The sequence below is a fragment of the Methylobacter sp. genome (assembly GCF_036845245.1).
In the GTDB taxonomy this organism is placed as follows: Bacteria; Pseudomonadota; Gammaproteobacteria; order Methylococcales; family Methylomonadaceae; genus Methylobacter_A.
This window is the reverse complement of the sequence record NZ_DAIUEH010000045.1, coordinates 1-47,673: the sequence shown is the minus strand read 5'-3', so window position 1 is coordinate 47,673 and position 47,673 is coordinate 1. Positions and strand designations below refer to the sequence as shown.

Sequence of the window (47,673 nt, the reverse complement as noted above, 5' to 3'; positions counted from 1 at the left end):
CTAAGGATCGATCATTCCGGGCATTTAACATAGGTGGGGAAAGCGGACGCTTACTCTCAATGCGGCTTCCAGTCCGCCTTTAGTGAGCACCGGGGAGTCGCTATTTTTGCGAAAGCTTTTATGGGCCTCCCAGCCCAACAAGCGGCAAAAATTACGCGACCGCTAATGCCTGCGGCTGCCCCAGCCGTCCTGGTCACTCGATCGCTACCCAACAAGGGGTAGCTCACATGCTCTCCAATGACTCGACGCGATTTCGGAAAGCCTGCATTTTCACTTCGCAAGCTGCGTGAAAACACATGCACTATCGCTTCTGGGGACTACTCGACTCCTGTCTCGCAGCGTAGGAAGGGAAACGGAAACGCCGGCAATCGGATTCTCCACCATTGATGAGGTGATACTCACGATACTGCCGCCTGACTTTTGTGCCAGCATCTGTTTGACTGCAAGCTGCGTGATGTAAATGAAGCCTTCGAGGTTGGTCGAGACGAACGCGCGAAAGTCATCTGCTGTGTAGTCGGTGAAAGGCTTCACGGTGTAAATACCGGCATTCGCGACTACTGCATCGATCGAGCCGAACTTCTTGATCGCGAGTTCCGCGACCTTTTGTGCTGTTTCAAATTGACCGATGTCGCCGTCGATCAAGGCGAGGTGGTCGGAAGCTGACAGCTCTTTCGATTTCGTCGCGTTCCGCGAGGTTCCTACAACGTTGTATCCGCGCGCCAAAAACGCTTGGACTATGCCCGCGCCAATTCCCTGCGAGGCTCCGGTAACGATCACAGTTTTCTGTGTGCTTGTCATAGACGACTCCTGTGTATATTGCCTTTGCGGAAGGCCGACAGGTCAATTTATGCCTACCGGAAGCGATGTCAGCAGTTTGATTAATTCCTGGGCCGCCGCTGTTGAAGACGCAGGGTTCTGCCCGGTAATCAGGTGACCATCGACAATCGCGAAAGGCTGCCAGTCGGCGACCTTTTCGAAGTGGCCGCCTAAACGCTTGAGTTCGTCCTCGACCAGAAACGGGACTATCTCAGTGAGGTGAACGGCCTCTTCTTCGGTGTTTGTAAAGCCTGTGACGCGTTTTCCCTTCACAATCGGTTCGCCGTTAAACATTGCGTGATGCAATACCGCAGGACCATGACAGACCGCCGCGACGGGTTTGCCTGCGTTGTAAAACGTTTCGATCAAGGTATTCGAAATTGGATCTTCAGCCAGGTCCCACATCGGACCGTGACCGCCCGGATAAAAGATCGCATCGTAATCCTGCGCCTTCATGTCGGACAATTTCTTCGTGCCGGCCAGTACGGCCTGGGCTTTGGAATCGTTCTTAAATCGGCGTGTAAGCTCGGTCTGTCCCTCGGGTGTGTCGCTCTTGGGGTCGAGCGGCGGCTCGCCGCCTTTGGGGGAAGCGACCGTAACCCTGGCCCCCCCATCAATGAACGTGTAATAAGGGGCGCAGAATTCTTCCAGCCAGAACCCCGTCTTCTTCCCTGTATTACCAAGCGTGTCGTGAGACGTCATTACCATCAGAATGTTCATTATGTTCCTCCTTTGTTCAATCGATTAGGAAACTAAAGTTGCGATTAAGCCAGAAGCGTGGCGACAGTCTATTGGACGAAGGTATAGAGTTGTACCTCCTTATCAGTCTGCGCGACGAGCGGCGTGACACATCCATTTTTCTAAATGCCGCGATTGGCTGTAGAGGGTCATCCTTAGTTTAAAAGCGCTATTCCATTTCAATCGTTAAAAAACCATATCACTTAAAACTAAATACACAATTTGTATAAATACCTATACGTACTAAAAAACCAGTTACTTTGGTCGCATCAACATTAAGCGACTTTCATCTACACAACAATTCGATCAGTTTTAATATTCATCATATTGGAATATTAAAACTGATCACACCTTCCGCTTCAGTTTCTGTTCAGCGAACTGGTGTATTTTGAGTAGGCATTACAGAAATTATTGTCTATCAGGACAAAACATTTATCTGTATCACACTTAATTTTGAACATCAGTCAGCAAAACAGGAAGGTAAAAAAATGGTTAACCAGGATTTTGATATCCATAGCGACATAGTCACCCCCATGAATCAAGCCTTTGATAATGGCAGTTTTTATGGACTGGAATATATCCTTGACGAATTGTTTAATGAAAAACCGGCGCCTGCAAATCAAAATGCGGTAGATTGGTTTGGCGCTAGCGATTACTTTGCGTAAATCTTCAATTGAATTGACTGGATGTCCGACATAGCGGGAATGTCGGCTTATTGTAGGGTACGCTGTGCGTACCTTTAAAAATCAATTCAAAAAAATATACACAGCTAACCCAGCGGTGAATTACAAATTCAAAGGCCCGTTCAGGGTAAATATCCACCGTATAAACTCCCGCACTCTGCATTACTCCACAAACTATGCGCTATAAGTTCAAATCCTCACGCATGTAATATCCTTTTCATAAGATAATGCTATCTTGAACATTCCGAATGTCCCTGGATAAGCCGCTCATGTATAAGGCCCACATAGCCAATCAGTCCTACGATTTTAAAACATTGCGCAACCTGATGGCCAAGGCTACACCGGCACGTTCCGGCGATTATCTGGCCGGTGTGGGTGCGATCAATAATCTTGAACGGGTCGCTGCACAATGGGTGCTTGCCGATGTGCCGCTAAAACGATTTCTTAATGAAGCGCTGGTGCCTTATGAGCAGGATGAAGTCACTCGCTTGATTATCGACGAGCATGACAGCGCCGCTTTTGACGCCATTAGTCACCTGACGGTCGGCGATTTTCGTAACTGGCTATTGTCCGAACAAGCGACGACAGAAACACTCACCGCTATAGCCACAGGCCTGACGCCGGAAATGGCAGCTGCGGCATCCAAAATCATGCGTATCCAGGATTTAATACTGGTCGCTAAAAAATGCCGCGTTGTTACCCGCTTTCGGAACACGATTGGCCTGGAAAACCGCTTGTCCACACGCTTGCAGCCGAACCATCCGACCGATAATCCGGCCGGGGTCGCCGCCAGCCTGCTGGACGGTTTGCTGTACGGTTGCGGCGATGCCGTTATCGGCATTAATCCGGCTTCCGACAATCTGGAGGCAACCTCACGCTTGCTGCACATGCTGCATGAGGTGATCGAACGTTACCAAATACCGACGCAAGCCTGTGTGCTGGCGCATGTGACGACGACATTGAAAGCCATCGAACAGGGCGCGCCGGTTGATTTGGTATTTCAATCCATTGCCGGGACGCAAAAAGCCAATGACAGCTTCGGCATCAACCTGGAGCTATTAAACGAAGCCCGGCAGGCCGCCCTGGAACTGGGACGCGGCACGTTGGGAAATAACTGCATGTATTTTGAGACAGGCCAAGGCAGCGCGTTGTCCGCCAACGCCCATCAAGGACTGGATCAGCAAACCTGCGAAGCCCGTGCGTATGCGGTTGCGCGTAAATTCAAACCGTTGCTGGTCAATACCGTGGTCGGCTTTATCGGTCCGGAATATCTTTACGATGGCAAGCAGATTATCCGCGCCGGTCTGGAAGACCATTTCTGCGGAAAATTACTGGGCCTGCCGATGGGCTGCGATGTTTGCTACACCAACCACGCCGAAGCCGATCAGGATGATATGGACATGCTGCTGACCCAATTTGCCGTTGCCGGGGGGACGTTTATTATGGGCGTGCCCGGCGCTGATGACGTGATGCTCAATTATCAATCCACGTCATTCCACGATGCGCTATATCTGCGTCAAGTGCTGGGCTTGCGGCCTGCGCCCGAGTTCGAGCAATGGCTGCAACAACACGAAATTTTTAATGCCGACAATCAATTACAACAACGACCCGATGTACCCGCATTATTTAAGCCGTCGTTACAAAACCTGAGAAAATAAGGCGATGAGCGACTCTAATGAACTAGACCCCTGGCACAGCCTGAAACAATTCACCCCGGCGCGTATCGCTTTGGGACGGGCCGGAATGAGCCTACCGACCCACGCCTGTCTGGAGTTTCAACTGGCGCATGCATTAGCCCGCGATGCGGTCAACATCCCGCTGGATTTTGCCGGACTCGAACAACGCTTGAATCTGCAAGGCTATCAAACGCTGATCTTGCAAACCCAGGCGGAAAATCAGTCGCTATATTTGCAACGTCCCGATCTCGGTCGCTTGTTAAGCGCATCGGCTACGGCCTGCTTGCAGCACACCGCCCTCCTCCCATTCGATGCGGTTGTCGTCGTTGCCGACGGTTTATCGTCTACCGCCATCGAACATCACGCTGAACCGTTTCTGAATTTATTGCTGCCCGAATTGCAACGAAAAGGCTACAGACTGCCGCCGCTGTGTTTGGTAAAACACGGACGCGTAGCGATTGGCGATGCTATTGCGGAACACTACGCAGCCAGTCTGTGTATCGTATTGATCGGCGAGAGACCGGGCTTAAGCTCGCCCGACAGCATGGGCATTTACTTTACCTATCAGGCCAGATCGGGTATCAGCACCGATGCCGACCGCAATTGCATTTCCAATATCCATAACAACGGCCTGAGCTATCGGCAGGCGTTAAAAAAATTGCTGTTTTTAATCAATAAATCCGAAAAGCTGGAGCTTTCGGGTGTTAATTTGAAAGACGAAACCACTGATTCTGAACCGAATGATCGATTGACGCAGGCTAATTTTTTATTGGATTAATTATCAGGCGCTGTACGTTATCAAGAAGTAAACCCATAACAATATATTCATTCAAGCGAAGACCTTTTAAGCAATAGTGATCTAAACGCAGCAAATGCCTTTTGCATAACCGCAGGTTTGTAAGGAAAAATATCAACGGGATCTGTTGCATGAACCCAGCCTCGCGGATCAGCCTCAAACAACAATAATTCACCGTCTCCGGTTTCGGCGCAGTCAATCACTACATAATCGAGATCAAGACGATCGGCAATTGCAAATAACGCTTCACGATGCCTTGCAGCAAAATCATGATCAAAATTTTCCATTACCGCCTGCTCTTCTGCACGTTTGCGCTCGCTCAACTCCATACCCGAAGAGCTATAGTGAACTATCCAACTCTCGGAAATTGCCAGATGACATATAAAAGGTTTTCGATCGATCAGTGCGATTCTTAACTTGCGATAACAGCCATCATCACTTTGATATTCAATAAATTCGGAAATATAAAAGTCATCATTTTCTGAATCATGCTCCAGATAAAGCTTTAATTCAGCAGCGTCATTTATTTTTTTAAACCCTTTTCCGCTGTGTGTATCAATCGGCCTTATGGTGATAGGAAAGGTAAATCCTCTTAATTGCTCCCGATGCATCCGATAAGTTTTTGGCGCAACGAGCCCGGCAATATTTTGCAGAAGCAGCGAGGTTTTGTTTCGCGCGCAATTTAATATTTTTTCAGGATCATTTATGTAAGGGCGCGGCCAAGCATGCAGCATTTTTCCTATTTTATCGAGTATTGGATTATTTTTATCCGATTCACCCAATGCAACTAATGCAATGTCATGATCAGGTATTGTGCTCGGAAGATTGTTTTCGGATGAGACAAAAAGCAAATCCAGCTGGATATCGCTTTGTTCTACCAGAAAATCTATAGGCGCGTTATCCGTCATATTACCCGGCCCTATAACGGCAAGTAATCTTATTTTTGGATCCGGAGGACTGACCACACGATAAATAGATCTATGTCTAAGTGCATCTGATTGCATCTCGAGAGCCATTTCATCTTGGCCAAGCGCAGACAATAGATAAAACATGCGCATGAACAAATTGCCGGGGTCTTTATCCGAACTGGCCTCAGTAAGCATTTGCGGTATATCGGAAGGCGTTTTTCTTGAAATTGCGGAGATCGGCAAAATTGCAACTAAGCCATCTTCACCCAACTTGACGTTGTTAAAAGAATTATCACGGTCACTCATAATTTTAAATTTATCTAAAAACTTCGAAATTCATTCTCACTCATCCAATACAAGATGAGTCTGATAAAGCTTAATCTCGTCCATGATAAGAAAAGGCACGCAATTATGAGCGTAACAATGCTAAATACCATAGAACAATTAGAGTGGTCTTTAAAATATTAGGGTGTATTTACCATTCCAGCTCACCTACCGGTAAGCTAAAAAAACAATGTGATAATTGTTTTCCTATGATGGATTTTGATGCTCGTTACTGGCAAATATTTGAGGTTAATTGACAGCAAAAACGAAACAGATTGAAATCACCCGGTTGAATAGGATGATTAAGAAGCCTTACCAATAACAGTCAAAGTTAGTCGACTTTAATTTATTGCAGGCTTTGATTGGATTTTTGAATACAAACTGCAGCACAAGTATTGTGCCGCAGCATGTAGTTTATATCTTAGCTGATGACGCTTACGTTTTCAGCTTGCGGGCCTTTTTGGCCTTGCGCTACGCTGAACTGTACTTTTTGGCCTTCATCCAGTGATTTGTAGCCGCCAGAGTTATTGATTTGTTGAAAATGAACAAAAACATCGGGGCCTGATTGCTGCTCGATAAAACCGAAGCCTTTATCAGAATTAAACCATTTTACGATGCCAGTAGTAATTGTAGACATATTGAGTCCTATAAATATTTGAATATAAAAAGCCTTAAAAAGGCGGGTCAAGCCGGTAAATTTGGAAATTACAAAATGAAAAACAGGACGAGGAACTACAGAAGAGACATCGAAATGGTAAGCAGAGGGTAAATCTTATTTTCAAGCTGGGGCCAGTATGTTCCTTCGACTTTATGATGTCAACATATATCTGCAATATGTGTAACACTTACCACGATCAATGCCTATTCATCCTGTTAAGGCAAAACCATCCCTAAAACCATGCTAACTTGTTAGACTCCGACATTACAGACAAAACTGAGGATTAATAAATGGCAAAACCAGACTTGAAAGAAATCAAATGGTTCCCTGATGTAGAGGAACACGACTACCCGGCCGCTGAATCCTATCTTAGCCTCCTTTACAACAAGGATCGGGTTGACGACATGATAGCCAGGCTCAGAACTGCTGCCATTGTGCCGTTCAAAGCCAAGGACATATTCAGGGCATCTCAACTCCCACTGACAGGCTTGAGCAATTCACATGTCGAGAATGACAGGAAAAAGATTCAGAAAGGGGCAAGTCTCTCTCCTCTTCTTATAGTAAGAGATGAACTGCACGGTAAAGCGGTGATTGCAGATGGTTATCATAGACTTTGCGCCATCTACGAATTAGACGAAGACGCCTGGATCCAATGCAAGATCATCTGATGATATAAGTGCTTACTGCTTTAATATACAGTCATTGCACATCACATCTATCGGGCTGGCACGAACATTAAAAAATGAACTTTAATTTATCAGTGAAACGCAACCTGCATTGGCCAAGTAAACAATTATTGGCTGCCGATGCGGTTGCGGGCTTATCGGTAGCCTTTATTTTGTTGCCTCAGGCTGTCGCTTATGCCGCCATTGCGCATCTTACGATTCAATCCGCTATAACTGCCACATTGCTGGGTTTAATCTGCTACGCCTGGTTGGGAGGAAGTCATTTTGCTATCGTTTCGCCAACCTCATCCTCCGCGGCACTTCTGGCTGCGGTCGTTATATCGATGCATCCTATTGATCGCAATGCTGGCGCAGCCCTGGGCATTGCTTTGGTGATATTGACGGGTGTTGTCTTATTAGTTTTGGCAAAAGCCGGACTCGGACGACTTTCGGCGTTCATCTCTCGCCCCGTGCTGCATGGCTTTTCATTTGCTTTGGCGATAACTATCATCGGCAAGCAACTGCCCATCATATTCGGCATTAAAGTCCATGCTAATGATCCGTTTCGAATTATCGTTGAGCTATTCAATCAATCCAATGAATGGGCTCCCTGGAGCGCAGCCATTGGTTTCAGCGCACTTGTTTTATTATGGATACTCAAGCGTTGGCATACTGTGCCCGGCGCTTTTGTCGTGTTGGTTTTGGGTATCTGTTTAAGTAGCGCAGTGAATCTTGCCGACTTTGATGTAGCTGTGGTCGGGCCTTTGCAGCTTAAATCGCCGAGTTTGAGCTTACCGCAATTACCCATTGAAAAATGGGTTCAGTTGGGCGAACTGGCATGCGGTTTACTGGTTATCATCGTTGCCGAATCCTGGACCAGTGTTCGAAGCCTCTCGCTGATTCACAATAATGTTGTAGAACCCAACCGTGAATTGTTAGCACTAGGAACAGCCAATCTTGTTTCAGGTTTATTCCAGGGCATGCCGGTCGGCGCAGGGTTTTCAGTCAGCTCTGCGAATGAAGAAGCGGGAGCGCAAAGTAAGCTGGCCGGTGTAATTGCCGCGCTGGTGTTGCTGCTAATGGTCGTTTTCGGGCAAGCCTGGATAGGTCTTATTCCGGAACCCATCGTTGCAGCGGCAATTATTAATGCGTTGAGCCAAGCATTAAGCCCCAAATCACTTATTTACCTCTGGAAAATGGATCGTGATCAATATCTTGCGCTGGCTGCGATTGTTGCAGTTTTGGCTTTTGGGGTGTTACATGGCATGCTGATTGCCGTTGGCTTGTCATTAGCCGCTGCGATACGCTCCTTCAGCCAGCCTTTGGTAAGAGAACTGGCGGAGTTGGGGAATTCACGCGATTATGTGGATAGAGAAAGCCATCCCCAAGCCCAAACTCAGGCCAATTTATTAATTTTGCGCCCTGAAGAACCGCTATTTTTTGCCAGCGTCGAAGGCATCCTGGCCGAAGTTCAACAGCGTTTACAAAGTAGGGATGATGTGCAGATTCTTATCTTGAGCCTTGAAGAAAGTGCAAATCTTGACAGCACGGCGGCTGAATGTTTAATCGAACTGGCCGATGATCTTAAGCGTCAACATAAAGCGCTTTTATTGGCACGCGTCAAAGATCCGATAAGACAGTTATTGCTAAAACTGGCAGATGAACAATTTCATGACAAACTCTTTTGGAGCGTGGCCGATGCCGTAGTTAGCGCTCAAACACCCAAACCCTTTTAACTCTATTCATCAACATGCCGCTGATGCCCCGTTTTCATAAAAATCGGCGTTGGTTCATCTATAAATGAGTTTCCCTACCGCTCCGCCATAATTAATTTTGAACAGATTTAGTGTTATCATTCAACCACTCCTTTGAAAACCTTTCTCGAAACATTCAAAGGAATTCTTTATTTTTCAGGCGATTAATTTCCTGAAAGTCCATCGTTTTTCTGCACCGGATTTACGTTCCGGCCCGCAACAAGGAATAATAATGTCCCACATAGTCGTTTGTGCCCTGTACAAATTTGTCACCCTGGAAAATTACCAGGCTTTGCGTCAACCCTTGCATGATGTCATGGAAGCCAACCACGTCCGCGGCACCTTGTTGCTGGCAGACGAAGGCATCAACGGCACGATAGCCGGATCACGCCAGGCCATCGACATAGTGCTGGACTGGCTGCGTAGCGATCCGCGTCTGGCGGATATCGACCACAAGGAATCGCTGACCGACAAACCGCCTTTCAATCGCGCCAAAGTTAAACTCAAAAAAGAGATCGTGACGATGGGCGTGGAAGGCATCGATCCCAAGCGCGTGGTGGGAACTTATGTCAGCCCCCAAGATTGGAACAAACTGATTTCAGATCCTGATGTGATACTGGTGGACACTCGCAACGACTACGAATTCAAAGTCGGCACTTTTAAAAACGCGATTAACCCGAATACAACCAGCTTTCGCGAGTTCCCGGACTACGTTAAAGAAAACCTCGACCCCGAAAAACACAAAAAAGTCGCGATGTTCTGCACCGGCGGCATCCGCTGCGAAAAATCCACGGCTTTTTTAAAGGAGCAGGGCTTTGACGAGGTCTATCATCTCAAAGGCGGAATATTAAAATACCTGGAAGAAGTCCCCGCCCAGGAAACGCTTTGGCAAGGCGAATGTTTTGTCTTCGACGAGCGGGTGACTGTTAATCTCCAGCTTGAGAAAGGCAACTACGACCAATGCAACGCCTGCCGCCTGCCGATCACAGAAGCCGATAAAGCCAGCGAACACTATCAGCAAGGCGTTAGCTGCCCTCATTGTTACGACAAAACCGCCCCTGAACGGAAAAGCCGTTTCATTGAGCGTGAAAAGCAAATGGAATTAGCCAGAAAGCGCGGCCAAGCGCATATCGGCGCAGATGCGGCCAAGACGCTGGTGCAAAAACGGGTGGCCAAGTTGCAACGGCGACGGGTGTTGGAAGAGTAACTTGATTAGCAAGTAACCCAGTCTCGTAAGGTACGCTGTGCGTACCTTTCAGCGTTCGAGATAGTAGGCACAACGCCAATTACAGCCAGCCGAAGTTGCTGTGGATTGCCTAGCGGCGAATTCCCCTACAAATGATCCGCCTTACAGCTTTACAACGTTTATGAACATTGATAGACAAACGATATGACTTGACAAATGTACATACAAACGCACACTATAAAACATGATTATACCCAATGTAACAGGATTCGATTGGAATCATGGCAATTTGGAAAAATGCCAAAAACACGGCGTTAAAATTGCGGAAATAGAATCCACATTTCGTCAGACCATGGCGGTTTTTCCTGATCCCACGCATTCCCAAGGAGAAGATAGGTTTATCGGCATTGGCAAAACCCACCAAGGCCGAAGCCTATTTATTGCCTTTACCTTGCGCACTCATAGCGACGACGTTTTAATCCGTCCCATCAGCGCCCGTTACATGCACCAAAAGGAGATAGAACATTATGAAAAAGAAACTTCCAAAACTTAGAACCGATGAAGCCGCCGAGTCATTTGTAGACGAAGCCGATTTAAGCCAATATGACTTGTCAGACATGAAGCCTGTTAGCTTTGAGTTTCAGCCAAAGGATAAGAGCATTACCATGCGCCTGCCTGAAACGCTCTTTGATGCGATCAAAAAGGAAGCCGAACGTTCAGGCGTACCCTATCAACGGTTTATCCGGCAGGCCCTTGAAAACGCCCTGCACCTTGAGAAATAGCACTTGCCCTTAATGAGTCCTTACGGGCAATAGCTTTTCGTTGACCGACATTTTGATGCATGTGAATGTCGGGCATAAACAGCTTTCCCAGCCGTTATTAAAAAACAAAAGTCTTAATCCCCCGAGCCGGTATTGAGGCTTTACCCTGTAATCCCTCGTTCTTTAGCACGAAATCAATTGCCTGCTCAGTGCGGTTCAAAACCACTACGGCCACAGTCCCATCAACATTCAAAAACGCGCTTGCCTCAAGGCTGTCCAGAGTTTTGGCGCAGGCCACTCGGCGAGCTCCCGGCCGGATGAATCGGGAAAAATGACCGATGTAGTAATAAGAGCTTTGATAGAGTATTTCTCCGGCTTGGGTGTCGGCAATAATCGGCGCGCTACAGAAATTGCTCACATGGTTGGGGCCGCCCGTTTCATCCAGAACTATGTTCCAATCGACCCATGCCTCGGTCCAGCGGTTAAGGTCGTTTATCATCGAGTGGGCGTAACGCTCTCCGGTATCCCACGAACCCAGATGCGGCCCGCCTTCCTGACAACCTTCCGTGAAAATAAGATGTTTGTCGGGATAGGCGTCATGAGTCAATTGCACGTTGTCGAAGTGATCCCCGCAATACCAATGGAAACCGACGCCCCAGACATAGTGAGCCGCCTTTGGATCGTCCAGCACGGCCTTGGCGCGCTCGAACAGCCGGTCGCGATTGTGGTCCCAGACAATCACTTTAACGTTGCCAAGCCCGGCATCATGGAGGGTCGGACCTAGGTGATCCCTGACAAAATCCCGCTCTTCTTCGCCGGTGTAAATGCAGGAGTCCCAAATTTGCGTGGCTTCCGGCTCGTTTTGCACCGTCAGCCCCCAAATCGGTATACCCTCCTGCCCGTATTCTTGAATGTAACGAACGTAGTAATCCGCCCAAGCTTGGCGATATTCCGGCTTAAGCTTGCCGCCGTTATTCATTCTTCCGCTGGTTTTCATCCAGGCCGGAGGACTCCAGGGGGAAGCGAAAAGCTTTAATTTGCCGCCGGACAAATCGATGGCCTCGCGAATCATCGGAATCAGGGACTTCCTGTCATGCTCAATGCTGAAATGTTTAAGATCGACATCACCGTCCACTTCCGTGTAGGCATAATTTCCCAGCGAGAAATCGCAGCTGTTGATATGGGTTCGGCATAAGCTATAGGCATTGCCGGTGTCTGGAGAGAAATAGGCTTCTAGAACTTCTTGTCGCAAGTGGCTTGGCATTTTGTCCAGCGTTACTGCGGCCGCTTCCGTGAAAGCTCCTCCGAAGCCCTGAATTTCTTGAAACTTAACGGTCGTATCTATGAATACCGATGGATCGGAAAAATTCGTGGCAGCTTCGAACTCTATCGGCGCCAGTTCCGACAGTCGATAAGCCGTATCATGAGCGGTGCAAAACTGCTTTACCAGACGCTGTTTTGTCATGTTTGCTAACTCCATTTGTTGAGTGTTGCTAAAGAAGATAATGGGATCTCGGAATATGCACTGTCTACATTCCAGTTAAGTTCAGTAACAATTCTGCTGAAACCGGCATCCAACGGAGCTTGAATTTCCAGCCGTTGTCCTGTGACAGGATGCGGAAAATTGAGCTGGGTCGCGGCAAGTAACAGTTGCCGACAATTTAATTGTTGCCGGAAAAAATCGTTATGCTTGCCATCTCCATGCGTGGTGTCGCCGATAATCGGATGAAAAATATGCTTTAAATGCCGACGCAATTGATGTTTACGACCTGTTTTCGGCGAAAGCTGTAATAAGGAATAACGGCTGGTCGGGTAACGTCCCACCGCAAACGGTAATTCCACTGTGGCAAGACGTCGATAATGGGTAATTGCGGTCTGGGCGGCTTTATCCTGTTGCGCCAGACGGTCGGTCATTTTATCCAATTGCTCCTGTAACGGATAATCGATAATCGCCTGCTCGGCAGTGTAACCGCGCACGACGGCCAGATAGGTTTTTTCCACATTATCGGCCATGAAGATGGTCATCATTTTTCGGGCAATTTCCGGGTTTAACGCAAACACCAATACACCGGCGGTGGGTTTGTCCAGACGATGTAGCGGAAATACTCTTTGTCCCAGTTGGTCGCGTAGCAATTGCACCGCAAAGCGCGTTTCATGGCGGTCTATATCTGACCTATGCACCAATAATCCTGCCGGTTTGTTGATTGCCAACAGAAATTCGTCCCGGTATAAAACAGGCAAGTCCGAATCAAGCTCCGAGCTTGGCGCGTTTGGCATTATTTCAGTCGTGTTCAAAATGGCTCCACATAGCCGTGTTGACGTAATTGCGCCAATAAACCTTCTTTGCCTGCCAAATGCAATGCTCCGGTTAAAATTAATTCCGTTTCCGGGGCTTACACAGGTTCCCAAGTTCCTGCTTTTCCTTGTTCCCACACGTTGCGTCACTACCGTTAAGTTAAGACTTGTTCCGTTCGCCCTGAGCTTGTCGAAGGGTGAGCGGAACAAGTCGTTAAGCCATTCATGGTTCGACAAGCTCACCACGAACGGCTTAACGGCAGTGACGTAGCGCGTGGGACCTCAGAATATGCTGAGAAACGAAGCGCATTAGCGCTAACCTTATCCAGCATTAATGAAATTTCAACCGTAGCGCATCGGCGCAAAAATCGATGTCTTGGGTTTTCCAAACAATAGCGCGGCCTTTACTGTCTATGCTGACTTGTTTAAATACTTCGGGATTTTTTAAGGGGGTCATTACCCCTTTATCCAATAAATCATTAAAATCGGCATTAACCACGACATCATCTGTATAAGTGATTTTTATTGTGTAATTATCGGGATTTGCTTCTATGGTTTTTATGCAAAAAAACATAGTTTTACTCCAAAGGTTCAATCGGTAACGGCGACTGCATGTTCTTACATAGTTCCCAGTCTTTTAACAGCTCTTCCTGATGTAGCGCAGTCCATTCCAAAACCATCGATTTCACTCGCTTCGGCGCATCGCCATTAACAATTTTAATCGGATTGATCGCGATAACCAGTTCATATTCACCGTATTCCGCGTGAAAGTGCGGCGGGGTGTGATCGTCAAAGAACATTTTAATTATGATGCCGTAAAATATTGAAATAGTTGGCATTGTTAATCTCCAAAAGATAAGACATCAAATTGGTCAAGGGTGCGTCTTACGCACCCTTAACAAAAAAGCCTACCTCAACACTCCAGCCGGACTGGAATAACTATCCAACACCTGCACATAATTGGCGCGTTCATAAGCACTGGGATCAATCGCGTGTTGTTGGCTGACGCTGCCTTTTAATTGATTGATCGACTCATATTCATGCTCGGCCAGCCACTGCTCCATTTCAGTCAGGATTTCGCTTAAACGATCTGCACCGTGCTTTAGCAAAACGCTGCAAAGATGCACCACATCGGCTCCTGCTAACAGGGCTTTCAACACATCGGGCGTCTGGTGAAAACCGCCGGTTACCGCGAGCGACAGCTTGGTACGCCCATACAGCAACGCGGTCCAGCGTATCCGCATTAACGCTTCGGCCGACGATGACAGCTCCAGCTTCGGCACGACTTCCAGCGTTTCCAAATCAATATCGGGCTGGTAGAAACGGTTGAACAACGCGATGCCATTGGCCCCTGCGGCTTCCAGACGTTTAGCGAAATGAATCGGTGAGCTGAACTGCGAAGAAAGCTTCATCACAATCGGCACAGTGACCTGCCCTTTCAACTCCTGCAATATATCCAAATAACGTTGTTCGACCGCGTCGCCGCTTTCCTCGGCATTGGCGGCCAGATGATAGATATTCAGCTCCAGCGCGTCGGCGCCCGCCTGTTGCAATTGCTTGCCGTACTCGACCCAGCCGCTTAAGGAAGTGCCGTTCAAACTGGCAATAACCGGAATCACCAAGGTGGACTTGAGTTGTTGCAAATGCTCCAGATACTGCTCCTGATAGGTCTGGATGTTATCCGGCATCGGATGAAACGAGTCCGACTCATTATGACCTATGGCTTGATTATAAAAAAACCGCTCCATTTGATGTTCCTCGGCTTCGATTTTTTCCTCGAACAGCGAATACATCACCAACGCCGATGCGCCTGCATCTTCCAGTCTGCGCGCACTGTCCATATCCCTGCTCAACGGCGATGCTGACGGCACCAAAGGGTTAGCCAGTTTCAAGCCTAGGTATTCAGTCGTTAAATCAACCATTGTCGGTCTCCTTGGCAATTTCGCTTTTGAGTTGGGCTTTTACCGCTGAAACGCTGGTCGATTCGTTCCAGACCAGCTCAGACAGTTGTTTGTAATAATGGTAGCGGTTTTTAACATCCTGCTGCGCCTGCGCCAGAAAACGCTCCGCGTCTTCAGGATGCGTTTGCCACAACATGCTGAAACGGGTTTCGGTTTTGACGAAATCGCGATAAGGAATCGACGGTTCCGCAGAATCCAGGTGCATCGGGTTCTTGCCCTGTTTGATTTTGCCCGGATCGAACCGGAATAACGGCCAATGCCCGCTTTTCACTGCCAGGTTTTGCTGCCGGTGATTGTTTGACATATCGACGCCGTGCGCGATACACGGTGCATAAGCGATGATAATGGACGGGCCGTCGTGGGCTTCCGCTTCCAAAAACGCATTCAGAGTTTGCGTGTCTTTACCGGCATAAGCGACATGGGCGACGTAGACATTGCTGTAATCCATCGCCAGCAGTGCCAAGTCTTTTTTGGCCGTGGCTTTGCCGCCAGCAGAGAATTTCGCTACCGCGCCTAACGGGGTTGATTTGGATGTTTGTCCGCCGGTATTGGAATAGACTTCGGTATCCAGCACCAGAATATTGACATTGCGCCCGCTGGCCAAGACATGGTCGAGACCACCATAGCCGATGTCGTAAGCCCAGCCGTCGCCGCCGATAATCCAGACGCTTTTTTTGCACAGGTTGTCGGCCAATTGCAGCAGGTTATGGGCGGCTGTGACGGTAGGGGCGACTTCAGTCGTCCGGTCAGATAGCGATGGGCGACTAAAGTCACCCCCACATCTTTCAATATCGGCAAGCTTCTTTTTCAATGCGGCGACCCGCTCGCGCTGTTCGTAAATCCCCGCTTCATTAGATTGGTCGGCGTTCAGTATCGCATCGACCAATTCGCCGCCTAACGGTTCGCGTAATGAACACAACAATTCTTTGGCGTATTGATTTTGCTTGTCGAACGAGATCCGCATCCCCAAACCGAATTCCGCATTGTCTTCGAACAACGAATTGCTCCAAGCTGGCCCTCGGCCTTCGTCGTTTTTAGTCCACGGTGTGGTCGGCAGGTTGCCGCCGTAAATCGATGAGCATCCGGTCGCGTTCGCAACCACCATGCGATCGCCGAACAATTGCGACGCCAGTTTGATATACGGCGTTTCGCCGCAACCCACGCAAGCGCCGGAAAACTCGAACAAGGGCTGCAATACCATCGAGCCTTTAATCGTGTTGGCTTTTAACAGCCTGCGATCGTATTCGGGAATAGCCAAAAAGAAGTCCCAATTGTCGCGTTCCGCTTCGCGCAGCGGCGGTTGCGGCTGCATATTGATGGCTTTACGGCTGGCGTTGGATTTGTCCCGAATCGGGCAAATATCGACACACAACGTACAGCCGGTGCAATCTTCCGGCGCGACCTGATAGCTGATCGACAACCCGGCCGGAAAATCCTTACCCAACATTGGCGTATGCTTGAAAGTTGCAGGCGCATTGGTCATAGCATCAGTCGGGAAAATTTTGCTGCGAATGACCGAATGCGGACAAACCATTACGCATTTGCCGCATTGGGTGCATAAATCGGTTTCCCAGACCGGGATTTCCAGCGCCAGATTGCGTTTTTCATAAGCCGCGGTACCGGTTGGGAAGGTGCCGTCGACCGGCATAGCGCTGACCGGCAATGCATCGCCCCTGCTCGCAATGATTTCACCGGTCACCCGTTTGACAAAATCGGGCGCTGCATCGGTGATGATGGATTTAATGTCGAATTGACTGCTGACCTGTGTCGGCAGTGGAACCGCATGCAAACAAGCCAGCGTTTCATCGATGGCTTTGAAATTCAGTTCGACGATATGACGGCCTTTTTTGCCGTAAGTCTTTTCGACCGCGTGTTTAATCGCGGTAATCGCCTGCTCTTGCGGCAACACGCCGGATATTGCGAAGAAACAGGTCTGCATGATGGTGTTGATGCGCTTGCCCATGCCGCTTTTTTCGGCTACTTCATAGCCGTCGATCACATAAAAGCGGATTTTTTTATCTATCATTTGCCGCTGCATTTTAGCGGGCAACGACGCCCAAACCTGCTCTGCCGGTTCCGGCGTGTTCAGCAAAAACACCGCGTTTTCGGCCGCATTGGCAAGCATATCGTAACGTTCAAGGAAAATGGTCTGATGACAGCCGATAAAATTGGCGTCGTTTTCGGCAATCAGGTAAGTCGAGCGTATCGGCTTGGGGCCGAAGCGCAAATGCGAGACGGTAATCGCGCCGGATTTTTTCGAGTCGTAAACGAAATAGCCCTGGGCGTGCAAATCGGTCGCTTCGCCGATAATCTTAATGGTGTTTTTGTTCGCGCTGACCGTGCCGTCGCTGCCCAAACCGTAAAACATCGCCTGAAAAGTTTCGGCCTGTGCGTCGGTACGATAAGCTGCATCCCACTCCAGGCTGGTATGCGTGACATCGTCGTGGATGCCGATCGTGAAATTATTTTTCGGTTGCGCCTGTTTCAATTCATCGAAAATCGCTTTGATCATGCCGGGCGTGAATTCCTTGGAAGACAAGCCGTAACGACCACCGACCACTTTCGGCATTGCCGAAAATTTAGATGCAGCGCCTGTGAAATCTTGGGCAAGCGCGCCAAGCACGTCCTTGTATAGCGGTTCGCCATCCGACCCCGGCTCTTTGGTTCGATCCAGCACCGCAATTTTGCGGCAGGTTGAAGGCAGCGCAGCTAACAGGCTTGCCGCATCGAAGGGTCGGTATAAGCGCACTTTCAGCAAACCGACCGATGCGCCCTGACGATTCAGGTAATCCAGCGTTTCCGCTACGGCTTCAGCGCCCGATCCCATCATTACGACGACGCGCTCGGCATCCGGCGAGCCCTGGTATTCAAACAGGCGATAAGAGCGACCGGTCAGTTTGGCAAACCGATCCATCGCGCCCTGCACGATGCCCGGCATTGCCTGGTAATAGGCATTGACCGATTCCCTGGCCTGGAAATACACATCGGGATTCTGCGCCGTGCCTCGCAACACCGGCTTATCGGGTGTTAAAGCCCGGCTTCGATGCGCCTTTACCCACTCTTCGTTAATCATCGCTCGCATGATGTCGTCATCCAGCATAGTAATTTTGGCGACTTCATGCGAGGTTCTAAAGCCGTCGAAAAAATGCATCAGCGGGATGCGGCCTTCCAGCGCGGCGGCATGGGCAATCAGCGCAAAATCCATGACTTCCTGCGGCGAATTGGAGCACAGCATGCCGAAGCCGGTCATGCGCGCCGACATCACATCGCTATGGTCGCCGAAAATCGACAAACCTTGGCAAGCCAGTGAGCGGGCCGCGATATGAAACACCGTCGGCGTTAATTCACCGGCGATTTTGTACATATTGGGCAGCATCAACAGCAAGCCCTGGGAAGCAGTGAATGTCGTTGCCATCGATCCTGCCTGCAACGCACCATGGATGGCTCCAGCGGCGCCGGCCTCGCTTTGCATTTCGGTCACCTGCGGCACCGTGCCCCATAAATTGACCTGTCCGCGAGACGACCACTCGTCGGCCCATTCGCCCATGTTGGATGACGGCGTTATCGGGTAAATCGCGATGACTTCGTTGAGTTTATGAGCTACCGTAGCGGCAGCCTGATTTCCATCAATTGTAAGTGTCTGCTGATTTTGCATTAGAAACCCTCATGGAACAAAAAAGTGTAACTACCGTATTTTTTTATAATAGTTTTAAAGACTTGGGCGTTACGCATTGACTGACTGTACAGAAATGGGTATCGAAAACAACCCTAACCAACCGTGAAAAAAAAATACGCGTCCCTCGACGACGCGTTGCCGCTTACCCGCATCCGTTAATTATGGTCGTTTCGCGGAAGTGCTAGCTATTTCGCACGGTCGTCTAAGTATGCCAGAGTTTTTACGGGTTCTGTGGCAAATATTCAACGGTTTAAAGCCAAATTAAGACTGTGTTTTCTCAGTAAGTAGTTGGGCAAAAGTTTTCGCATGTGTGGGAGCGGCTTTAGCCGCGACAATCGCGGCCTTTTACGTCAGCATACTGGACATAAAAACCGGCGGAGAGAATAATCTCTTTCAAGTAACGAGAATATTTGCAACCCTTTCACATCGAGGTATAAGCCATGAATGATAAAGAACTGATTGCCCAACATGCCGCCGACCGAGTGGCGGATGGCATGCTGGTCGGATTGGGCACCGGCTCGACTGCGAATTGCTTTATCGAGGAACTGGCCCGACGTAGCCGCGAACAAGGGCTTAAAGTGACCACGGTGTCCAGCTCGATTGCGAGCGCGATCAAGGCACAACAACTCGGCTTACCGGCGCTTGATTTCGAGCAAGTGAACCACCTTGATCTTTATGTCGATGGTGCCGATGAGGTGTCCCCGGAATTAACCTTGCTCAAAGGTCAAGGAGCTGATTTGGTACGCGAAAAACTGTTGGCAACCGCCAGTCAGCAATTTTTAGTGTTGATTGAATCCAACAAGCTGGTTGAACGTATCGGCCAGCATTTTGCGATCCCCATTGAGGTGATGCCTTTTGCCTGGCAACTGGTTAAAAAGCAGCTCGAAGCAAACGGCGGCCACGGCGATTTACGTCAAAATGCCAATAAAAACGGTTATGCGGTAAGTTCTCATGGCAGTTTAATATTGGACATGAACTTTGACGTGCAGATTGATGCTAAAGCCCTGAATGATATGTTAAACGGTATTCCCGGCGTCGTTGAGCATGGTATTTTTTACGCATTGGCAACGACGGTTTTAATTGGCGTCAATGGTCAAATACAAGAACGGAAAGCCGGTCATTGTTGACTATTACAACGTTTTCAAATTCAGTTAATTACAAAACAGCTGCGATGATACTTAATTGAAACTATAGCCTGACGGGAGTGCAAGCTTTGCTTGCCAGCGCAGGCGAAGCCTGCACTCCTGCAATATGATAACGACATAAACTTTTATTGTTAGTCGCTAATCTAAATTAAAAGCGCTGTAAGCCGTTTTTATACGGTAACACTGAGCAAAGTGACTACCTATTTTTTGAACAGTATTAATCGCCACCGAGTAAATTGCCCAAACCGCCCAGAATTGACCCCTCATCTTGCTGCCTGCCCCCGCCTTGCGGTGCAGCCGAAAACATTCGGCCGGCCAAACGCGAAAACGGCAGGCTTTGTAACCAAACCGTGCCGGGGCCGGTTAATTTAGCAAAGAACAAACCCTCGCCGCCAAACAACATGGTTTTTATACCGCTTGCTTGTTGAATATCAAAATCGACGCTGGCGGTCATTGCCGCCAAACAGCCGGTATCGACATGCAGGGTTTCTCCGGCGCTAAGTTCGATTTTTTGCAGGCAGCCACCGGCATGAACGAATACCCAGCCATCGCCTTCCAGCTTTTGCATGATGAAACCTTCGCCGCCGAACAGCCCGGTTAAAATACGGCGTTGAAAATGAATGCCGATTTGCACGCCTTTGGCGGCGGCCAGAAAGCTGTCTTTTTGGCAAATCAGTTTTCTATCGTAGTCTTTCAAATTTAACGCGAGAATGGTGCCGGGATAAGGCGCCGCGAACGCCACCTTGCCTTTACGCTGCGCGGTTTGCGTGAACACGGTAATAAACAGGCTTTCGTTAGTCAGCAAGCGTTTACCCGCACCCAGCAGTAGTCCCATAATACCGGCTTGCTGCGAGGTCGAGCCATCGCCGAAGACGGTCTCCATTTTCACATCCGCGCTTTTGTACATCATCGCTCCCGCTTCTGCGACTGCGCTCTCTTGCGGGTCCAGCTCGATTTCGACAAACTGCATTTCATGGCCGAATATTTTAAAATCAATACCTTCTGTGACCACATGCCGGCCAAATCCATTGGAAGACTGAGTATTGATAGCGGACGGCTGCGTATTGACCGTATTAAGCGGCTGGGCAGCAACAGGCAACTCCGACGGCTTGGGTGACATCATCGATGCGGGTGTCCGTGGAAAAGGCGTGACCCCGTCTTTTTTCATCGGCCTGATTTCAGTCGCATCATAGACCGGAATCCAATCGGGAAAACCCTGACGCCAACAATAAGCGCCCTGATGTTCACGGGCAAAAGTTTTTGCATAATCCAGCGCAAAGGGGCCGCTGGTTACATTTTCAAAAGAAAAAAACCATTCGTTCATAGTGTTTGGCCTTGGTCATTATTGGGTGTAAAAGTAATACAGGAAAGTATAATCCACTGTGGTTTTTACCGTTGCTTTTGGTGAAGTTGATCGCAATGAGCAAGGAAACACAGGGTTATACGATTCCTGTATAAGAATATCCTCTGTAGGGAGGAAAAAACTTGTTATCCTCATCGACATCCGGTATTTGCCGATAAACTGTGGCCAGATCTATCCCTATAAAATCATAGTCAACTTGCTTAAATTACACGTAAACTAACTGAAACTAACGCTGAAAGCGGCAAATACTAGATGCTGCCTGACAGAAATTATTAATGTCCCGGATTTACGCACATGACTGAGCTGGAAAACTTCAAGTTTCTGAGTATTGCGTTGGCAATAGGTTTACTGATCGGCCTGGAACGGGGCTGGCGTACCCGCGATTTGAATGAGGGAATGCGTGTTGCCGGACTGCGTACTTACGGGATGTTCAGCTTGTTGGGCGGATTATCGGGCATCCTGGCTCAACAGGCAGATATTTATTTTATCGGGGTTGTTTTTCTGGGGCTGACATTAATCTTGCTGCTTGCCTATAGTAAAGGTGTCGATACCTTTAAAGATTTCAGCATCACCGGCACCATTGCATCGCTGATTACCTTTACCTTGGGCGCGTTAACTGTTTTCGGCCATCTTACGCTTGCCGCTGCAAGTGCCGTGGTCCTGACATCCTTGCTCGGTTTTAAGCCTTTACTCCACGGTTGGGTAAAAAAACTGGAGCAGCACGAATTGCATGCAACGCTGAAATTATTGTTGATCTCGGTTGTTATACTCCCGATATTGCCGGATCAGAACTATGGCCCTTGGGCCGCCTTTAATCCCTATCATATTTGGTGGATGGTGGTAATGATTGCCGGTATTTCCTATTTGGGCTATTTTGCCGTCAAGATTGTCGGCAACCAGCATGGACCGGTTTTAACCGGTGCACTGGGAGGATTGGTATCGTCTACAGCCGTTACCCTTAATCTATCCAAATTATCAACGCAATATCCGAACATGGAAAATGTATTGGCTGCGGGCATTTTAACAGCCTGCGCCACGATGTTTGCACGCACTCTTCTGCTAACGTCGGTGATGAATTCAACATTGTTCAAGGCGCTGCTCCCTGCCCTGCTGGTAATGTCTATTTTTACTTACTTTGTTGCTTTTCTATTATGGCAAAGCGCACGAGGGTTTCGAGCCACAGAAGAGATAACACTGGAGAACCCTTTCCAATTAGGAATGGCGTTAAAATTCGGTGTATTTTTAGTCGTCATCATGCTGCTATCCAAACTACTAAAAATCTATTTCGGAGATATAGGGACTTATATTCTAGCTGCAACTTCCGGTTTAGCGGATGTTGATCCTATTACCCTTTCGATGTCACAAATGAGCAATGAAGGACTGGACATCAATGTCGCAGCCAAGGCAATTCTTATTGCGGTATCCGTTAACTCAGGCATTAAAGGCATTTTTTCATGGGTTATCGGTGGCCGGGCCTTGGCGTTCAGAATCGGGGGTACTTTGGCGGGAGCCGTTGGCGCAGGCTTATTGATCACATAACAAATCGCTGTACATTGTTAATGTATAGATCAGTGATCAGCCTGCACAGTCTTTCTCATTTAAGCGATCTGCTGCTTTCTGACAACGGAAAAAATGCAGACGACGATAAAAGCACCAAAAATATCAGCCAACCAATCATCAATACCAGGTGAACGCCCCGGTAGTAGCATTTGATGCAGTTCATCTGCCGCGCCCAATGTCACTGTCAAAATAGCGGCATATTTGAGCGGTAAAATATTGCTCATGACGATTGCGAAGGTGAACGTCGCAAAGTAGAGAAAATGTACCAGTTTATCAATAGGAGGCACAAACAAACCGGCAGCTTCCGGCTGTGAACCACCTATAAATAGCGCCAGAACAAGAATCAGGGAAAAGGTAATAAAGCCAAATCGGTAAATATGCGATATTGTCATGGGATAGTATGTCTCAATAAAAATTATAGTTTAGAAGCTGTTTAAAAATCTAACAAATTCCGCGTAAAAGATAGTGCACTCGGTAATTTTGATGAATAATCGTTTAGGCGTTCATAATCATTGGAAAACCGTCTGGGATTTCCAAATCAGAAAGAGCGCTTAACACTCCTTCGGCGAGGCAGCACGACAAACTTGCCCAGCATGGTGTCTTTTCGTTTAACAATGGTAAGGTTCCAGTTAAACTGTTTTTCGCCCATTCGACTAAAACGCCGCTGTAGCCGCCATCCGCCCAAATCACACTTACGACAGCAAAGCCGGATCATGAGCAACCGAGCACCGTGCCGATCTTGTATGCCCCCTGAATGAACACATACCGCCAGCAGATTTTCCATGCTATCGAGCTCGATATGGCGTTTTCTTCCTTTAATCTTTTTACCGGCGTAAAAACCGCGTTGACCTCCTGGTCCCATTTTTTTACCGATTGTGAATCCATAATGGCCACCCGTCAGCCGAGCGTTTTTCCCGAATTAGATCCGATAGATTTCACGAAAGAGCGCTAATGCCTTATCCCTTGCTCAGCGAGTTTCCATGTTCTAAAGTACCCATAAACCGAATTCCAAGGCGTAAAAGCCGACGGGGCAGCACCGCCATTGGTAGACTGTCTTGATGATAGAGAATGCCTCGTTAACAATTTCGCGAAACGGATAGCTTCAGGTCTATCTCCTTTTTGAGAGCGCGTGCAATTTCAAGTACTGGACATAATTACTGCCGTTGCTCGCCGGTTAAGTTAATCAGATGATACAACCGACCAGTCCCTTATCCAAAAATATCTCACTTTAACCGATCATTTAGGATTTTAAACAGCTTATTAGGGATGTGGTATTTGCAATTCCACTTGGTAAGACTCAAACTTTGATACTCTCGTATAGGTGATTCTCTTTTTCTCTTGGTCAAGTTTAAGATAATCGTCGTGACCGACTTATCGGTCAAACCTTTGTGAGTCCCCCTGCATAGCCGGGGGTTTACCTTAATTAATTAGAAACGCCTCTTTGAAACTAAACAACCACCGGCTAAAGCCGTTGGTTTCGAGTAACGGACTGAAAGTCCGGATACGCGTCGACTAAACGACGCGTCTTAATCAGGCTCCATTTTAAAGTTATCGTTAATATTAGGTTCAAAAAGATGCTCTAAATATTGTTTGATCATCTCTTCCGTCAACTGACCAACTGTGGCGCAAAAATATCCACACGCCCAGAAATGTTGCCCCAATAACGCTTTTTTAGATGCGGAAACTCTTTAATCAGATAACTTGCTGTTCTTCCTTTGATTCGCCGCTTAATTTCACTCGGCGCTAAATTCGGTGGCGCACTCACCAAAATATGGACATGATCTTTGCTCACCGCACCACGGATAATCCGAATTTCAAAGGATTCACAGGTCTGTCTAACCAATTCTCTAACCCATCCTGCAATCTCACCTCTCAAAACTTTATAGCGATATTTTTTACCCGGACAAAATGATATTCAATTTGGTAAACCGCATGACAACCATATATGTATTCCATACACCACTTCCTTATGGTTGCATTACCGCAGCTAAAGCCGGTGGTTTAAACCTTATGATGGAAAATTAAAAAAAATCCCATCTCTACGTTGTTAAATCCGCTTCAGTTTGAGATAAATTGGCGTAGGGTATTGATCAGTTTACCCCGGGTTCCTGTCTCAATAACTGAGCCCCCGTCTGATCCGATGCTATTAGAGATTGCTTCTGCCAATTCGACATCTGAATTAATAATACAAATCCCTGAGCGGCCCTCCAACCATTTGGCTGTGGAGAGCTGATGTTTACTAGTCACTTCGCGAAGTTCTGGTCGACGCGGCATCATAACCAGCGGTTTGTTATACTCCATAGCAGCAATTATAGTTCCTATCCCGACATGAGAAACCACCACATCGCAAGCGGCGATGTGGTCCCGATAGTCGGATGGGCTAATCATCGCACAGTACTCCATATTCGCCGGGCGCAAGCTGGATCCACCAATCTGGGCATAGACCTGCGCCTCGGGATGCTCCTTCGTCCAGGTATCCATTGCGCATATTAGACGGTCGAACGGCAACATTGAGCCCACTGTTACAAACAATTTCACAGGACACTTCCCTGATAGGTAGGCCCATCGCTATCAGCCAGATGGGGCCATTGAGTTAGCCAGAGATCTGCGAATTTTTTAGCCATTCTTCCAGAAAGGGAGATCTCTTCTACATTAGCGATGCTATCGATCCAAACTGTTCCTGTGCCGAGCATCTTACCGAGGAGCAGCGCACACATCCCGGGAAGAGCCCCGGTTGTAATCACTATCGCTGGCCTTTCCTTGATCAAAATGAACAGCAGTTTACCAATCAATAATGGAATCGATATTCTGTTATACAAGCGGCTCACATCAGACACCATATAGAATCGGTGCGGATCAACATCTGAGCGGTAAAATGGCTTTACCCCAACAAATACGACTTCATGCTCATTAAATGCTTCTCTCAGTCGCATCAGCTCGGTCCAATGACCTCCACCAGAAGCAACAGCTAATATTTTTTTCATGATTTATTTCCTTCCTAATTGACGTACTGCGAGGTAATAAAAAAAGTACAAACAATGTTTAAAAGTATTCACACATCAAATATTCCGTTATATACATGGGCCACACCCTCTGCCAAACTGCGGTCCGAGAAACGCTCCACTTGCACTTGATAAGCATCTTCTCGCATATTACTCCAATCATATTTACCATCTATCAGGCCTGCCAGCGCACCGACCAGACTTTCCGCATCGCCAGGAGGCACCACCAATCCGGTACGTCCATGGTCAAGTACTTCTGATATGCCTTCCACATCCGATGCTACCACTGGAACACCCGAAGCCATGGCTTCCAGGATCACCATCGGCATTCCTTCTCCAAAAAGACTGGGCAGGGTAAATACGTCCATTTTGGCGAATTCAGCGTTTACGTCCTGGGTAAAGCCGACCCAGTCGATTACATTATTTACACCCAAACTCAGGGCTAGAGCCTTGATAGCAGTCTCATATTCGATCGTCTCAAAAGAACCAACCGCACGCAGGCGCACCGGTCGCCCCGCTTGGCGCAATTTCGCTAATGCCTCGATCAAGACCTCGATGCCCTTTCGTGGCCGAAACAATGCCACACAGCCAATTATCCACTCCGGACCAGGCACAGACCGGATGGGCAAGGGTCCGAATGTTGGCACCCCATTGGCAACAGTGGCGATCCTATGCGGTGACCAACCTTGTTGTCTTAGATATCTATCAAGACTCTGTGAAACCGCGATCAGGCGTGCAACACCAATCAGACTCAAGCGTTCCATGACCGAATTCATTAGATTACCCCAAGCTCTTTCCGTGTCTCGCGCAGTAGGACTGTGTATGTGATGCACCATAGGCACGCCGGTCAACCAACCCACCACCTGTCCCACCATGGCAGCGCGCGGGCTATGAGTATGCAATAAGGTATAACCGTCACGCTTTACGATGCGCGCAATCTCCCACGCAGGCGCTAGGTCAAACTTCGACTTCATAGGTGTCTCGAATAGCGGTACAGTGGAATCCCTGCACGCGGGGAACTTACCCCGCTTCAAACAGGCAAAGCCAACATCGTAGTCGTAATCAGGCAGACGCAATGCCAGCACGTCCTGGACACGCTCGGCACCGGAAAAAAACTCGCCGGTGATGACATAAAGAACCCTTATTTTTTCTTTGTTTATATTCATTTCTGAATCCCGGTACGTATTCGCCAAGCCTTGCAACCATTCGTTTTGAACACGGAAACAAGGAGCCACCTCTTTAACAGACAGTTGGAGTGAAGAGGTAAGTGGAAAAAAATAGTTTAGTTCCCGCATCTCAAGAATTTATTTTTAATCACACGAAAGTGTCAGAATTAACTATCCTTCTTAAAATCAGGTATATTTCTACAGCCAATTAAGGCTACTGATTGAACATCAATTACATTCAGTTACTCCTTGGTTTTCTTGTTGATACAGTCAACCCGCTTCCCAAGCTTGGTATGGTTTTTGGCACGATTGATGACGATAGATGCGTAGAGCAATCAAGGCGCCGTTACTGCATTAGCAGTTAAATCCCCCCGGCAAAGCCGGGAGCTTATTATTGTTAGCCCTCAAAGGGGCATATTCATGAACCGCCTAAAGGCGATTATTTCTATTTCCACAAACTGAGTTGTTCATAACGCTCCTTTTCTTTTCCTTGCTCTTTTATAAACGCCCTAACAACATTTTCATCCAGCCCCACCGTGGATACAAAGTGAGTTCCCCGGCATAGCCGGGGGTTCACCTTAATTAATTGAGCCACTTAGCAATAAACAAATTTCTGTCTAGTAAGAATCTTCAGCCCCTATTTATAATTCCTCGTTCCGGGATAGATTCACTTTACGCTCCGTTGTCTTCGTCCGCCGATAATAACCAGTGATGTCTGAGTGCTATTACAAAGGGAAATAGGGGGAAAAGATATTGGTATGAATACTAATCTCGACACCGGAGATTTCTGTTCATATGACAGCTTGACTAAGAATTCCACTCACTAACAAACTAACCCCCCTTAGCGGCGATAAACCTGTATTGCTCCGCTACCTTGGCTGCCAGTACACGGTAACTACGCGTCGCATTGATATACGCGGGGCCTAAAGCCGCGCGCTTACAAGCTGCTTCAGAATCGGCAAAAATTTCACAAAGTGCTTGAGCCAATGCCTCGGCAGTGCTATCAGTTAGCCAGCCGACGCCACTAGTTGACAACACTTGTGCTTGGTCAGGGTTATCGTTGCCCACACAGGGTAGTCCCAACGCCAGGTACTCCAGCAGCTTGGTAGGTGAGTTGGTATCGAGAACCTCGCTACGCGGAAAAAATGAGATGGCTACATCAGCTCCGGCCAGCAATGCCCATGCCTGATTGGTTGGCAACCATCCGGTAACGTGCACCGCATCATTCAGGCCTATCCTGTCAGCATAAGCTAACAACTCCTCGGCATCTTCACGAATAGGAGAATCGCCGACGAACAATAGCCGAGTCTGTGGATACCGCTCTCTTACCATAAACAGTGCATCCACCACTACATGAAGACCACGCAAACGTTCCAGCGTCCCAAGATAGGCGATAAATGGGACACCCTCCCAGTCTGGTAAATATTGTTTAACTACGCTACCAGGCAGCAAAGTCTCGGTATCTACACCCATGGGCACGGCCGTAAGCTTTTCCGGCTGAACGCCTCTCGCTGCTATCAATTCCTTCATGGCCTCACTCTGAACGAAGACATGCCGAGCACCAGGCAATACAATTCGGTAAAGAATTGCCCGCTCAATTAATCCTTTCAACAAAACCAGACGAAAGCGGAATCCCGCGCCTGCGTTGATAGCCTCACGACTACGTTCTATTCGGCCTTCAGTCATAAGATAAGATATCCAATAGACAAAGGGGATGCCCTTCAGCCGCGCGATCAACAAGGCAAGTAGCCCAATCGATACCATATCGCGTACTTGAATCAGATCATAGGTGTGTTTGCTGGCTCCGAGTAACGTTCGCAGGCACAGCAATAGATAGAAGAATTCCTGTCTCCATCGTCCTCCGGCTGGATGAGCACGCCGCACAGAGGCGAAGTCCTGATCATTCATTTCACCCATGCCGGGCATGCCAACAATATGGCATTGCACCCCATGGCGGGGTAGATACTTACCGAACAGCACAGACACATCCGCACGGAAAGTGGGCAATGGCTCGGGCACTAACTGCAATAAACTAAGCTGGCGTAAGTGATTCATGTTGCTTGCTCCGTTTCGAAAAAAATTAGCATAAGAATTATCCAAGTATTCAAAAAAGTTAAATCGCCCCCGGCAAAGCCGGGAGCGATTTATTGTTAGCCCCTTAAAGGGGCATATTCATGATCCGCCTAAAAGCGATTATTTTTATTTCCACAAACTGAGTTGTTCATAACGCTCCTCTTCTTTTTCTTGCTCTCTGGTATACGCCCTAACAACATTTTCATCCAGCCTCACCGTCGATACAAAATAACCTCGGGCTCCGAAGTTTTCTCCGGTAAAGTTCTTAGTTTTCCCGATAAATTGTCTCGCTATGGAAATAGCACTCTTGCCTTTAATGAAACCGACTATATTCGAAACCGCATATTTTGGTGGAATACTGATGCACATATGGACATGATCCGACATAAGATGCCCCTCCCTATTTCACAGTCTTTCTGCATTGCTGATTCATGAAACATTTGTCCAACGTATTTACGTAAACGGCCAAATATCACTTTCTTTCTTCTCTTCGGTATAAACACGATGTGGTATTTTCAATTCCACTTGGTATGACTCAAACTTTGATACCCTCGCATAGGTGATTCTCCTTACTCTTGGTCGAGTTTAAGAGAATCGTCGTGACCGACTTATCAGTCAAACCTTTGTGAGTCCCCCTGCATAGCCGGGGGTTACCTTAATTAATTAACTGTACCGCGCAGGATTAAACGCGAATAAAATAAATAAACGTGCTTTTCGGGAAAACGTGTCTATAAAATGGCCGGGCAATAAGTCGAAAAGCATTTTTAGTATCCAGCCAGCCTGAAGAACTGTTATATAACTTGTGAAAACTCGGATGAAGTGGCTTTAGGCCGACTGTATTAGCAAGAGCAACCAATGACTTATAAGTGTAGCAATTGACATGCTCTAGTGGAGCAATCGGTACAATTTCATGCTGAGCAAGTAGAGTAAAGTCTTGGGTTTTCTTTATTTTCCTCAAAGAGCCATCCGATTTCGGCACACTGATCTTAATGATGCCGTTGGTTCGAAGAGAGACCAACAGACGTGCTAATAAGTCGCGCGGTTCCACGACATGTTCAAACACTTGTTCTGTATTTATAAAATGGAACTGGTTTGGAGGGAGTTCTTGAATATCTAATACATTAAGTCCAATAGATTTCGCATATTCTCTACGTTCTTGTGATAGCTCTACGCCAGTAACATCACATCCATAGGCCATAGCCATTTTCGCCCACTCAGCCCAACCAAACCCGAAATCGAGGACACTAATTAAATTAGGAGATTCCTTAAAGTACTGGATAAGGAATTGAACCTGTTCGGATAGGTAGCGATAATAATCAAGAGTACGAATACCCTGGAGTTCTTCCCTTGCACTATTTGGAATCCAGACGTTGTATATCTCAGAGAGCAGGTTGCAGGTTGGTACATACATTTGATATGCAAGGCTACAATGCGTGCATTGAATAAGTTTATAGGTATACCCTTCAAGATTAATCAATGCTCTTCCACGATATTGCATATCTAGGTATTTTTTAAGACCATGACTTGAAAATGAATCACTATATATGAGCACAGATTCGGTGGAATAACAGCTCGGACAATGCTCCCTTATTTGCAAAAGCGGAATGTTGTTGCTCTTCATTTTAATTACTCCAAATAGTAAATTGTTCGGCGTTCGTTTAAGTTTCCATAATGTGTGTCATAGGTAACGAAAACGTTGCTTATCCCATATAAGAGCGAAAACAACCAAACTGGACTTTTCTCTATGATGAAAAAATCCCATCTAACTGGAAATTACCTTATAAAATTTTTCGTTTGACCAGCCGGTTTAGACTCAAGCGTTCATCCACCCTGAATGGGTTGAATAATAAAGAAGCCAGCAGGAAAAGGCCGAGAGCGAACGCAGCAATAATGACCAAGCCTAATAAACCATGTATCGGCACTGCGATCTGTTGTGTTAAAAGCATAGAAAAAATCTTTTTGAAATTCTGTAAAAACTCATCGAAACTGTTTGCACCTTGTAGGAATAGCCTCCCTGTCCAAGTCATTTTCACAAAGAAACCTAATATGAATCCCACCAAAGCAGCTGCAATCAATTTAAAGTTCCCTACGACATCGGGCCGATAAGTGGTAGTGAAGCCCATGGCGACAGTGAGCGTGGCGTTAAACAAAATTTGACTCGCAATTATTGCAAGGATAGGAATCCACAAGCTATGTCCTGCTTCAAGAAGTAAATAAACAGGGGGCAAGATCAAGGCGCCAAGGACACTACCCCAGAAGCATAAATGGCTCTGTCCACAAGCCACTGCTACGGTCTCCAGGATCTGGCGCTGGCTGAAAGGAATGAGCGTTAGCAGCAAACCTCCCAAGTAATACCCCGACTGAGTGAATTTGCCGCCACTAAGCAAGCTCAATAATTCTCCTCCGGAAAGCCAGACGAATACCAAGATGGGCATCAGAACGAACAAGCTTATCTTGCCCATGAAATTGGCGTTGTACGCCAATTGCGCCATACCACCTTCTCCCACATAAGAAGCCATCAGTTTCGGTCTGATCAAACCGAACAACAAAAAAGCAGGCAGATAACGACAAATCTGTCCGTACAGGTTGAGCAGGAACCCAAACAGCGCGGTAATTTCTACTCCGAGAAAACGTTGGACCAGGAAGATTAATGCCGACGGGCTATAGGTCAGAGTAACGATAAGGCTGATATACATGTGACGCATAGTTCTCCACATTTCCGACCAATTTGGAGGTTGCCAGCCGTCTTTCCCAGACAATTTACGATGCGCGCACAAGTATCGGTGCATTCCGCGCAACGCAACCGCGGCGCCCAAGAACGATCCAGCCAACTCGGCTAACACCACATGATTCAGATGAACCGTACCTTGATTCGCCACAATTCCTAAGCACAATAACAAAATCAGATTGCGCACCACTTGGCTGAATTGCGTTTGGCCCTGCTGCAATAGCGGCTCTAATATGCATTCTTGGAGATTCAGCCTCAAACCCTCTATTACCAACACTAATAAATAAAGTCTTGCCACATCCGTTTGTTGCGTAAAATTTAAAATTTCGAGCAGCCATGGCATCGCCACAAAAAGCAACAGCGCACCCGCAACGGCAAATAGGCAGATCAGAGCAACAACTTGCCAAACGAATCGCGTAAGCTGCTTCCCACTGGCGTACAGGCGAAATTCTGGCAAATAGCGCGCCGCCATCCACGGCAAGCCGAGTGACGTGACAGCTAAAGCCAACAGCATCCCGGCTTGCAGGGATACATAAACGCCATACTCCGCCACGGGAAGCAAGCGCACCAGCCAGAGCAAGATACCCAAATTTAGTAGGCCGGAGGCACCTTTACCGATGAAAAAATGCACGGCGCTAACCTTGAGCGCAGCACCGGAATACGGCAAAGCGTTCATGACCGGCTCCCGGCCACTGAACCGACATGCCTACGGTATAAGTAGGCGAGATAACCCAGTACAGCGGCAAACACAATCTGGAAGCTTATAGTCTCCAGCAGGTCAATACGGTAAAAGATATGAAATAAAAACAGCGCCAACGCCGCCTGAATAGCATTGGCATCAGCTCTTATCATTGGCTCTGTTGATTCCCGGTATAAACGACCTGCGGCGTACCAAGCCAAGGCAAAAATAGCGGTGAACAGGACGCAACCAAAAACGCCCATATCCCAAAGCAGGGTTGAAGCCGCCGTCAACCCGATGCCATAGCGAGGGTAACGAATGTCTATGTGGCCGCCCGTTTGTTGATGCGAACTACCCAAACCGTTACCGAACACAAAGGAGACTGGGTCATGGGCTCCCTGCTGGTTGGCCCAGAAAGTCAGCACGGTGGTGCGATTGAGGTACGATTCCTCGCTATAGCCTTTTTCATACAGATTGTATTCTAGGGTATTTATGAACAATTTTTCCAGGGGCACTTGCATGATGCTCTCGTAGGCGTAGCCCATACCCACCATGAGTAAGGTGCAGACAATCAGCAGCATTAGCCCGTAATGTGGTCTGGCAAGCAATTCCCGACGGTAGAGCACCAGAAACATGAGCGGCATCATAACGATTACAGCTTTGGTCTCACCCAGGAACAAAGGAGCCAATACCCAGGGAGTTAGCAGGACAAGATGTCCAATTGGTAAAATCTTTTCCATTCTCCGGGCCAGTAGGAATGCTAATACAATAACCAGGAAGGTGGACATTTCTCCACTGCTGCCTCCGCCGTAGAGCGTCGACCCAAAAGTCCCCGCAACCACGTCGATGGGCACCATGCCCGGAATAGCATTTTGCAATCCCTCACGCAGGGGGACCAAAATGATGCGTTCTATAATCGCAAAAGGCAACTGGACCAAGGCGACGATTAGAAAAAACACCCGCCAAAGACGGATATACCGTTCATCGAAAGCCATCCAGCATAGGGCGAACAAGAGGCCCCATATCTGGAAGTAGCGCTTGAAACCGCCAATGCACTCTTCCGCAGAGTGCCACTGGACAAGCGAGTTAAGTACTGAATAAACAAAAAAGCCGATCAAAAGCCATATAAAAGAAGGGGTGTATTTCCGCGCGTCCGGGATTGTGGCGGACTTGAAAAAGGCTAAAGACATCAAGATGAAACAAAGAATCGAGATAGCCCATCCTGCTTTCGAATTCAGTCTCTCATCATAAAGGGGGACGACACCCAGCACCAACAAACCCATCGACAAAATAGTCCACACGATCCATTCGGGTCGTGTCAGCAAAAATGCTCCTGCAAGGAGCGCTACCGCAATGCTGATAACTATGAAATTGGCTGAGGCCGAAATTAAACCGAACAAGATTGCCATTAACAGACTTGTCAGCATAACGGCAAGCTGTCTGTTTCTGTTTAATAAATTAGTTGTTGTATTCATCTTATTGACTTATTTTGATTTGAATATTGGCATACAATCTTTGCTTAACAAGCATCGGTAGTAGCTTTTTTAACCACTCCACTCTTTTGTGATTTTTCGGACAGATAGAGCAATATCAATAACTTTATTTGTAATCATATACTTATATTTCTTTAATATACTGTAACGACATCACATAACTACCACGATTCAAGATGCATGATTATTTCTTTAAATGGAGCAAGAATCTAATAACTTTTTAAATCGTAAGAAACTTTTGAATAAATTACTGCATGGGTAAATAGTTTTTATTGTTATAGTAGACGACTTACATCTTTATTACCTATATATTTGACATTTTTTATTAGCTTTAAATTATTACATCTAAATTGTAATAATTTATTTTCATAGACTTTAGTCATTAAATTAAAAAACATTTTCTAATCATCGGTTGTAAAAATCTATATTTAAAAATTAATATTACGAACCAGTAATCTTGTATAAAAAAATTGGAGCCAGTATTTCAAGCGTATTTTTACTTTGTGTAATTTTAATTATACCTTCTACAATAGCCGCTGCATTATCAGTTAGAAAGTCATCGCTTATTTTCACTTTTAAATTATATTATATTTATAATTAATTCCAATGCTCTCTTGATATATTAACTTGTATTAAATTCAGAAATAATGAGTAAGGTTTTAATACCATATTCTTTAATATTTTATTTTTGTAATTAATATTTTTATTATTTTCTATTCTGTAAGTAGATCATCAATTGTTAATAGTTTTATCCATACACGCTATTATTTTTACAGCTAGAGTCTTCACATGAGATTCATCAAATATCTCAAAATGTCCACCTGAAATCTGTTGAACTTCTATCCTATCACCCAGAAGTTTTTTCCATCCTTGTTCTGGAGTGACATGTCTAAAAATAATACTTTCATCCCCCCATCCTTGAAATAGCGTTATCCGCCCGTTATAAGTTTTTGGTTGATAGCCATTACGGCAAGCTACATCAGGTGCTTCTGTATAAATATGAGGCCAGAAATCCGTACCGTATTGGTAGGGTATGGTCAGATCAGTGATTTTACTTTTGACCCGCTTCAAAAACAGGCTTGGGCCTTGTCTAAAGAAATTATGGATAATTCGATGTAAAGGCAGCATCCGTTTTTCCTCTGTCAAGTAGGTATCCAGTAATCCTACTAAATTCACTTTGTGTCCATTGGCAAGTAATTGGTTGGCCATTTCATAGGCAATCAGGCCACCAAACGAAAAGCCGATCAAATAGTAAGGACCCTCCGGCTGTAGCTGTTGCATTTCATTAATATAATGGCTGGCCAGATCTTCTAAATGTGGTAGACGAACAGAACGATTACCAACAGCCGCCATGCCATATCGTAGAAAATAGAGCGGCTGATCTTTGCCCAGATATTGAGGTAAATCTTGGAGCGTTATAGTGTGAATCGCAAATAAGGGTGGGCGTAAACCTTGCGTCTGAATTGGAACCAGCGAATACCATGAAGGTTGCCGGTTGCCCGACGATATTATTATCCCCAGTTCTTCAACTGTTGGAGATTGATAAATTGCGCCTATAGGTAAATCGGTATTGAATAGCTCATTAATCTCAGCAATCGCTTTAACCGCTAATAAGGAATGTCCGCCCAGGTTAAAGAAATTATCTTCAATGTTAATATTTTTCAGACCCAGTACTTTTTTCCATATATTAGTAAGTTTATGCTCTATCTCGTTGCGCGGCGCTGAGTATGTTTCGGATACACTTCCCTCCAAAGGTATAGGCAAAGCCTTTCGGTCCAGTTTGCCATTAGGGGTAATTGGCAATGCATCAAGGACCACAAATGCCGAAGGTACCATAAACTCGGGTATCTTTTTCTTAAGGAAGCTCCGTAACTCGGAGACATGAGAAGTAAAATTTTCTTCTACCAACAAATAAGCTACCAAACGATTAGATCCGTCACCGTCTTCGTGCGCTATCACCGCCACATCATGCACCGCCGGGTGTTCGGCCAGCTTCGCCTCGATATCGCCCAGTTCGATCCGGAAGCCTCTGATCTTGACCTGAAAGTCGTTACGCCCCAAAAATTCAATGTTGCCATCGGCCAACCGTCGAGCTAAGTCACCTGTCTTATACATACGAGCATCTGTTTCCGCCCTAAACGGATCAGCTACAAAGCGCTCCGCTGTTAATTCCGGCCGATTCAGATAGCCTCGCGCTATCCCAGCGCCTCCAATGTAAAGCTCTCCAGCCCACCCAATGGGAACTGGCTGGTGGTAGGCATCGAGAATGTAAATACATGTATTGATGATGGGACAGCCGATGGATTGCCAGCGTAGAGAGTCGGCCGAGGGTTCATGACTTGTCGAATAGATTGTCGCCTCTGTTGGTCCATAGCCGTTCAACAGTTTAGGGCGATATCTTCTACGTTCAAACCAAGCAGCCAAGACTTTGTTGCTGACAGCCTCGCCGCCTATTGTAATTCGGCGAACAGTTGAGGGGATGACGGTTTGGTCATCCTGAGCCAATTGCTGCCAGAAAAGTGTGGGTAGAGTGATAACCGAAACACCGTTCTTTTCACATAGCGCCCAAAATTTCCTGGCTCCGACTATCCACTCGTCACTACGAACCACTAATGTAGCGCCTAACATCAAAGCACCGAAGATATCCTGTATGGACATATCGAAGGCTATAGCGGCAAATTGCAATATTCTGTCTTCGGGAGTGATTTTATAACGGCTTTTTACGTCCGTAATCAAATTGCAAAGGCTTTTATGCTCGATCATCACTCCCTTTGGCTGCCCAGTGGACCCGGAGGTATAGATCACGTAAGCCAAATGTCTGGGAGTGAGCCCCTCGCTGTGGCGATCGGGATTAGCGTCAGACTGGTCCGCCCATCGGGAGCCGTCGGTATCCAGATCGATCACCGGCAAGTCTTTGGCCATATCCACGAACAGATTTTCGAGCCGACCTTGCGTCAGCAAGGCCACCGGAGCACTGTCTTCGAGCATGAATGCCAGACGTTCTTTGGGATAGGTCGGATCGAGCGGCACGTAGGCGCCCCCGGCTTTAAGAATAGCCAGCAGTCCCACCACCATGTTCAAACTACGCTCGACACAGATGGCCACCAGCGTATCAGGTCTCACTCCCAATTCGCGAAGATGATGTGCCAATCGGTTGGCCTGGGCATTTAATTCGGCATAGCTAAGTTGGCTATCCTCATAGATCACTGCCACCGCCTGTGGCGTAGCTGCTACCTGTGCCTCAAACAACTCGTGGATACATTTATCTTCGGGGAATGGGGCTGCAGTATTATTCCACTCTACCACTAGTTGTCGGTGTTCGGATTCGGTCAGCAGGGACAGTTCGGATAGATGCGCTTCCGGGCGAGCGACGATGCCTTCGAGCAGGGTCTGGAAATGGCCGACCAAGCGGGATATGGTTTCGGCATCGAACAAGTCGGTCGCGTATTCCACCACGCCTGTCAGGCCATGCGGAGTTTCCGACAGTTCGAAAGTAAGATCAAATTTAGTGGTTCCGGTATTGACCTGGAAAAACTCCGCAGTAATTTCATTTAGCTGTAGCTTGTCATCGGGAACGTTCTGAAGCACGAACATGACCTGAAACAGCGGATTACGACTATGGTCGCGTTGCGGATTGAGTACTTCGACCAGTTTTTCAAACGGCATATCCTGGTGGGCATAAGCATCCAGGGTAACTTCTCGTACTTGCGCCAGCAGTGCACGGAAACTCGGATTGTTTGAAAGATCTGTACGTAACACCAGAGTATTGACGAAAAAGCCGATCAAACCTTCCAACTCTAAACGGCTCCGCCCGGCGGCCGGCGTACCAATCACAATGTCGTCCTGACCGCTGTAGCGATGCAGCAGCGCTTGAAACGATGCCAACAGCGTCATGAACAAAGTAACGCTTTCGCGTCGGCTCAGGGCTTTCAGTGCCTCGGTCAATTCGGGTGACAAGCTGAATTGCTGAGTTTCTCCACGAAATGACTGTATCGCCGGGCGTGGCCTGTCGGTAGGTAATTCCAACGTTGGCACATCTGCAAGACGCGGCTTCCAGTAATCCAATAACCGTTGCATTACCTCGCCTTGAAGGCATTCCTGCTGCCAGACAGCATAGTCGGCATACTGGATCGGCAATTCCGGCAAAGGCGAAGGCTGCCCCTGAATGAATGCCCCATACAGCGCCGACAACTCGCGACTGAACACATCCATCGACCAACCATCGAAAATGATGTGATGGAAAGTCAGTAATAAAATATATTGTTCATCTTCCAAGCGTATTAGCTTTGCTCGCAGAAGAGGACCTTTGGCCAGATCAAAAGTGGTGGTGGCTTGGGCTTGAATTTGCTGTTTTATCTTCGTTTCGCGAAGCTCTTCGGGGTCATTCCTTAGATCCAACTTGACCAACGTAATCGGGAGCGATGACTGAATCGCCTGAAACAGCACACCCTCTTGTTCGGTAAAATAAGTGCGTAATGTTTCATGGCGATGGACGATTTCGTTGATTGCACGCTCCAGCGCGCCCTCATCTTCCAGTATCCCTTTAAGCTGTAAAAAGAAAGGGATATTGTAGGCTTCGGTTCCACCGGAAATACGTTCCAATAACCACATCCGCAGCTGAGCAAATGAAAGCGGCGGTAACCCGTGGCCTTCAATCCGGCGAATAGCTGACAATCGCACCCGCTCGCCCGTTAACAGATGGGACTCAAGATGCGCCGCAAATTTCTCTATAGTCGGCATCTCAAATAGGGAGATTAGCTGAATCTCCACCGATAGTTGTTCCCGTATACGGACGACCACCTGTGTAGCCAGCAACGAATGCCCCCCCAACTCAAAAAAATTATCGTGAATGCCAACACGATTAATACTCAAAACTTCACCCCATATCTCGGCCAACAGTTGCTCCACCGGACTACGAGGAGCAATAAAATCAGCATCCGTAACCTGCCGATTCTGCTCTGGCTCCGGCAGGGCCTTTCGATTCAGCTTGCCATTAGGGGTCATAGGCAATGCATTAAGGAATACAAATGCCGAAGGCACCATATATTCAGGCATACTCTCCTTAACAAACTCCCGTAGTTCAGAAACGTCGGGTATGAAATGGTCTTCCACCACCGAATAAGCCACTAGGCGTTTGTCCCCGGGAACGGGCTCGTACACGCCCACAACAACCTCACGTAGTTGCGGGTGCCGACGCAATGTCGCTTCAATATCGCCTAGTTCAACTCTGAAACCACGTATTTTTACCTGAAAGTCGTTTCGCCCAAGGAATTCTATAGTTCCATCAGCAAGCCAACGGCCTAGGTCGCCTGTCTTATACATACGAGCAGTTGTTTTTTCTACAAACGGATCTGCCAGGAAGCGCTCGGCAGCCAGTTCAGGACGTCCCAAGTAGCCGCGCGCTACGCCGACACCGCCGATATAAAGTTCGCCGGCAACCCCGATAGGTTCGGGGTTGCCGTAAGGGTCAAGAATATAGATTTGTGTATTGGAGATGGGACGACCAATAGGCGGCAGCACCGCCCAGTTTTCACATTTGGCAGGCAGCTCAAACGCGGTGACCACATGGGTCTCAGAGGGGCCATATTGATTTACCAGTCGGCAATCGCTAAGACTCGCGAAGAAGCTGCTGATCTCGGGCGTGATACGCAACTGCTCACCGGCGGTAATGACTTCTCTAAGACTGCCAGGAAAATGCCCATTGACGGTCGAAGAACGAGCTAATTGCTCAAGCGCTATAAAAGGTAGAAACAGCCGCTCAATACGATTTTGGCCCAAATACTGTAACAGCATCCAAGGGTCTCGTCGGGTCGACTCATCGACCAGCACCAACACACCTCCACCGCACCAAGTAGAAAACAGCTCCTGAAAGGAAACGTCGAAACTTATCGGGGAGTACTGAAGAGTACGGGAGGTGCCGGCCACTTGAGTATTGCTCATCTGCCAAGTAATCAGGTTGACCAATACACTGTGAGGCATGGTAATGCCTTTTGGCTGCCCAGTGGACCCGGAGGTATAGATCACGTAAGCCAAATGTCTGGGAGTGAGCCCCTCGCTGTGGCGATCGGGATTAGCGTCAGACTGGTCCGCCCATCGGGAGCCGTCGGTATCCAGATCGATCACCGGCAAGTCTTTGGCCATATCCACGAACAGATTTTCGAGCCGACCTTGCGTCAGCAAGGCCACCGGAGCACTGTCTTCGAGCATGAATGCCAGACGTTCTTTGGGATAGGTCGGATCGAGCGGCACGTAGGCGCCCCCGGCTTTAAGAATAGCCAGCAGTCCCACCACCATGTTCAAACTACGCTCGACACAGATGGCCACCAGCGTATCAGGTCTCACTCCCAATTCGCGAAGATGATGTGCCAATCGGTTGGCCTGGGCATTTAATTCGGCATAGCTAAGTTGGCTATCCTCATAGATCACTGCCACCGCCTGTGGCGTAGCTGCTACCTGTGCCTCAAACAACTCGTGGATACATTTATCTTCGGGGAATGGGGCTGCAGTATTATTCCACTCTACCACTAGTTGTCGGTGTTCGGATTCGGTCAGCAGGGACAGTTCGGATAGATGCGCTTCCGGGCGAGCGACGATGCCTTCGAGCAGGGTCTGGAAATGGCCGACCAAGCGGGATATGGTTTCGGCATCGAACAAGTCGGTCGCGTATTCCACCACGCCTGTCAGGCCATGCGGAGTTTCCGACAGTTCGAAAGTAAGATCAAATTTAGTGGTTCCGGTATTGACCTGGAAAAACTCCGCAGTAATTTCATTTAGCTGTAGCTTGTCATCGGGAACGTTCTGAAGCACGAACATGACCTGAAACAGCGGATTACGACTATGGTCGCGTTGCGGATTGAGTACTTCGACCAGTTTTTCAAACGGCATATCCTGGTGGGCATAAGCATCCAGGGTAACTTCTCGTACTTGCGCCAGCAGTGCACGGAAACTCGGATTGTTTGAAAGATCTGTACGTAACACCAGAGTATTGACGAAAAAGCCGATCAAACCTTCCAACTCTAAACGGCTCCGCCCGGCGGCCGGCGTACCAATCACAATGTCGTCCTGACCGCTGTAGCGATGCAGCAGCGCTTGAAACGATGCCAACAGCGTCATGAACAAAGTAACGCTTTCGCGTCGGCTCAGGGCTTTCAGTGCCTCGGTCAATTCGGGTGACAAGCTGAATTGCTGAGTTTCTCCACGAAATGACTGTATCGCCGGGCGTGGCCTGTCGGTAGGCAATTCCAACGTTGGCGCATCTGCAAGACGCGGCTTCCAGTAGTCCAATAACCGTTGCATTGCCTCAATCATCTCCGGTTTTAACACTCTCCATTCTGGAAAGTGTTCAGTTATTGTTTTTTCAGACGATTCAGGTGATTTCATAAGTGGACCAAGTAAGCTCATTTTTCATATTTCCCTAAAATATAGAGTTTGCTTCGTAAGGTAATCTTGGCGAAACAACCCGCTCTGACTCTGATTAGTTGCATTATCGATTGGTGCTGTACATGTGCTTGTAGAATAAAAGGCTCAATCTATTCAATCAATAAGTGCGATTACCTATCGGGTGAACCGGTTTTATGGTTGTTCCCTAAATTTAAGTAACCGGAAGATTTATTTTTACCGGGCGTAAAAAGCCAGGTTGCCATGAAAGCAGTCAAAGGCACGAAGTAAAGTGGCCCCTGATATCCAGACGATAGTTGAAGCTATGGTGTCTGACCCAAATGGAGACCGAAAATGAGTGAAAGGAAACGGAAGATTTTTACCGGAGCGCAAAAAGCCAAAGTTGCCTTAGAAGCCTTCAAGGGCATGAAGACGATCAATGAAATTGCTCAAGAACACGGCATCCGCCCGAATCAGGTGAGTCAATGGAAAAAAGAATTGTTGGAGAATGCGGGCAGCCTGTTTAAAGGTAAGAGCCCGTCCGTACCGCATTTTTTGACGCATTAAAAACCGGCATCCTCTGCATTTTGTAATTAGGACGCAAATATGGCACTTTCAACTCATTGGCTGAGCCACATTACTGCTTGGCAACATAGCGGCTTGTCGCAAGAGGCCTATTGTCGGCAGCACCAGCTGGCCAAAAGTACTTTTCTAGCACGACTTCCAGAGTACCGGGCGCAGGCAAAATCAGTGTCACAGGAACCACCGGTCCTGTGATGTGTCAATATTACTCGACCCTATCATGTGAATATTTTTCAATATAATTGAACAACATTCACATGATTCATCACATTCGCTGAGAGACAAAAGTTGAGTGGTTCCCCAGAAGTGATAGTGCATATGTTTTCACGAAGCATCTTTTTAGGTAATGAAAATCGAGGCTTTACTAAGACGCGTCGAATCATTACGCAAATGATGTTGGATACTTCAGTGAATGAAGTAGGACGCTGTGGAGGCCTTAAGCATTTGCTGTCGCGTAGTTTTTTAAGCTTATTTGAGCAGGGATCCCATAAAAGCTTTCGCAATAATAGCGACTCCTCGGATACCGATTACTCAAGTCAATTTTTGATTAGAATAAATAAGCTTTTCCTAATTCTAGCGTGTTATTAACTACGTAAAAATACCTAAGTAATAATACGTATATTTAAGTAAACGTTAACATTACGAAGATACAATTTTATCGAACCATATAGAAATAATTTCTTTATAAGAAGTAGAAAGCAGACCCCATTTCTTGTGATTTTCTATATAGTTCAATGTGATATATAAAAGAGGCATCGAACGTCTCATTAATTAATAGTTTTGTAATAGAGGTAATTTTGTGAATAACTCAACCGACTTAGTTTTTTTGTTTTCGCCCTTATCCAGTTTTTCGGAAACGGGTCTAAGATCGAACCAAATAAGCAAATCTGATATGTCCAACATTCTGCCATCAGCTGAAAAACACTTCGAAGTAAGTAATCGAATCCCCACAGTACGTAGCAATTTTAAAAAATTGCCGGTTCTCCTGTTTTCTTCGCTGTTCTTCGTGCCTGTTGTCAATGCCTCCACCTACTATGTAGCAACGAATGGTAGCGACACAAACCCGGGAACATTATCATCGCCCTGGAGGACGATAAACAAAGCGGCGAATACGCTCGTTGCAGGTGATTCTGTAAATATCCGGGCCGGAACTTACAAAGAGCAGGTAACCCCGAAGAATTCAGGAAACGCCTCATCTGGCTTCATTACTTACGCGGCATACCCAAATGAAACGGTAACCGTCGACGCGTCCAATGGACTCAATGCGGCGTGGAGTGGCGTATTCAACATAAGCAACCGAAGTTACATACAAATTTCCGGCCTGCGGATTATCAATTCTCCGGGCTTTGGCGTGTTCTTGTCGTCTTCAAATAACATGCGAATCCTCAATAACTATATATCCAATATCTCTAATGCAGGGATACTTGTAGATCATAGTGATACCATCACTCTCGATGGAAATGAGGTCGGATTTGCTAGTAGCGGTGGTGATCAAAATAACGGGATCCAGGAAAGCGTCAGCCTTAATCATGCAACAAACTACATTGTAAGCAATAATAGTGTCCACGACGGGGGTATGGAAGGTATAGACGCCAAGGTTGGTTCGTCAAATGGCAAGATATTCGGTAATACTGTCTACAATATGGCCAGGGTCGGCATTTATGTTGACGCTTGGGACACATCCATTACTAATGTAGAAATTTATAAGAATACTGTTTCCAATTCAAGACCTGTGGCTTCAGGAGCGGCAGAGGACGGAATCAGGATTGGCGCGGAACATGGTTCCACGGTGAGCAATGTCAAGATATATAACAATACTTTACATAACCTTTCCGGTTCAGGAGTGACATTGGCCAATTATACGGAATCTGGATATCCAGAACCTAAATTCAGCAATATTTCGATGTACAACAATACCATTTACAATGCCGGAACGAAGGCGGGCAATTCTTGGGGCGGCGGCGGTATTGACGTTCAAACCTCATCAAACACCGGCATTACTATTCGGAACAATATACTGAGTAAGGCTGGATCTTTCAACGTAGCAGCATCTTCCGGTTCGACGGTCAGTAACAATCTGTTTGATGCCGGTTCAACGAGTGGCACAAGCGCTGTTCAAGGAAACCCTGCTTTTATGAATGTCGCCAAAGCCGATTTCCACCTTCAAGCAACATCTCCCGCTATCAACACAGGAATAACAACCGGTGCGCCAACGGTAGACTTTGATCAACAAGCAAGACCACAAGGTGGACAAGTTGACATCGGTGCTTTTGAGTATGGTTCATCAGCCTCATCTCCTTCACCCACATCTCCTTCACCCACCATTGACGTTACCGCTCCTTCGGTCCCTGTGAACCTTGCGGCAACAGCTCCTGACTCGACAAAAGTTTATCTCTCATGGAATGCGTCAACTGACAATGTAGGTGTGACTGGTTATATAATCTATAGAAACGGTACACAAATAGGGACAAGTGCAGTTGCCAGCTTTACTGATAGTGCCGTTGTTGGAGGAACAACCTACAATTACACAGCTAAAGCCAGCGATGTTGCCAGCAATCTCTCAGCTTCAAGTAATACCGCTACGGTTAATACTCCACAGGCAACAACGTCGGCCGTCAAAATATCTTCCTACTCCGCGGGGAATATAACTGCTAACAGTTCCAAGATTAACTGGACCACTAATGTCCCCTCTACCGGGGTGGTTTCTTACGGAACGAGTGCTACCAACCTTAGTTCGAAAGTAAATGCCGGTAATATGGCTACCCGTCAAGCAGTACAGATTAATGGACTGGCCCGTGGTACCACTTACTATTATAAGATCAGTGCAAGTAACGGTTCGGTTACTTCCAGCTTCCGTACCAGCAGGTGGTGAGACTATTAATATTTACAAACAGTGTAAGGGTAACTGTAAACACAGTAAGCGGTAAAACCCTAAACATAGATTTATCTATGATTGATGAAGCATTCAGTTCTTAAAGAATCGCTGAACATGTGTGAAATTGATTAAAAATGAAGTGAATAGGGAAATGGACTGCCCTGTCAAAATCACACGATTATCGTAACCTTATTGGGCAATCCGATTCTGATTGCCCAATACCAACAATACCACATATTCCCGTCTAATAGGGCAGTGGCTGGGTTTTAGCCAGGGCAATCGCGCTATCTATCCTTTGATTTCTAAGATTTGTTAAAATATTTTTTTTGACAAACGCTTATGTTACCCGATCCACGTCCTACTTTGCGGATCTAACCGACCCGCGCCGCGCGCGACCAGAAATAAACTGCACCCACTCACCGACATCGTCATGCTCGTCTTCTGTGCCGTGTTAATCGGTATTGAAGACTGGGTCGGCATGGAAATTTTTGCCGAAGAAAAAGAAAGCTGGTTTCGACAATTTCTGTAAGCACCTAACCCTACCACTTTGCGGACTCACTCTTATTTCGTTTAAACGCATCAATGACATCCGGCGCCAACGGCAACAGTTCATCAATACGGCTATTCGGCCAGGTGGACAATTTTTCCAGGGTGTCTTTTAACCACTCTGCCGAGTTCAAGGCATTGAGTGAAATGGTTTAATTAGTCAGCCCTGAAAAACACCCTATCTAGTTGAAATATTAAGATAATATATATTTTTAAGCTCATCTTTTCGACTGGAAATGTTAAAATATACCCCTGTTTTCCGGTTGAAAGAGTGAAAAATGTTGATTACTTCCGGCACAGGTCATCAGACCAATTTATTCGGCACCGATCTGCTGCAACAACTCGATCCCAATGATCCATTGCTCCGTCTTGCCAGCGTACTTCCCTGGCATGATTTGGATCAGGCCTTTGCCAAGCATTACTGCCAAGGTTTTGGTAGGCCCGCTAAGCCTATACGGCTGATGGTGGGGCTGTTGATTCTCAAGCAACTGGAAGACCTCAGCGACGAAGCGGTGGTCGTGCAATTCAAGCGCAACCCGTACTACCAGCCGTTTTGTGGTTTCACCGAATTCAGCTGCAAATTACCTTGCGACAGCAGCGAACGGGTACATTTTAGAAAACGTATCGGCGCGGAAGGTATCGACCAGCTGTTTCAGCTCAGCGTGAGATTACACGGCAAAGCCGCACTGGAAGACACCGTCAACATAGACACCACGGTGCAGGAAAAGAACATCACCTATCCCACCGACGGCAAACTGGCGATCAAAATCATCAACCGCCTGAACAAGCTGGCCAAGGCTTACGGCATTCAACAGCGCCGCACCTATGGCAAGGAAGTCAAAACCCTGCGCTTAAGCCTCCGCCACTTTCGCCATGTCAGCTGCCGAGCCAAAGCCAAAAAAGCCTTGAAACAGTTGCGCACCATTGCCCATGCCCTGATCCGGGAATTGCGCAGAACCTTGCCGTGCTTTGCCTTGTTCGAACGCTACGAGAAAGACTTTCTGTTTTACGAGCGGGTTCTGAACCAGCAGCCCAAAGACAGCAACAAAATTTACGCCCTGCATGAACCGGAGGTGTACTGCATCGGCAAAGGCAAGGACCACAAACCCTACGAATACGGCAACAAAGTCTCCATTGCCGCTACGGCCAAATCCAACATCATTGTCGGAGTAGTCAGTCATCCACAAAACTTGCACGACAGCAAAACCCTGACGGAGGTGCTGGCGCACTGCCAAAACAGCCGCAGCAAGGCCGTGAAAACCGGTGTCTGCGATCGCGGTTACCGTGGCCCCAAAACGGTTGACGGCACGCAAATCATTTTGCCGGCTGCTCCGCTAAACCGCGACAATCGTTATCAACGGGACAAAAAGCGCAAGCGCTATCAGCGTCGGGCAGCCATTGAGCCGATCATTGGTCATTTAAAGTCCGACTTTCGTTTAGTAAGAAACTTCCTCAAGGGTACCGTCGGGGACCGCATCAATTTATTGATGGCAGCCGTGGCCTGGAACTTCAGCCTCTGGATGAGGCTATTTTTTGTGCTGATTTTGGCCGTCAACATTAGGAAACCAAGCCTACTACGGCTGTTTGGGGGCACGAAAACGCTATTCACGGAAGTGAATTCTGCTTAAAGGCTTACCCGTTTCAGATCGAGGCCCCGGAATCGGTCATCCTTGTTGAGATGGCTTTTTTCAGGGCCGACTAATTAAACAGGACCTTCTAAAGACAGATTTATAATGTCATCAGCGGTGAACATGAATAATCAAAATAAACACAAACGTCCGAAATACACTCTTGAATTTAAACAAGATGCGGCCAAATTAGTTAATGATAAAGGCTATACGCACCAACAAGTAGCCGATAACTTAGTGTATCTCTTAGTGCTATTGGTCGATGGGTGCGAGCCGAACAAGGTCCAGCAGCGGCATCTTCAGCCAAGAAAAAGTTTTTGAATTTGACTGATCAAGATGAATTAACCCGCTTACGTAAAGAAGTTGAGCAATTACGAATGGAGCGCGAAATTTTAAAAAAGGCCGCAGTCTTCTTTGCGGAAGAACTCTAATAAAATACGGATTTATTCGAGAGCAACAGAAGACATTTCCTGTTACCGTGTTGTGCAAAATCATGCTGGTCAGTACTAGTAGTCAGTCATGATGAAGTACAAGGATAAAGCCGAGCCAGCTTCCGTCG

General features: G+C 47.3%; 36 protein-coding genes and 6 pseudogenes. 16 read left to right on the top strand and 26 right to left on the bottom strand.

The window, feature by feature from the left end; genetic code table 11:
- Window positions 1-270: 270 nt before the first annotated feature.
- Together V7051_RS18285 and V7051_RS18280 are read right to left on the bottom strand one after the other, a co-directional pair.
- Window positions 271-798 carry an SDR family NAD(P)-dependent oxidoreductase gene (locus V7051_RS18285; RefSeq protein ID WP_333877333.1) on the bottom strand — a complete coding sequence of 176 codons (528 nt, stop codon included), beginning with the start codon at window positions 796-798 and terminating at the stop codon, window positions 271-273.
- Window positions 799-840: 42 nt separating this feature from the next.
- Window positions 841-1,536, bottom strand: coding sequence for a type 1 glutamine amidotransferase domain-containing protein (locus V7051_RS18280; protein WP_333877332.1), 696 nt, complete (start codon window positions 1,534-1,536; stop codon window positions 841-843).
- Window positions 1,537-2,042: 506 nt separating this feature from the next.
- Here V7051_RS18280 and V7051_RS18275 point away from each other — a divergent pair.
- The 3 genes from V7051_RS18275 to eutC all read left to right on the top strand — a co-directional run bounded on the left by V7051_RS18275 (window position 2,043) and on the right by eutC (window position 4,691).
- A complete protein-coding gene (locus V7051_RS18275) occupies window positions 2,043-2,219 on the top strand; it encodes a hypothetical protein (protein WP_333877330.1) in 177 nt (58 codons plus the stop codon).
- A 287-nt stretch (window positions 2,220-2,506) separates the two neighbouring features.
- On the top strand, window positions 2,507-3,895 hold the full coding sequence (locus V7051_RS18270; RefSeq protein WP_333877328.1) for an ethanolamine ammonia-lyase subunit EutB: 1,389 nt from the start codon (window positions 2,507-2,509) through the stop codon (window positions 3,893-3,895).
- Between the two features lie 4 nt (window positions 3,896-3,899).
- Window positions 3,900-4,691, top strand: coding sequence for an ethanolamine ammonia-lyase subunit EutC (gene eutC, locus V7051_RS18265; RefSeq protein ID WP_333877326.1), 792 nt, complete (start codon window positions 3,900-3,902; stop codon window positions 4,689-4,691).
- Window positions 4,692-4,738: 47 nt separating this feature from the next.
- Here the strand turns inward: eutC and V7051_RS18260 are convergent, their stop codons facing one another.
- Together V7051_RS18260 and V7051_RS18255 are read right to left on the bottom strand one after the other, a co-directional pair.
- Window positions 4,739-5,923, bottom strand: coding sequence for an ATP-grasp domain-containing protein (locus tag V7051_RS18260; protein ID WP_333877324.1), 1,185 nt, complete (start codon window positions 5,921-5,923; stop codon window positions 4,739-4,741).
- 439 nt (window positions 5,924-6,362) lie between these two features.
- Window positions 6,363-6,578 (bottom strand): cold-shock protein, encoded by a 216-nt coding sequence (locus V7051_RS18255; RefSeq protein WP_305273472.1) that lies wholly within the window; start codon window positions 6,576-6,578, stop codon window positions 6,363-6,365.
- 311 nt (window positions 6,579-6,889) lie between these two features.
- Here V7051_RS18255 and V7051_RS18250 point away from each other — a divergent pair, with 311 nt between their 5' ends.
- The 5 genes from V7051_RS18250 (at window position 6,890) to V7051_RS18230 (ending at window position 10,986) form a co-directional block, all read left to right on the top strand.
- Window positions 6,890-7,267 carry a hypothetical protein gene (locus V7051_RS18250; RefSeq protein ID WP_333877321.1) on the top strand — a complete coding sequence of 126 codons (378 nt, stop codon included), beginning with the start codon at window positions 6,890-6,892 and terminating at the stop codon, window positions 7,265-7,267.
- Window positions 7,268-7,341: 74 nt separating this feature from the next.
- On the top strand, window positions 7,342-9,000 hold the full coding sequence (locus V7051_RS18245) for a SulP family inorganic anion transporter (protein WP_333877319.1): 1,659 nt from the start codon (window positions 7,342-7,344) through the stop codon (window positions 8,998-9,000).
- 250 nt (window positions 9,001-9,250) lie between these two features.
- Window positions 9,251-10,225, top strand: a complete 975-nt coding sequence (gene trhO / locus V7051_RS18240) for an oxygen-dependent tRNA uridine(34) hydroxylase TrhO (RefSeq protein ID WP_442919670.1) — start codon at window positions 9,251-9,253, stop codon at window positions 10,223-10,225.
- A gap of 223 nt (window positions 10,226-10,448) precedes the next feature.
- On the top strand, window positions 10,449-10,757 hold the full coding sequence (locus V7051_RS18235; protein ID WP_333877317.1) for a BrnT family toxin: 309 nt from the start codon (window positions 10,449-10,451) through the stop codon (window positions 10,755-10,757).
- A complete protein-coding gene (locus tag V7051_RS18230; RefSeq protein WP_333877315.1) occupies window positions 10,732-10,986 on the top strand; it encodes a BrnA antitoxin family protein in 255 nt (84 codons plus the stop codon). The genes V7051_RS18235 and V7051_RS18230 overlap by 26 nt, the downstream gene beginning before the upstream one ends.
- A 97-nt stretch (window positions 10,987-11,083) precedes the next feature.
- On the opposite strand, the gene V7051_RS18225 is transcribed toward V7051_RS18230, so the two are convergent.
- The 7 genes and pseudogenes from V7051_RS18225 to nifJ form a co-directional block, all read right to left on the bottom strand.
- A complete protein-coding gene (locus V7051_RS18225; protein WP_333877314.1) occupies window positions 11,084-12,430 on the bottom strand; it encodes a glycoside hydrolase family 30 protein in 1,347 nt (448 codons plus the stop codon).
- A gap of 5 nt (window positions 12,431-12,435) precedes the next feature.
- Complete coding sequence (gene truC, locus V7051_RS18220) at window positions 12,436-13,260, bottom strand: tRNA pseudouridine(65) synthase TruC (RefSeq protein ID WP_333877312.1); 825 nt, start codon at window positions 13,258-13,260, stop codon at window positions 12,436-12,438.
- Window positions 13,257-13,343: pseudogene (locus V7051_RS18215) on the bottom strand (hypothetical protein); the annotation flags it as partial. The gene truC and the pseudogene V7051_RS18215, both read right to left, overlap by 4 nt.
- A 248-nt stretch (window positions 13,344-13,591) precedes the next feature.
- A complete protein-coding gene (locus tag V7051_RS18210) occupies window positions 13,592-13,834 on the bottom strand; it encodes a DUF2442 domain-containing protein (RefSeq protein WP_333877310.1) in 243 nt (80 codons plus the stop codon).
- A gap of 4 nt (window positions 13,835-13,838) precedes the next feature.
- A complete protein-coding gene (locus tag V7051_RS18205) occupies window positions 13,839-14,099 on the bottom strand; it encodes a DUF4160 domain-containing protein (protein ID WP_333877309.1) in 261 nt (86 codons plus the stop codon).
- A 69-nt stretch (window positions 14,100-14,168) separates the two neighbouring features.
- Complete coding sequence (locus V7051_RS18200; RefSeq protein WP_333877307.1) at window positions 14,169-15,182, bottom strand: dihydroorotate dehydrogenase-like protein; 1,014 nt, start codon at window positions 15,180-15,182, stop codon at window positions 14,169-14,171.
- Window positions 15,175-18,876 (bottom strand): pyruvate:ferredoxin (flavodoxin) oxidoreductase, encoded by a 3,702-nt coding sequence (gene nifJ / locus V7051_RS18195; RefSeq protein ID WP_333877305.1) that lies wholly within the window; start codon window positions 18,874-18,876, stop codon window positions 15,175-15,177. The genes V7051_RS18200 and nifJ overlap by 8 nt, the downstream gene beginning before the upstream one ends.
- A gap of 461 nt (window positions 18,877-19,337) precedes the next feature.
- On the opposite strand from nifJ, the gene rpiA reads away from it, so the two are divergent.
- Window positions 19,338-20,024, top strand: coding sequence for a ribose-5-phosphate isomerase RpiA (gene rpiA / locus V7051_RS18190; protein WP_333877303.1), 687 nt, complete (start codon window positions 19,338-19,340; stop codon window positions 20,022-20,024).
- Window positions 20,025-20,259: 235 nt separating this feature from the next.
- On the opposite strand, the gene V7051_RS18185 is transcribed toward rpiA, so the two are convergent.
- A complete protein-coding gene (locus V7051_RS18185; RefSeq protein WP_442919669.1) occupies window positions 20,260-21,366 on the bottom strand; it encodes a TIGR00266 family protein in 1,107 nt (368 codons plus the stop codon).
- Between the two features lie 333 nt (window positions 21,367-21,699).
- On the opposite strand from V7051_RS18185, the gene V7051_RS18175 reads away from it, so the two are divergent.
- Window positions 21,700-22,944 carry an MgtC/SapB family protein gene (locus V7051_RS18175; RefSeq protein ID WP_333877301.1) on the top strand — a complete coding sequence of 415 codons (1,245 nt, stop codon included), beginning with the start codon at window positions 21,700-21,702 and terminating at the stop codon, window positions 22,942-22,944.
- Window positions 22,945-23,003: 59 nt separating this feature from the next.
- Here the strand turns inward: V7051_RS18175 and V7051_RS18170 are convergent, their stop codons facing one another.
- The 13 genes and pseudogenes from V7051_RS18170 to V7051_RS18110 all read right to left on the bottom strand — a co-directional run bounded on the left by V7051_RS18170 (window position 23,004) and on the right by V7051_RS18110 (window position 41,486).
- Window positions 23,004-23,357, bottom strand: coding sequence for a VanZ family protein (locus V7051_RS18170; RefSeq protein ID WP_333877299.1), 354 nt, complete (start codon window positions 23,355-23,357; stop codon window positions 23,004-23,006).
- Between the two features lie 319 nt (window positions 23,358-23,676).
- Entirely contained in the window at window positions 23,677-23,850 is a 174-nt protein-coding gene (locus V7051_RS18165; RefSeq protein ID WP_333877297.1) for a hypothetical protein, read from the bottom strand.
- 641 nt (window positions 23,851-24,491) lie between these two features.
- A pseudogene (tnpA, locus tag V7051_RS18160) lies at window positions 24,492-24,808 on the bottom strand (IS200/IS605 family transposase).
- A 215-nt stretch (window positions 24,809-25,023) separates the two neighbouring features.
- Complete coding sequence (locus V7051_RS18155; protein WP_333877295.1) at window positions 25,024-25,503, bottom strand: glycosyltransferase; 480 nt, start codon at window positions 25,501-25,503, stop codon at window positions 25,024-25,026.
- Window positions 25,500-25,949 carry a UDP-N-acetylglucosamine--LPS N-acetylglucosamine transferase gene (locus V7051_RS18150; protein WP_333877293.1) on the bottom strand — a complete coding sequence of 150 codons (450 nt, stop codon included), beginning with the start codon at window positions 25,947-25,949 and terminating at the stop codon, window positions 25,500-25,502. The genes V7051_RS18155 and V7051_RS18150 overlap by 4 nt, the downstream gene beginning before the upstream one ends.
- 68 nt (window positions 25,950-26,017) lie before the next feature.
- On the bottom strand, window positions 26,018-27,133 hold the full coding sequence (locus V7051_RS18145; protein WP_333877291.1) for a glycosyltransferase: 1,116 nt from the start codon (window positions 27,131-27,133) through the stop codon (window positions 26,018-26,020).
- Between the two features lie 445 nt (window positions 27,134-27,578).
- Window positions 27,579-27,683, bottom strand: a pseudogene (locus V7051_RS18140) (IS200/IS605 family transposase); the annotation flags it as partial.
- A gap of 281 nt (window positions 27,684-27,964) precedes the next feature.
- Window positions 27,965-29,188 carry a glycosyltransferase gene (locus V7051_RS18135; RefSeq protein ID WP_333877289.1) on the bottom strand — a complete coding sequence of 408 codons (1,224 nt, stop codon included), beginning with the start codon at window positions 29,186-29,188 and terminating at the stop codon, window positions 27,965-27,967.
- A 144-nt stretch (window positions 29,189-29,332) separates the two neighbouring features.
- Window positions 29,333-29,712, bottom strand: a pseudogene (tnpA, locus tag V7051_RS18130) (IS200/IS605 family transposase).
- Between the two features lie 176 nt (window positions 29,713-29,888).
- Complete coding sequence (locus tag V7051_RS18125) at window positions 29,889-30,827, bottom strand: class I SAM-dependent methyltransferase (protein ID WP_333877287.1); 939 nt, start codon at window positions 30,825-30,827, stop codon at window positions 29,889-29,891.
- A gap of 157 nt (window positions 30,828-30,984) precedes the next feature.
- On the bottom strand, window positions 30,985-32,601 hold the full coding sequence (locus V7051_RS18120) for a hypothetical protein (RefSeq protein ID WP_334181165.1): 1,617 nt from the start codon (window positions 32,599-32,601) through the stop codon (window positions 30,985-30,987).
- A 5-nt stretch (window positions 32,602-32,606) separates the two neighbouring features.
- A complete protein-coding gene (locus V7051_RS18115) occupies window positions 32,607-34,088 on the bottom strand; it encodes a hypothetical protein (protein WP_333877283.1) in 1,482 nt (493 codons plus the stop codon).
- A gap of 750 nt (window positions 34,089-34,838) precedes the next feature.
- The gene (locus V7051_RS18110; protein ID WP_333877281.1) at window positions 34,839-41,486 is read right to left on the bottom strand and encodes an amino acid adenylation domain-containing protein; all 6,648 of its coding nucleotides are present in this window, start codon (window positions 41,484-41,486) and stop codon (window positions 34,839-34,841) included.
- A gap of 351 nt (window positions 41,487-41,837) precedes the next feature.
- On the opposite strand from V7051_RS18110, the pseudogene V7051_RS18105 reads away from it, so the two are divergent.
- The 4 genes and pseudogenes from V7051_RS18105 to V7051_RS18095 form a co-directional block, all read left to right on the top strand.
- Window positions 41,838-42,032, top strand: a pseudogene (locus V7051_RS18105) (transposase); the annotation flags it as partial.
- Between the two features lie 57 nt (window positions 42,033-42,089).
- The gene (gene tnpA / locus V7051_RS24720; RefSeq protein ID WP_442919668.1) at window positions 42,090-42,260 is read left to right on the top strand and encodes an IS66 family insertion sequence element accessory protein TnpA; all 171 of its coding nucleotides are present in this window, start codon (window positions 42,090-42,092) and stop codon (window positions 42,258-42,260) included.
- 697 nt (window positions 42,261-42,957) lie between these two features.
- Entirely contained in the window at window positions 42,958-44,937 is a 1,980-nt protein-coding gene (locus tag V7051_RS18100) for a right-handed parallel beta-helix repeat-containing protein (protein ID WP_333877279.1), read from the top strand.
- Window positions 44,938-45,370: 433 nt separating this feature from the next.
- On the top strand, window positions 45,371-45,469 hold the full coding sequence (locus V7051_RS18095; protein ID WP_333877278.1) for a hypothetical protein: 99 nt from the start codon (window positions 45,371-45,373) through the stop codon (window positions 45,467-45,469).
- A 10-nt stretch (window positions 45,470-45,479) separates the two neighbouring features.
- On the opposite strand, the pseudogene V7051_RS18090 reads toward V7051_RS18095, so the two are convergent.
- A pseudogene (locus V7051_RS18090) lies at window positions 45,480-45,638 on the bottom strand (transposase domain-containing protein); the annotation flags it as partial.
- A gap of 126 nt (window positions 45,639-45,764) precedes the next feature.
- Here V7051_RS18090 and V7051_RS18085 point away from each other — a divergent pair.
- Together V7051_RS18085 and V7051_RS18080 are read left to right on the top strand one after the other, a co-directional pair.
- Window positions 45,765-47,114 (top strand): IS5 family transposase, encoded by a 1,350-nt coding sequence (locus V7051_RS18085; RefSeq protein WP_333877275.1) that lies wholly within the window; start codon window positions 45,765-45,767, stop codon window positions 47,112-47,114.
- 266 nt (window positions 47,115-47,380) lie between these two features.
- Window positions 47,381-47,545 carry a hypothetical protein gene (locus V7051_RS18080; RefSeq protein WP_333877273.1) on the top strand — a complete coding sequence of 55 codons (165 nt, stop codon included), beginning with the start codon at window positions 47,381-47,383 and terminating at the stop codon, window positions 47,543-47,545.
- The last annotated feature ends 128 nt before the right edge of the window (window positions 47,546-47,673 follow it).

What these genes read in the sequence shown, in the direction of transcription:
- V7051_RS18285 (WP_333877333.1), bottom strand. Translation starts at nt 798, where the DNA reads ATGACAAGCACACAGAAAACTGTGATCGTTACCGGAGCCTCGCAGGGA.
- V7051_RS18280 (WP_333877332.1), bottom strand. Translation starts at nt 1,536, where the DNA reads ATGAACATTCTGATGGTAATGACGTCTCACGACACGCTTGGTAATACA.
- V7051_RS18275 (WP_333877330.1), top strand. Translation starts at nt 2,043, where the DNA reads ATGGTTAACCAGGATTTTGATATCCATAGCGACATAGTCACCCCCATG.
- V7051_RS18270 (WP_333877328.1), top strand. Translation starts at nt 2,507, where the DNA reads ATGTATAAGGCCCACATAGCCAATCAGTCCTACGATTTTAAAACATTG.
- eutC (WP_333877326.1), top strand. Translation starts at nt 3,900, where the DNA reads ATGAGCGACTCTAATGAACTAGACCCCTGGCACAGCCTGAAACAATTC.
- V7051_RS18260 (WP_333877324.1), bottom strand. Translation starts at nt 5,923, where the DNA reads ATGAGTGACCGTGATAATTCTTTTAACAACGTCAAGTTGGGTGAAGAT.
- V7051_RS18255 (WP_305273472.1), bottom strand. Translation starts at nt 6,578, where the DNA reads ATGTCTACAATTACTACTGGCATCGTAAAATGGTTTAATTCTGATAAA.
- V7051_RS18250 (WP_333877321.1), top strand. Translation starts at nt 6,890, where the DNA reads ATGGCAAAACCAGACTTGAAAGAAATCAAATGGTTCCCTGATGTAGAG.
- V7051_RS18245 (WP_333877319.1), top strand. Translation starts at nt 7,342, where the DNA reads ATGAACTTTAATTTATCAGTGAAACGCAACCTGCATTGGCCAAGTAAA.
- trhO (WP_442919670.1), top strand. Translation starts at nt 9,251, where the DNA reads ATGTCCCACATAGTCGTTTGTGCCCTGTACAAATTTGTCACCCTGGAA.
- V7051_RS18235 (WP_333877317.1), top strand. Translation starts at nt 10,449, where the DNA reads ATGATTATACCCAATGTAACAGGATTCGATTGGAATCATGGCAATTTG.
- V7051_RS18230 (WP_333877315.1), top strand. Translation starts at nt 10,732, where the DNA reads ATGAAAAAGAAACTTCCAAAACTTAGAACCGATGAAGCCGCCGAGTCA.
- V7051_RS18225 (WP_333877314.1), bottom strand. Translation starts at nt 12,430, where the DNA reads ATGACAAAACAGCGTCTGGTAAAGCAGTTTTGCACCGCTCATGATACG.
- V7051_RS18210 (WP_333877310.1), bottom strand. Translation starts at nt 13,834, where the DNA reads ATGTTTTTTTGCATAAAAACCATAGAAGCAAATCCCGATAATTACACA.
- V7051_RS18205 (WP_333877309.1), bottom strand. Translation starts at nt 14,099, where the DNA reads ATGCCAACTATTTCAATATTTTACGGCATCATAATTAAAATGTTCTTT.
- V7051_RS18200 (WP_333877307.1), bottom strand. Translation starts at nt 15,182, where the DNA reads ATGGTTGATTTAACGACTGAATACCTAGGCTTGAAACTGGCTAACCCT.
- nifJ (WP_333877305.1), bottom strand. Translation starts at nt 18,876, where the DNA reads ATGCAAAATCAGCAGACACTTACAATTGATGGAAATCAGGCTGCCGCT.
- rpiA (WP_333877303.1), top strand. Translation starts at nt 19,338, where the DNA reads ATGAATGATAAAGAACTGATTGCCCAACATGCCGCCGACCGAGTGGCG.
- V7051_RS18185 (WP_442919669.1), bottom strand. Translation starts at nt 21,366, where the DNA reads ATGAACGAATGGTTTTTTTCTTTTGAAAATGTAACCAGCGGCCCCTTT.
- V7051_RS18175 (WP_333877301.1), top strand. Translation starts at nt 21,700, where the DNA reads ATGACTGAGCTGGAAAACTTCAAGTTTCTGAGTATTGCGTTGGCAATA.
- V7051_RS18170 (WP_333877299.1), bottom strand. Translation starts at nt 23,357, where the DNA reads ATGACAATATCGCATATTTACCGATTTGGCTTTATTACCTTTTCCCTG.
- V7051_RS18165 (WP_333877297.1), bottom strand. Translation starts at nt 23,850, where the DNA reads ATGGATTCACAATCGGTAAAAAAATGGGACCAGGAGGTCAACGCGGTT.
- V7051_RS18150 (WP_333877293.1), bottom strand. Translation starts at nt 25,949, where the DNA reads ATGAAAAAAATATTAGCTGTTGCTTCTGGTGGAGGTCATTGGACCGAG.
- V7051_RS18145 (WP_333877291.1), bottom strand. Translation starts at nt 27,133, where the DNA reads ATGAATATAAACAAAGAAAAAATAAGGGTTCTTTATGTCATCACCGGC.
- V7051_RS18135 (WP_333877289.1), bottom strand. Translation starts at nt 29,188, where the DNA reads ATGAATCACTTACGCCAGCTTAGTTTATTGCAGTTAGTGCCCGAGCCA.
- V7051_RS18125 (WP_333877287.1), bottom strand. Translation starts at nt 30,827, where the DNA reads ATGAAGAGCAACAACATTCCGCTTTTGCAAATAAGGGAGCATTGTCCG.
- V7051_RS18115 (WP_333877283.1), bottom strand. Translation starts at nt 34,088, where the DNA reads ATGAATACAACAACTAATTTATTAAACAGAAACAGACAGCTTGCCGTT.
- V7051_RS18110 (WP_333877281.1), bottom strand. Translation starts at nt 41,486, where the DNA reads ATGAAATCACCTGAATCGTCTGAAAAAACAATAACTGAACACTTTCCA.
- tnpA (WP_442919668.1), top strand. Translation starts at nt 42,090, where the DNA reads ATGGCACTTTCAACTCATTGGCTGAGCCACATTACTGCTTGGCAACAT.
- V7051_RS18100 (WP_333877279.1), top strand. Translation starts at nt 42,958, where the DNA reads ATGTCCAACATTCTGCCATCAGCTGAAAAACACTTCGAAGTAAGTAAT.
- V7051_RS18095 (WP_333877278.1), top strand. Translation starts at nt 45,371, where the DNA reads ATGCTCGTCTTCTGTGCCGTGTTAATCGGTATTGAAGACTGGGTCGGC.
- V7051_RS18085 (WP_333877275.1), top strand. Translation starts at nt 45,765, where the DNA reads ATGTTGATTACTTCCGGCACAGGTCATCAGACCAATTTATTCGGCACC.